The 56,500-nt window shown below is 67.0% G+C and carries 53 protein-coding genes and 1 pseudogene (2 of these 54 cut by a window edge); 21 read left to right on the top strand and 33 right to left on the bottom strand.

The features are described 5' to 3' along the window. Both ACE37B_RS13910 and ACE37B_RS13905 read left to right on the top strand, forming a co-directional pair. Positions 1-495, top strand: partial view of a hypothetical protein gene (locus ACE37B_RS13910; RefSeq protein WP_409923925.1) — the final stretch only. Its footprint begins 1,749 nt before the window's first position; only the last 495 of its 2,244 coding nucleotides appear in the window; its start codon lies beyond the left edge, outside the window; the stop codon is at positions 493-495. A gap of 52 nt (positions 496-547) precedes the next feature. Next, complete coding sequence (locus tag ACE37B_RS13905) at positions 548-2,965, top strand: xanthine dehydrogenase family protein molybdopterin-binding subunit (protein ID WP_409923924.1); 2,418 nt, start codon at positions 548-550, stop codon at positions 2,963-2,965. Between the two features lie 124 nt (positions 2,966-3,089). Here ACE37B_RS13905 and ACE37B_RS13900 read toward each other — a convergent pair whose 3' ends face one another. From ACE37B_RS13900 to ACE37B_RS13890, 3 genes are all read right to left on the bottom strand, one after another. Next, positions 3,090-4,040, bottom strand: a complete 951-nt coding sequence (locus tag ACE37B_RS13900) for an isopenicillin N synthase family dioxygenase (protein ID WP_409924340.1) — start codon at positions 4,038-4,040, stop codon at positions 3,090-3,092. A 339-nt stretch (positions 4,041-4,379) separates the two neighbouring features. Beyond that, positions 4,380-4,973: a GNAT family N-acetyltransferase gene (locus ACE37B_RS13895; RefSeq protein ID WP_409923923.1), complete on the bottom strand. Its 594-nt coding sequence runs from the start codon at positions 4,971-4,973 to the stop codon at positions 4,380-4,382. Between the two features lie 137 nt (positions 4,974-5,110). Next, entirely contained in the window at positions 5,111-6,049 is a 939-nt protein-coding gene (locus ACE37B_RS13890; RefSeq protein ID WP_409923922.1) for an oxidoreductase, read from the bottom strand. A gap of 73 nt (positions 6,050-6,122) precedes the next feature. Here ACE37B_RS13890 and ACE37B_RS13885 point away from each other — a divergent pair, with 73 nt between their 5' ends. After that, positions 6,123-6,350: a hypothetical protein gene (locus ACE37B_RS13885; RefSeq protein ID WP_409923921.1), complete on the top strand. Its 228-nt coding sequence runs from the start codon at positions 6,123-6,125 to the stop codon at positions 6,348-6,350. 35 nt (positions 6,351-6,385) lie between these two features. Here the strand turns inward: ACE37B_RS13885 and ACE37B_RS13880 are convergent, their stop codons facing one another. The 3 genes from ACE37B_RS13880 to ACE37B_RS13870 all read right to left on the bottom strand — a co-directional run bounded on the left by ACE37B_RS13880 (position 6,386) and on the right by ACE37B_RS13870 (position 9,227). Continuing rightward, entirely contained in the window at positions 6,386-7,114 is a 729-nt protein-coding gene (locus ACE37B_RS13880) for a hypothetical protein (protein WP_409923920.1), read from the bottom strand. A 196-nt stretch (positions 7,115-7,310) separates the two neighbouring features. Then, positions 7,311-8,537: a hypothetical protein gene (locus ACE37B_RS13875; RefSeq protein WP_409923919.1), complete on the bottom strand. Its 1,227-nt coding sequence runs from the start codon at positions 8,535-8,537 to the stop codon at positions 7,311-7,313. A gap of 66 nt (positions 8,538-8,603) precedes the next feature. After that, complete coding sequence (locus ACE37B_RS13870; RefSeq protein WP_409923918.1) at positions 8,604-9,227, bottom strand: DUF2510 domain-containing protein; 624 nt, start codon at positions 9,225-9,227, stop codon at positions 8,604-8,606. Positions 9,228-9,468: 241 nt separating this feature from the next. On the opposite strand from ACE37B_RS13870, the gene ACE37B_RS13865 reads away from it, so the two are divergent. The 3 genes from ACE37B_RS13865 (at position 9,469) to ACE37B_RS13855 (ending at position 12,432) form a co-directional block, all read left to right on the top strand. Beyond that, positions 9,469-9,846, top strand: a complete 378-nt coding sequence (locus ACE37B_RS13865; protein WP_409923917.1) for a DUF4190 domain-containing protein — start codon at positions 9,469-9,471, stop codon at positions 9,844-9,846. Positions 9,847-9,851: 5 nt separating this feature from the next. Further along, entirely contained in the window at positions 9,852-10,529 is a 678-nt protein-coding gene (locus ACE37B_RS13860; protein WP_409923916.1) for a hypothetical protein, read from the top strand. A 139-nt stretch (positions 10,530-10,668) separates the two neighbouring features. After that, the gene (locus ACE37B_RS13855) at positions 10,669-12,432 is read left to right on the top strand and encodes a DUF2510 domain-containing protein (RefSeq protein ID WP_409923915.1); all 1,764 of its coding nucleotides are present in this window, start codon (positions 10,669-10,671) and stop codon (positions 12,430-12,432) included. A gap of 106 nt (positions 12,433-12,538) precedes the next feature. On the opposite strand, the gene ACE37B_RS13850 is transcribed toward ACE37B_RS13855, so the two are convergent. Beyond that, positions 12,539-12,661 carry a hypothetical protein gene (locus tag ACE37B_RS13850; protein WP_409923914.1) on the bottom strand — a complete coding sequence of 41 codons (123 nt, stop codon included), beginning with the start codon at positions 12,659-12,661 and terminating at the stop codon, positions 12,539-12,541. 113 nt (positions 12,662-12,774) lie between these two features. On the opposite strand from ACE37B_RS13850, the gene ACE37B_RS13845 reads away from it, so the two are divergent. Both ACE37B_RS13845 and ACE37B_RS13840 read left to right on the top strand, forming a co-directional pair. Next, positions 12,775-13,221: a MauE/DoxX family redox-associated membrane protein gene (locus tag ACE37B_RS13845; protein WP_409923913.1), complete on the top strand. Its 447-nt coding sequence runs from the start codon at positions 12,775-12,777 to the stop codon at positions 13,219-13,221. Beyond that, positions 13,218-13,856 (top strand): DJ-1/PfpI family protein, encoded by a 639-nt coding sequence (locus ACE37B_RS13840; RefSeq protein ID WP_409923912.1) that lies wholly within the window; start codon positions 13,218-13,220, stop codon positions 13,854-13,856. Before ACE37B_RS13845 ends, ACE37B_RS13840 begins: the two co-directional genes overlap by 4 nt. Here ACE37B_RS13840 and ACE37B_RS13835 read toward each other — a convergent pair. Then, a complete protein-coding gene (locus tag ACE37B_RS13835; protein WP_409923911.1) occupies positions 13,834-17,355 on the bottom strand; it encodes a DEAD/DEAH box helicase family protein in 3,522 nt (1,173 codons plus the stop codon). The genes ACE37B_RS13840 and ACE37B_RS13835 overlap by 23 nt on opposite strands. A 183-nt stretch (positions 17,356-17,538) precedes the next feature. Between ACE37B_RS13835 and ACE37B_RS13830 the strand changes: the two genes are divergently transcribed. From ACE37B_RS13830 to ACE37B_RS13815, 4 genes are all read left to right on the top strand, one after another. Next, positions 17,539-18,558: a DUF222 domain-containing protein gene (locus ACE37B_RS13830; RefSeq protein WP_409923910.1), complete on the top strand. Its 1,020-nt coding sequence runs from the start codon at positions 17,539-17,541 to the stop codon at positions 18,556-18,558. A 32-nt stretch (positions 18,559-18,590) separates the two neighbouring features. Continuing rightward, positions 18,591-18,830: a ribbon-helix-helix protein, CopG family gene (locus tag ACE37B_RS13825; RefSeq protein ID WP_409923909.1), complete on the top strand. Its 240-nt coding sequence runs from the start codon at positions 18,591-18,593 to the stop codon at positions 18,828-18,830. After that, positions 18,830-19,144: a type II toxin-antitoxin system PemK/MazF family toxin gene (locus ACE37B_RS13820; RefSeq protein ID WP_409923908.1), complete on the top strand. Its 315-nt coding sequence runs from the start codon at positions 18,830-18,832 to the stop codon at positions 19,142-19,144. Before ACE37B_RS13825 ends, ACE37B_RS13820 begins: the two co-directional genes overlap by 1 nt. Before the next feature lie 79 nt (positions 19,145-19,223). Then, complete coding sequence (locus tag ACE37B_RS13815; protein WP_409923907.1) at positions 19,224-20,594, top strand: hypothetical protein; 1,371 nt, start codon at positions 19,224-19,226, stop codon at positions 20,592-20,594. Positions 20,595-20,651: 57 nt separating this feature from the next. Here ACE37B_RS13815 and ACE37B_RS13810 read toward each other — a convergent pair whose 3' ends face one another. The 8 genes and pseudogenes from ACE37B_RS13810 to ACE37B_RS13775 all read right to left on the bottom strand — a co-directional run bounded on the left by ACE37B_RS13810 (position 20,652) and on the right by ACE37B_RS13775 (position 27,170). Further along, on the bottom strand, positions 20,652-21,518 hold the full coding sequence (locus ACE37B_RS13810; RefSeq protein WP_409923906.1) for a GIY-YIG nuclease family protein: 867 nt from the start codon (positions 21,516-21,518) through the stop codon (positions 20,652-20,654). Further along, positions 21,515-21,847: a restriction endonuclease subunit S gene (locus ACE37B_RS13805; RefSeq protein ID WP_409923905.1), complete on the bottom strand. Its 333-nt coding sequence runs from the start codon at positions 21,845-21,847 to the stop codon at positions 21,515-21,517. Before ACE37B_RS13805 ends, ACE37B_RS13810 begins: the two co-directional genes overlap by 4 nt. A 116-nt stretch (positions 21,848-21,963) precedes the next feature. Further along, positions 21,964-23,058, bottom strand: coding sequence for an IS5 family transposase (locus ACE37B_RS13800; protein ID WP_409922866.1), 1,095 nt, complete (start codon positions 23,056-23,058; stop codon positions 21,964-21,966). Continuing rightward, positions 23,013-24,089, bottom strand: a complete 1,077-nt coding sequence (locus ACE37B_RS13795) for a restriction endonuclease subunit S (RefSeq protein WP_409923904.1) — start codon at positions 24,087-24,089, stop codon at positions 23,013-23,015. The genes ACE37B_RS13800 and ACE37B_RS13795 overlap by 46 nt, the downstream gene beginning before the upstream one ends. Next, a pseudogene (locus ACE37B_RS13790) lies at positions 24,086-24,268 on the bottom strand (hypothetical protein); the annotation flags it as partial. The gene ACE37B_RS13795 and the pseudogene ACE37B_RS13790, both read right to left, overlap by 4 nt. A 68-nt stretch (positions 24,269-24,336) precedes the next feature. After that, positions 24,337-24,711, bottom strand: coding sequence for a DUF86 domain-containing protein (locus ACE37B_RS13785; protein ID WP_409923903.1), 375 nt, complete (start codon positions 24,709-24,711; stop codon positions 24,337-24,339). After that, positions 24,698-25,006: a nucleotidyltransferase family protein gene (locus tag ACE37B_RS13780; RefSeq protein WP_409923902.1), complete on the bottom strand. Its 309-nt coding sequence runs from the start codon at positions 25,004-25,006 to the stop codon at positions 24,698-24,700. The genes ACE37B_RS13785 and ACE37B_RS13780 overlap by 14 nt, the downstream gene beginning before the upstream one ends. Positions 25,007-25,049: 43 nt before the next feature. Continuing rightward, on the bottom strand, positions 25,050-27,170 hold the full coding sequence (locus ACE37B_RS13775; protein ID WP_409924339.1) for an N-6 DNA methylase: 2,121 nt from the start codon (positions 27,168-27,170) through the stop codon (positions 25,050-25,052). A 96-nt stretch (positions 27,171-27,266) separates the two neighbouring features. On the opposite strand from ACE37B_RS13775, the gene ACE37B_RS13770 reads away from it, so the two are divergent. The 3 genes from ACE37B_RS13770 to ACE37B_RS13760 are packed head-to-tail and all read left to right on the top strand — an operon-like array spanning position 27,267 to position 29,664. Next, positions 27,267-28,460, top strand: coding sequence for a DUF222 domain-containing protein (locus ACE37B_RS13770; RefSeq protein WP_409923901.1), 1,194 nt, complete (start codon positions 27,267-27,269; stop codon positions 28,458-28,460). 57 nt (positions 28,461-28,517) lie between these two features. Next, positions 28,518-28,979 (top strand): hypothetical protein, encoded by a 462-nt coding sequence (locus ACE37B_RS13765; protein ID WP_409923900.1) that lies wholly within the window; start codon positions 28,518-28,520, stop codon positions 28,977-28,979. Then, entirely contained in the window at positions 28,972-29,664 is a 693-nt protein-coding gene (locus ACE37B_RS13760) for an RES family NAD+ phosphorylase (RefSeq protein WP_409923899.1), read from the top strand. The genes ACE37B_RS13765 and ACE37B_RS13760 overlap by 8 nt, the downstream gene beginning before the upstream one ends. Before the next feature lie 82 nt (positions 29,665-29,746). Here the strand turns inward: ACE37B_RS13760 and ACE37B_RS13755 are convergent, their stop codons facing one another. Both ACE37B_RS13755 and ACE37B_RS13750 read right to left on the bottom strand, forming a co-directional pair. Next, the gene (locus ACE37B_RS13755) at positions 29,747-33,724 is read right to left on the bottom strand and encodes a putative Ig domain-containing protein (RefSeq protein ID WP_409923898.1); all 3,978 of its coding nucleotides are present in this window, start codon (positions 33,722-33,724) and stop codon (positions 29,747-29,749) included. 161 nt (positions 33,725-33,885) lie between these two features. Next, positions 33,886-37,155 (bottom strand): TM0106 family RecB-like putative nuclease, encoded by a 3,270-nt coding sequence (locus ACE37B_RS13750; protein ID WP_409923897.1) that lies wholly within the window; start codon positions 37,153-37,155, stop codon positions 33,886-33,888. A 33-nt stretch (positions 37,156-37,188) separates the two neighbouring features. On the opposite strand from ACE37B_RS13750, the gene ACE37B_RS13745 reads away from it, so the two are divergent. After that, on the top strand, positions 37,189-37,803 hold the full coding sequence (locus tag ACE37B_RS13745) for a DsbA family protein (RefSeq protein ID WP_409923896.1): 615 nt from the start codon (positions 37,189-37,191) through the stop codon (positions 37,801-37,803). Between the two features lie 42 nt (positions 37,804-37,845). Then, positions 37,846-38,751 (top strand): hypothetical protein, encoded by a 906-nt coding sequence (locus tag ACE37B_RS13740; protein ID WP_409923895.1) that lies wholly within the window; start codon positions 37,846-37,848, stop codon positions 38,749-38,751. On the opposite strand, the gene ACE37B_RS13735 is transcribed toward ACE37B_RS13740, so the two are convergent. Beyond that, a complete protein-coding gene (locus tag ACE37B_RS13735; RefSeq protein ID WP_409923894.1) occupies positions 38,738-38,929 on the bottom strand; it encodes a hypothetical protein in 192 nt (63 codons plus the stop codon). The two genes, ACE37B_RS13740 and ACE37B_RS13735, sit on opposite strands and share 14 nt — an antisense overlap. 21 nt (positions 38,930-38,950) lie before the next feature. Here ACE37B_RS13735 and ACE37B_RS13730 point away from each other — a divergent pair, with 21 nt between their 5' ends. Continuing rightward, positions 38,951-39,568 carry a hypothetical protein gene (locus ACE37B_RS13730; RefSeq protein WP_409923893.1) on the top strand — a complete coding sequence of 206 codons (618 nt, stop codon included), beginning with the start codon at positions 38,951-38,953 and terminating at the stop codon, positions 39,566-39,568. A gap of 5 nt (positions 39,569-39,573) precedes the next feature. Here ACE37B_RS13730 and ACE37B_RS13725 read toward each other — a convergent pair whose 3' ends face one another. The 4 genes from ACE37B_RS13725 to mmuM form a co-directional block, all read right to left on the bottom strand. Continuing rightward, positions 39,574-39,846 (bottom strand): hypothetical protein, encoded by a 273-nt coding sequence (locus tag ACE37B_RS13725; RefSeq protein ID WP_409923892.1) that lies wholly within the window; start codon positions 39,844-39,846, stop codon positions 39,574-39,576. 92 nt (positions 39,847-39,938) lie between these two features. Continuing rightward, on the bottom strand, positions 39,939-40,823 hold the full coding sequence (locus tag ACE37B_RS13720) for a hypothetical protein (RefSeq protein WP_409923891.1): 885 nt from the start codon (positions 40,821-40,823) through the stop codon (positions 39,939-39,941). Positions 40,824-40,918: 95 nt separating this feature from the next. Continuing rightward, positions 40,919-41,479, bottom strand: coding sequence for a hypothetical protein (locus ACE37B_RS13715; protein WP_409923890.1), 561 nt, complete (start codon positions 41,477-41,479; stop codon positions 40,919-40,921). A gap of 188 nt (positions 41,480-41,667) precedes the next feature. Beyond that, entirely contained in the window at positions 41,668-42,534 is an 867-nt protein-coding gene (mmuM, locus tag ACE37B_RS13710) for a homocysteine S-methyltransferase (protein ID WP_409924338.1), read from the bottom strand. 54 nt (positions 42,535-42,588) lie between these two features. Here mmuM and ACE37B_RS13705 point away from each other — a divergent pair, with 54 nt between their 5' ends. The 3 genes from ACE37B_RS13705 to ACE37B_RS13695 are packed head-to-tail and all read left to right on the top strand — an operon-like array spanning position 42,589 to position 44,227. After that, on the top strand, positions 42,589-42,987 hold the full coding sequence (locus ACE37B_RS13705) for a PaaI family thioesterase (RefSeq protein WP_409923889.1): 399 nt from the start codon (positions 42,589-42,591) through the stop codon (positions 42,985-42,987). Between the two features lie 2 nt (positions 42,988-42,989). Beyond that, the gene (locus ACE37B_RS13700) at positions 42,990-43,595 is read left to right on the top strand and encodes a hypothetical protein (protein ID WP_409923888.1); all 606 of its coding nucleotides are present in this window, start codon (positions 42,990-42,992) and stop codon (positions 43,593-43,595) included. Next, complete coding sequence (locus tag ACE37B_RS13695; RefSeq protein ID WP_409923887.1) at positions 43,592-44,227, top strand: Type 1 glutamine amidotransferase-like domain-containing protein; 636 nt, start codon at positions 43,592-43,594, stop codon at positions 44,225-44,227. The genes ACE37B_RS13700 and ACE37B_RS13695 overlap by 4 nt, the downstream gene beginning before the upstream one ends. 12 nt (positions 44,228-44,239) lie before the next feature. Here ACE37B_RS13695 and ACE37B_RS13690 read toward each other — a convergent pair whose 3' ends face one another. The 10 genes in view from ACE37B_RS13690 to nuoE are tightly spaced (at most 5 nt apart) and all read right to left on the bottom strand, a layout consistent with a single transcriptional unit that may run on beyond the window. Next, positions 44,240-45,751: an NADH-quinone oxidoreductase subunit N gene (locus tag ACE37B_RS13690; RefSeq protein WP_409923886.1), complete on the bottom strand. Its 1,512-nt coding sequence runs from the start codon at positions 45,749-45,751 to the stop codon at positions 44,240-44,242. Positions 45,752-45,756: 5 nt separating this feature from the next. Next, positions 45,757-47,340, bottom strand: a complete 1,584-nt coding sequence (locus tag ACE37B_RS13685) for an NADH-quinone oxidoreductase subunit M (RefSeq protein WP_409923885.1) — start codon at positions 47,338-47,340, stop codon at positions 45,757-45,759. Next, positions 47,337-49,316 carry an NADH-quinone oxidoreductase subunit L gene (gene nuoL, locus ACE37B_RS13680; RefSeq protein ID WP_409923884.1) on the bottom strand — a complete coding sequence of 660 codons (1,980 nt, stop codon included), beginning with the start codon at positions 49,314-49,316 and terminating at the stop codon, positions 47,337-47,339. Before nuoL ends, ACE37B_RS13685 begins: the two co-directional genes overlap by 4 nt. 5 nt (positions 49,317-49,321) lie before the next feature. Then, positions 49,322-49,663: an NADH-quinone oxidoreductase subunit NuoK gene (gene nuoK / locus ACE37B_RS13675; RefSeq protein WP_409923883.1), complete on the bottom strand. Its 342-nt coding sequence runs from the start codon at positions 49,661-49,663 to the stop codon at positions 49,322-49,324. Continuing rightward, positions 49,660-50,241: an NADH-quinone oxidoreductase subunit J gene (locus tag ACE37B_RS13670; RefSeq protein WP_409923882.1), complete on the bottom strand. Its 582-nt coding sequence runs from the start codon at positions 50,239-50,241 to the stop codon at positions 49,660-49,662. Before ACE37B_RS13670 ends, nuoK begins: the two co-directional genes overlap by 4 nt. Continuing rightward, entirely contained in the window at positions 50,238-50,915 is a 678-nt protein-coding gene (locus ACE37B_RS13665) for a NuoI/complex I 23 kDa subunit family protein (protein ID WP_409923881.1), read from the bottom strand. Before ACE37B_RS13665 ends, ACE37B_RS13670 begins: the two co-directional genes overlap by 4 nt. Beyond that, entirely contained in the window at positions 50,915-52,153 is a 1,239-nt protein-coding gene (gene nuoH, locus ACE37B_RS13660) for an NADH-quinone oxidoreductase subunit NuoH (protein ID WP_409923880.1), read from the bottom strand. Before nuoH ends, ACE37B_RS13665 begins: the two co-directional genes overlap by 1 nt. Beyond that, positions 52,150-54,555: an NADH-quinone oxidoreductase subunit NuoG gene (gene nuoG / locus ACE37B_RS13655; RefSeq protein ID WP_409923879.1), complete on the bottom strand. Its 2,406-nt coding sequence runs from the start codon at positions 54,553-54,555 to the stop codon at positions 52,150-52,152. Before nuoG ends, nuoH begins: the two co-directional genes overlap by 4 nt. After that, positions 54,555-55,958, bottom strand: coding sequence for an NADH-quinone oxidoreductase subunit NuoF (nuoF, locus tag ACE37B_RS13650; RefSeq protein ID WP_409923878.1), 1,404 nt, complete (start codon positions 55,956-55,958; stop codon positions 54,555-54,557). The genes nuoG and nuoF overlap by 1 nt, the downstream gene beginning before the upstream one ends. A gap of 2 nt (positions 55,959-55,960) precedes the next feature. Further along, positions 55,961-56,500, bottom strand: partial view of an NADH-quinone oxidoreductase subunit NuoE gene (gene nuoE / locus ACE37B_RS13645; RefSeq protein ID WP_409923877.1) — the 3' portion only. The gene runs 84 nt beyond the window's last position; only the last 540 of its 624 coding nucleotides appear in the window; the start codon falls outside the window, past its right edge — the gene reads right to left on this strand; it ends in the stop codon at positions 55,961-55,963.

Genomic DNA, 56,500 nt, shown 5'->3' with positions numbered 1-56,500 from the left:
GGCGCCGACGTCGTCATCGGCTATTCGCAATCGAGCGACACCCCCGGCCTTCGTGGCGGGGTGATCGGCGTCGGGGGCGGGCTGCGCGTGCCGAGCAGTTCGCTGATGTTCCGCGGTTTCGCCATCATCGACCTGCCCGACCTACCGATGTCGAGCGAGCGGATCGCCACCACGACGCACGAGCTCGGCCACCTGATGGGTCTCGGACACGTGAGCGATTTCGATCCGCGAACCGGACTCCCGAGCGACCGGTTTCAAGGGCTCGGGCCGATCGCTGGGCAGTGGAATGCGAGTGACCTGCTCGAGCAGTTGATGTATCCGCAGCTCAATCCGTCGACCACCACGTTCTCTCCCGGCGACATCCGCGGGTTGTGGGAGCTGTATGGCACGCAGACCTGCGCCGCTCGCGGCACGCTCGAGACCCACACCAGCGCGCCGAACGACGTCCCCGACGAAATCGACTGGCGCGACGTCGAGATCGTCGTCGAGACCTGAGCGACAGAGTGGGTCAGACCCACTCTGTCGCTTCGGGGTAGGTTCGCTGGTGATGAACTCCACCGACGCTGCGCTCCTCCGACCCGGCTCCATCCTCGGCACGCGCGTCACGCGAACCGAAGACCCCGGGCTCCTCGTCGGCGGCGCCCGTTACCTCGCCGACCTCCAACTCGACAACCGCCTTCACGCGGTGTTCGTGCGGTCGGAGGTCGCGCACGGCGAACTCGGCGAGATCCATGTCGACGATGCCATCGCGATGCCGGGCGTGGTCGAGGTGTTGACCGCCACCGAGTTGGGCGTGAAGGCGCATCACGGCTTCGCGCCGGTGCACGGCGACTTCAAGCGGCCTCCGCTCGCCGTGGGACGCGTGCGCTTTGTCGGCGAACCGATCGCGGTCGTGCTCGCCGAGACGTTCGCCCAAGGGGTCGACGCGGCACAAGCGATCTGGGCCGACATCGAGCCGCTCGACGTCGTCGTCACGGCGGAGGACGCCTTCGCTGATGGCGCCACCGACGTGTTCGCGGCGCACGAGTCGAACGAGGCGCAGGTGTTCGCCGACGACGCTCCGGTCGAGTTCGGTTCCGGCGAACGGGTCGTGCGCGGTCGCTACGTCAACCAACGGATGGCGGTCGTTCCGATGGAACCCGACTGCGCCGCCGCCGAGGTCGATCCGGCCACGGGTCGCGTCACCCTGTGGGTGTCGAACCAGATGCCACACCTCGTCCACGGACAGTTCTGTTCGGCGCTCGGTCTGGAGACGTCGAACGTTCGCGTCGTGACCCCACAGGTCGGCGGCGGCTTCGGCGGCAAAGCCGGGCTGCACTCGGAGTACGTGGTGGTCGGCGCGTGCGCGCTGCGCACCGGACGGCCGGTGCAGTGGGTTCCGACCCGCAGCGAAGACATGGTGTCGCTGCCACACAGCCGAGGGCAGGTGCAACACGTCGAACTCGGCTGCCGCGACGACGGCACGTTCACCGGGTTGCGCATCCGCCTGCTCGGCGATGCCGGGGCGTATCCGACCGTGGGCGCATACTTGCCCGGTGGCACGCGTCGCATGGCGCAGGGGACCTACCGCTTCGACGCAATCCAATGCGACGTCGCCGTCGCCGTCACCAACACGACCCAGATGGGCGCGTACCGCGGCGCGGGTCGTCCCGAAGCGACGGCCATGCTCGAGCGGGCCGTCGACCAGGCCGCACTCGAACTCGGTATCGACCCGATCGAGATCCGCAAGCGCAACCTGCTCACCAACGACGTGTTCCCGTTCACGACGCTGACGGGAAACACCTACGACTCGGGTGACTACACGCTTCCCTTGGACCGAGCCGCCGAGGTGGTGGGCTACGAGGCGCTGCGCGCCGAACAGGCCGCTCGACGGACCGCTGGCGATACGACCCTGCTGGGTATCGGTGTTGCGTCATACGTCGAGATCACGGCCGGTGGCGGCCCGTCGGAGTTCGGCGCGATCGACATCCATCCAGATGGTTCTGCGACGGTCTTCGCCGGGACGCAATCCCACGGGCAGGGCCACCAGACGGCGTACGCGATGTTGGTGTCGGATCAGACCGGGATCCCCGTCGATCGGATCCGTCTCGTCGACGGCGACACCGACGCGGTGCGCACCGGTGGCGGCACCGGCGGGTCGCGGTCGCTGCAGCTCGGCGGATCGGCGGTGCGCGGCGCGACCGAAGTGATGGTCGAGCAGGCGAAGCAGGTCGCGGCTCGGATGCTCGAGGCCGACGTCGCCGACATCGTGGTCGACGTCGCGGCCGGCACGATCGGCGTCGCGGGCGTGCCGGCGCAGGCGCTCACGTGGGATCAGGTGGCGTCGACCGCCGCCGATCACGGAGAGCCCTTGCGCGGCGAGTTCGACTTCGTGCAGCAGGGAGCCACGTTCCCGTTCGGTGCGCACATCGCCGTCGTCGAGGTCGACCGTGACACCGGCTTCGTTCGTCTGGTGCGCCACGTCGCGGTCGACGACTGCGGCACGGTCGTCAACCCGCTACTCGTCGAAGGTCAGCAGCACGGCGGTGTGGCTGCGGGCGTCGGGCAGGCGCTGCTCGAGGCGGTCGGCTTCGACAGCGACGGCAATCCGATCACGTCGAACATGGCCGACTACGCGATCCCGTCGGCGGCCGAATTGCCGATGTTCGAGGTCATCTCGACCGAGACCCCGACCCCACTCAATCCGCTCGGAGCGAAGGGGATCGGCGAAGCCGCCACGATCGGCGCGACGCCAGCCGTGCAGAACGCCGTGATCGACGCGCTCGCGCACCTCGGGGTACGCCACATCGATCTGCCGTGCACGCCGCAGCGGGTGTGGCACACGATTCGCGCCGCCGACACGGGCACGCTCCCCGATCCGTGGGTCGAGCCGCCGCCGATCTTCGACCAGCTGCGCGCACGCGTCGCCGCTGGAGCCGAGTTGCGAGAAGACGCTGCCGGAGCCGCCGCAGCCGACGGCATCTGACCCAACACCTGGGGTCAGACCCCACGTGTTGAACACCTGGGGTCTGACCCCACGTGTTGAACACCTGGGGTCAGACCCCACGTGTTGAACAGCTGGGGTCTGACCCCAGGTGTTGAAGGGCTGGTCAGCGGGCGAAGTTGGCGGCGATGCGCTGTTGGAGGTAGTCGTGGGCGGTGATCGGCTCGTACGTGCCCGCCGGCGGGTCGATGACCGCGTCGCGATCCGCCTGCGCGAAGTAGGCGATCGAGTAGCGGGGGCCGAGGTACTCGTCCCGCGCTGGCATGCGCACACGATGCAAGGTGGACGGCAGTCGATCGTCCGACCAGCGCATCAGCATGTCGCCGATGTTGCACGTCACGGCACCGGCGACCGGCTCGACACTGGTCCAACCGAGTTCGCCGGTCGCCCCGTCCGCGCCCACGTCGGACCCCGGACACAGCTGAAGTCCGCGTTGGCCGGGTCGTTGGTGCAACAGGGTGAGGCAGTCGAAGTCGGTGTGTGCGCCGGCTCGCCACTCGCCACCGTCGAGTTCGTCGACGCCGACCCCCGGGTAGTGAAGGAGCCGCAAGGTCGATTGGTAGTCGGACGATCCACGGTCGTGGCGCTGCGCGAAGAAGTCGTCGTCGAACCCGAGCTTTCGGCCGAACGATGCCAACACACGCATGGCCAGCGCGTGGTTCGCCGCTTCGAAGGAACGCATCACGGGTTCGAAGTCGGCGAGTTCGTCGTCGGTCGGCCACAGATCGAGTCGCTCCATTCGCGGCAGCGTGACCTGGTACGACTCCTTGCGGTCGAGCGTGCCGGTCGACGGTCGCCGCTGCGTCATGTGTTCCCATCCGCTGTTCGTGCCCGCCGGCATCTGCCGTTTGGACTTGACGTCGGCCGGGAGGGAGAAGAATCGGGCGGCCATCTCGAAGGCGGCGTCGATGTCGCCGAGCGGGATCCCGTGCCCGGTCACCTGGAAGAAGCCGATGTCGGCCGCCGCCGACCAGAGTGCGTCGTCGATGTCGGACTGGGACGCCGTCGGATCGGCGAGATCGATCACCCGGATCTCGCGTTCGACCTCCACACCCATCGCACCGAAGGTTCGTTCCTTGGCAAGCTCGTGATCCGCCGATGCGGACCGTCGTGTCGCCGCCCCGTGAGTGCCAGCGTCTCGGGTGCCAGCGGCTCGGGTCGAACCGGCGCGGTCGTTGCCGTCTCCGGCGGCGGTCGGCGCGGTCGGCGCGGACGGAGAAGACGACGGAGACGACGGGGTGGGCACCATCACGGCGGGCACGTTAGCGAGCGATGGTGACACGGTCGTTTCGTGCAGATGACGGCACCGGTCACGCACATCACGAGGCGCGCCGTTCGAGCGGGGCTTCCCGCCACGCGCTGCGGCGCGGTCGCCGACGCAAGGGTGCGGAGGCGGTCAGTTGCGCGAGTGCATCGTCCGGGTGAGGACGTAGCTCCACATGTCGACCGGCTGGCCGTCGACCAGTTCCCAGTCGCGCAGGACCGCTTCGCGCTCGTAGCCGACGCGTTCGCCGGTGCGGATCGAGGCGGTGTTCCACGGCTCGATGAAGAGGCTGAGTCGGTGGAGTTCGTCGAGATTGGCGAACGCCCAGTCGGTCAACGCGGCGAGCGCCGACGACGCGTACCCGCGACCGCGAGCCGATTCGACGACCCAGTACCCGATCTCGGCGCGCCCTTTGGCGAGCTGGGTCACCCACAGTCCGATCGCTCCCACGGGTCGGCTGTGTCCGTCGTCTTCGGCGTCGTTGCCGGTCGGCACGATGGCGAGCGGCCAACCGGTACCGTTCGTCATGCGCTCGGCTTGGCGGGCGATGAAGTCCTCGGCGCCTGCTCGATCACAACCCGGTGGGACCGTGGTGACTCGCGGGATCGCCGGGTCGAGCGCCGCTTCCTCGATCGTGGCGGCGTCGTCGAGGCGGAACGGCCGGAGCAACACGTCGCTGGCTCGAACCTCGATCTCGGCGAGCTTCCCATCCCCCTCTACCTGCACGTTCTCGACTTTGGCACAGCGGGTCGAGCAAGTGTTGGCACAGCGCGTCCGCAGGCCGAGATGTGCCACACGACACGTCCCCGAGACGGCGTATCGGTTTGTGTCTGACACAAACCGATACGCGGACCGAGGCTCCGTCAGGCGAGGTAGCTGACGCCGCTCAGTTGGATGCTGATCTCCCAGAGACGGGCGGCGACCGCGTCGTCTTCGGCGCGGTCGGTCATGCCGACTCGCTTCGGATGGCCGCGGAACTCACCGAACCCGTCGGGGCCGAAGTAGTCGCCGCTGCGGGCATCCGGGTCGACGGCGGCGCGCAGCGTCGGGAGGGCGCCCATCGCAGCGCTCTGCGTGACGAAGCGGCCGACCAGCGGGCGCAACACGCCGAGCACCCGACTCAACAGGTCACCGGCCGACTCGTTGCCGAGGTTGGTGTCGGATCCGCCCGGGTGCGCGGCGAGCGACATGATCTCGAGGTCGGCGTCGTCGCAACGCTCGGCGAGTTCGCGCATGAACAACAGGTTGGCGAGTTTGCTCTGTCCGTAGGCGCGCCACGGGTTGTAGGAGCCGGAGCCGTCGAAGGTGTCGACGTCGATCTTGCCTTGGCGGTGCGCCTGACTCGAGATGGTCACGACGCGGGCGGGCACGTCGTCGGTGCCGCTCGCCGCGAGGACGTCGAGGAGATGCCCGGTCAGCGCGAAGTGGCCGAGGTGGTTCACCCCGAACTGCATCTCGTACCCCTGCACGGTGTGCTTGAGCGGGGTCGCCATGAGGCCGGCGTTGTTGACCAACACGTCGAGCCGGTCGTGGGTGTCGAGGAACGTCCGAGCCGCGGACGCGACCGAGTCGAGATCGGCGAGGTCCATCTCGAGGATCTCCGTGCTGCCCGACGGATCGGTGCCGGCGATGGTGGCGGCCGCCTCCTCGGCCTTGGGCACCGAGCGGCAGGCGAGCACGACGTGCGCGCCGTTGGCGGCGAGTGCGCGTGCGGCTTCGAAGCCGATGCCGGAGTTGGCTCCGGTGATCAGGATCGTTCGCCCGGTCTGGTCGGGGATGTCGTCGCTCGTCCAGTCACTCATGCCCTCTGGTCTAGCTCAGATCCGAAACCCCCGCGGCCCGGCCACCGCGCAACGCCCGTCGTACGCTGTGCGGATGGGAGACAGCCAGAGTTGTTCGAGATGCCAGGGTCCGTCGACGGTCGGCTTCCTCGAGGACAAGGGCGAGCGCGGGTCCATCAACGCATCGCGCGTGTTGAGTTGGATCAGCGGGGCGGCCAAGACCGGCCCGCTGGGCGGCGCGAAGGTGCTCGGCAAGGAACGCCTCCCGGTCACCGCGTACCGCTGCGAGGCGTGCGGTCACCTCGACTTGTTCGTCCACTGAACGGCGCGGACGCCGGGCCGCAGGCGCGTCTCCAGTCAGCCGATGCTTGTCGGCGGCCTGTCACGGAGTCGCATCGACACCACCAGCAGCGCGATCCCGGCGGCGACCAGCACCAGCGGACCGATGCCGATCACGTCGGTGAACGATCTCGTACTCATCTGTATCGCACGATTCACCTGGATCAGAAAAAGCGCTCCGATCGACGTGATGGCGATGGCGGCACCGAGCAGCATCGTGCGGCTGGCGGACGTCCGGATCACGAGCGAGACGAGCGCCACCACCGACGCGATCAACACGAGCACTGCGACCTTGACGCCTCGGTCGGTGGTCTCGTCGCCGAGCAGGAACAGCGACGGCACATCCCATGCATCCGCCGAGTCGCTGGACGATCTCAACCATGGCAGGAACACGGCCACGATGGCGGCGACCGCCGATCCCACCTGCACCCGTTCGAGTCCGGTGAGCTGCTTGACGCGATCGACGAACCCCGACGCGGCTCCGGGCGCGGCTGGCGCGACGTTCACCGCGATGGGCGGCCCGGTCGGAGGCGGTGGCTCGACCAGCTCCGACGGAGATGCAGCCGGAGCTGGAACTGGAACCGGAGCCGGCTCCGCGGAACCTCCGGCAGCGACAGACGTCGTTGCTTCGACCGGTATCGGCTCGGCGGCGATCGCCGATTCCGTCGGGAACGCAGCGCCGCAATTGCTACAGAACTTGCCGCCGTCGCTACGCGGGTCACCACAGTTGGTGCAGAACTTGCCCATGTCGACTCACCGTCCTCGTTCAGGTCGCGGGAACCTCGGGATGAGGTTCCCGATATGGCCAGTGGACCACTTGTACGGGGGTCGTTTCCAGGGCCGAAAGCCACTGCCGCACCCTGCGAATCGGCTTCCGCCACGACGGGCCCGCCGCGATCGGCTCACGCGCATCACCTGCGCTGCGCCCGGCCGGCGCGTGGGTTCAGGAGAAGAAGCCGGCGTAGAAGTACACCGTTGCGAGGTCGCCAGCGAGGTCGACGGCCGTCGGGATGATCAGCGTCGCGGGATCGACCGGCCCGCCGGTTTCGAAGTCGGCAACGTACTGAACCAACAGCGGTGGCCCGTCTCCGGCTCGCCACACGAGCGAGAAGCCGTCGTCGCACGCGGCCGGCGGCGGTGAGAAACCGGTCGTCGGATCGTTGCGTGCGGCAGCCATGAGGTCGTACGGATCGGCGCCCGCCTCGAGGCCCGCCGTGAACGATCGGGTGTAGTCGGCCTCGAACGCCGAATAGATCGCTGCGAGGTCGGCACCGTTGCCTTCCAGCACGACCGGTTCGCACGCCCAGCCTTCGATCACCACTCGGACGGTGGCGTCGAGCGGCAGCGTCACCTCGCCCTCGCCGGGTTCCACTCTGCCGATCGCGTTGCTGCCGTACGGGCCGGGGCCGCAGACGAACTCGTCGTTCAGGACCGAACACGACTCGAAGCGACCGAGCAACAGGGTCAGCGATGCGCCGTCCTGCGCGACGTAGTCGACCCAGTACACGCCGTCGGGAGGCCCCATCGCCGGGTCGATCATCGGTGAGGGAACACCGCTCCAGCTCGACTCGAACGGCGGGATCTGCGACTGGGGGATCATCTCCCCCGGCCGCCATCCCGCCGGGACGTCCACGGCCGGCGCCGTGGTGGGCGGGGTCGTCGGCGCCGTCGTGGTCGGTGGCGACGTTTCCGGTGCCGCTGTCGCTGGTGGCGCCGTCGTTTCGGGAACTGCGGTTTCGGGAACTGCGGTTTCGGGCACCGCCGTCGTTGGCAGGGCAGTGTCGGTCGCCTCCGTGGAGGGCACGGTCGGCTCGACGACGATCGTGGTGGGGTTCGGGTCCGTGGCCACGGAGTCGCCGCTGTCGGAGCGACCGAAGAACCACAGGCCAGCTGCGACCAACAGGGCCGCTGCGACGCCGCCGCCGACGTAGATCGCCGTGCGTTGGCTCGACGACCCCGCCCCTGCGCCGGACGGTGCGGCGGTCGGTGACAGTGGCGGACCGACGGGAGGAGGCGGCTCGGCGGGAACGGAGACAGCTGGCGGCGGCTCGGCGGGCTCACCGCTGGAGGCAGGCTCGTTGCCGGCGACCGCCGTTCCGCACTCCCCGCAGAAGCGCTCGCCAGAACCGAGAGCGGATCCGCATTGACGACAAACGTCAATGATCGTCACCCTTTCGCCGATGGTCTTGTCACACCCATCGTCTCAAGCTCGACCACCTGCTGGCAGGGCCGATGGTCACGTCGCGGACACCTCTGCGGCCGCGTGCGCCCGTTCACGTCGCCGCTCGACGACCGAGGCAACGACTGCGACGACGGCACCCGCCGCGGCGAGCGCGAGTCCCCAGCCGATCGACGTCGTGGCGAGCCCGTCGTCCCCTGCGAGGTCGGCGACCTCGAACAGGTCGACGAGCAGAGCCCACGCGGTCAGGAACCCGACGACGATGCCGAGGAGATACCGGCGGGCGTACGCCGCGAGCACGACGACGGCGCCACCGATGAGCGTGTACATGCCATCGCCTTCGGTGCCGCTGATGTCGACGGTCAGATACGAAGACGACACCACCGCCCACGGCCCGAACGATCCGACCACGACCGCGCCGCCGCCGAAGGCCGCGAGCAGCCGAGCCGGCGACCAACCGGGGCTCGCCGAACGCGCGACCGGAACGGCCACCGCCGAACCGGGGTCGCCCACCGGCATCGACGACGCGACCGACGCGGCCTCCACCGCCGATGCGTCGAGGGTTCTCGGGGATCGATGCGCGGTCCACGAGGTGCCGTTCCAGTATCGGTAACTCGTGGGGTCGTCCGGGTCGTCGTACCACGCCGCCGGCGGCCCGACGTGTGACGGTGGGTTGGCCATCGCTCGCTCCTCTCGGTTGCGGTCGACCCGCCCCGGCGCGGTGCCATGGCGCGGATCCCCGTCGATCCCCGTCGACCTCCTCCGTCGAACGTAGGAGCCTTCGCTCAGCACCACCAGAGTCCAATGGACCTGACCGCCGACGCTGGTGACGAACGCGTCCCGCGCGCGGGACCTCCGACCCTGGCGAGCAGACCGTCGTGGTACTGCACTGGAAGGAGAGGTCGAGGAAGGAGCTGCTGGCATGAGCGAGACGCCCACCACGCCGACCGAGTCGGTGCCGATTCGCCATCCCCGCGCGATGCCGATCCTCGTCACCGGCATCCTCGGTGTCACGATCATGCCGGTGCTCGGACCGGTGGCGTGGGCACTCGGACGGTCGACGTTGCGCGAGATCGACGCTACGACGATGCGCTACTCCAACCGGACGACGGTGCAGGTCGGCATGATCCTCGGGGTCATCTCCACGGTGATCCTCGTCGTCGGCCTCGCCGTGGTCGTCACCATCGTCGTCTGGGTGACGACGGGCGACGGCATCAAACAGACCAACCACAACGCATTCGAGGCATTCGAGGCATTCGTCGCGACCGCCGCGACTGCCGCCGCGAACACAGGAAGGTGATCCACATGAGGACGTACACGTCGCGGCTCGCTGGTCAGCCGCAGGTTCGCGGGGCGTGCCGGACCGCTCGATGGCGGCATGTGTCGATCGGACTCATCGGGTACTCCGTCCCGATCGTCGCCGTTGCGTTGGGCGGCTCGGCACTCGTCGAGTCGATGGACGTGGAGCTGCCACCGCGGACCTCGATCGCGATCATCGCCGTGCTCCTCGCGACGGTGGTGTGGCGCGGGGCGACGGTCTCCGTCATCGCACTGCCCGACGGGATCCGAGTTCGCAACCGGTGGCGGCGCACGATCGTGCCGTGGCACGAGATCGAATCGGCCGCCATCGGGTCGTCGATCTCGTACGGACTGTTCGATCTCGTCGACGGCATGCGCGACATCGTGAACGACAGCGCATCCGAACTGAGCGTCGAGGAGGAGCTGCAGTTCAGCGACGTCCTGCTGCTCGTCCGTCGAGGGCGCCGACGCCGACTGCCGGTGTACGCGACCCTCGGTCTGACCCGCGACCTCGACGAGTTGCGGGCGTTTCTCGATGCGATCGAAGCGCACGGCATCACGATCGAGCGCGAACGGCCAGCCGAGACGACCGCCAGCTCACCGCCCGAATCACCACCCGAATCACCACCCGCCCCATCGCCCGGCTCGCCACCCAGCCCACCGCCCGGCGTCGACGTCCCCTGACGACCCGGCAGCAGGCGGGTCGTCACCGATGTCACACCGGCATCGAGGGAGCGAGTGACCAAGTGCCCTACGGCGCGACGGCGTGTGGCGAGACGATGAAGAGGTTCCACTCGTCAGTAGGACTGTCAGGAGGAGGATCATGGAAACCACGTCGGAAAGAGGCTGGTATGCCGACCCGCTCGGACGCCATGCCCATCGGTACTGGTCCGGTACCCACTGGACCGAACACATCGCCGACGGCGGCCAGGCCGGTGTCGACCCGCTCGGCACCGCACCCGGGGCACCACCGGTAGCAGCCGTCGCAACGCCGGCGACCGCTCTGGCGCCACCCGCCGCCGCGCCGCCCAGCGCCGCGCCACCCAGCGCCGCGCCACCCAGCGCCGCGCCACCCGCCACCGCGCCACCCGCCACCGCGCCACCCGCCACCGCGCCGCCCGTACGGTCGGCCAACCGCAGGCCGTTGTTGATCGGCGGCGCCATCGTCGGCGCTGCTGCGCTGGTGGTCGCCGGCGTCGTGGTGTTCACCGGCGGCTCCGACGACACGGACCCGGCCGCATCGGGCGGACAGACCGCGGTCGGGTCCATCGAGCGCGGCGAGACCGTGGTGCTCGACTCGGCGAACGACGGCGAGTTGCTCACCACCGACGGTGTACGACTGATGGTCCCGGCCGGTGCGATCCCGACGGCGGAGAGCGGTGCGCCCGGGACGGTCGCGTTCAGCGTCGACGTCGTGGACGATCTGGGCGCGATCGACACCTCGAACCTGCCGCCCGATGTCTCCATCGCGGACACGGTCTACGAGTTCGGTCCGACCGGGCAGTCGTTCGAGACGCCGGTGGAGATCGAGATCCCACTCGCCTCGGGCGTCGACCCGGCTGCCGTGGGTGGTCTCGCCTACTTCGACGCAGGGACGCAGCGCTGGCAGCAGGTGACCGGCACCGTCGACACCGAGGCCAACGTGGTTCGCGGCAACGTGATGCACTTCTCGCCGGACACCTACTGGTTCCACGACAACGCGAACGGCGCGGACCGTGAACGACTCGAACGGGAGCGCGGCGGGTACATCAGCGTGACGAACGAGGCGACCAGCTACGGCTGGCGTGACTTCCCGTCGAGCTTGTTCGGCTACGACCCGCCGAAGTATCCGTACACGACCACGTCGTACGGCGTGTGCATCGCCAGCTGGCAGTTGGACGACCCGTCCTACGAATCACAGATGAGCTGGTACGGCGGCGCCGAGCGGCCGTTGACCGTCGAGGCCCGTCCGGCTCGCGGCGTCCAGCCCGGTTCGGGAGGAACCGTCGACTTCTGGCTCCCGGCCGGCACCTACCAACTGGAGGAGGTGTGGTTCCCGAGCGAAATCAACTGGGGTGCCGATCCGTTGTACGTGCCGCTGGTCGGCTCGGCCCACCGGCCGTACGGTCAACTCGTCATCCGACCCGGTGACCGTCACGAGTTCGTCGAGGAAGCCCGGGTGCCGTTCCCGAACCCCGACGCCGACTGGCAGATCGGTCGCACCGAGTGCGTGCCGACCGTGACGCCGGCACTCGGTACCGGCAGCGTGCAGGTCACGCTGAACTGGCCCGAGGTCGGTGTCGATCTCGATCTCCACGTCACCGATCCGAGCGGCGAGGAGATCTACTACCAGGACAAGACGTCCGCATCGGGTGGCGTGCTCGACCACGACAACCAGGACGGTGGCGGCATCCCCGAGAACATCTTCTGGACCGACAACGCTCCCGCCGGCGAGTACCGCGTCGAGATCGTGAACTTCGAGAACTCGAACCCGACTCCGCCAGCGAGGTGGACGCTCAGCCTGCTCGTCGACGGCCAGCGCGAGACCTACAGCGGGACGATCGACTACGACGATCGGATCGAGGTCACGACGTTCCGGATCGACTGACTGCGCGGCGGTCCGCGGTGGCGAGGGTGACTGCGACTCGCGCGTTCGTTGCTGCGCTTGTAGTTGCCGGTCATCCTCGCCATCAGCTCCTGCTCGTCGCACGTGCTCACGTCGGCAACGAAATCTTCCGCCGTCCGCCCCGCAACACCGCTGCCCGCCGGCCGCGATGGTCGATCACGACCTCGCCGTTCTTGCGTCGAGTCCACGAGAAGCCGTCCGGCGCACCCATGCCACCACCGTACGTCAACACCTGGGGTCTGACCCCACGTGTTCAACAGCCAGGGTCAGACCCCAGGTGTTGGTGCGGTGCACAGCTGACGCGGGACGCGACAAGATGGGTCGATGACCGCTCCTCCCGACTCCACGGTCCGCACGTTGTTGCGATGGCTGCTCGGCGGCGCGCTCGTCGCCGCCGGCACCGGCCACCTCACCGTCCAGCGCGACGAGTTCCAGGCGCAGGTGCCCGACTGGTTCCCGCTCGACGACGACCTCGTCGTGCTCGGCTCGGGGGTCGTCGAGATCGCACTGGGTGCTGCGCTGATCGGCCTGCCGCGCCATCGGGTCGTCGTCGGGATGGTGGTCGCCGCGTTCTTCGTCGTGATCTTCCCCGGCAACATCGCGCAGTGGCGTGAGGGGACCGACGCGTTCGGTCTCGACACCGACGCGAAGCGTTTCGGCCGACTGTTCTTCCAGCCGGTCCTGGTGATCTGGGCGTTGTTCTCGACCGGAGCGTGGCACGCCTGGCGGACGGCTCGCGCCGCGCGCCCGTCGGATCGGATCGCACGATGACCCGCCGACACGTCTCCATCTTGCTGTTCGACGACGTCGACCTGCTCGACTCGGGTGGGCCCTATGAGGTGTTCCTCACCGCCAACCGGCTCGCTCGACGCGACGGCGCCGACGCGCCGTTCGACATCGACACCGTGACCCTCGACGGCCGACCCGTCACCGCGTACGGCGGCCTCGGGCTGATCCCCACCGCGTCGGCCGAGGTGTTGGCGAACACCGACATCGTCGTCGTGCCCGGCGCCGTCGACCTGGCCGGACCACTTGCCGACACCGACTTGCTCGCCGCGATCCGAACGGTCGCCCAGCGCGCCGACACCACGACGACGAGCGTGTGCACGGGCACGTTCCTCCTGCACGAGGCCGGGGCGCTGGCGGGACGCGCCTGGACCACCCATTGGGAAGACATCGAGCCGCTGGCCGAACGCGCCGGGGGCGACGGCGCACGCCGCGGTGTCCGGTGGGTCGACGACGGCCCGGTCGTGACCGGCGGTGCGCTCAGCTCCGGTATCGCCATGGCGTTGCACCTCGTCGAACGGTTCGCCGGGCGAGACCTCGCCGAACGCACCGCCAACCAGATCGACTACGTCTGGACCGAAACGAGTACCGCCTCGGTCACCCCCACCGCCGAGCGATGAGGTGGTCGAGGTCGACCGGGTCCGTCACGGGGTCGGTGCCGACCGGGGTGCGCCACCAGAAGACGCGCTCGCCGGCCTTGGTCTCGTAGACCGGGTGTGCCGACGGGTCGACCGAGATCCGGCAGACGTCGCGACCATCGAGGGTGAAGAACTCCCAGTCGACGAGGCTGGCCGCCGCGGCGCCCAATCGGTCGAGCAGGTTCTTGAGGTGTTGACCCCACAGGTCGCGGTCGCCACGCTCGCCTCGCTTCGAGAAGGTGGCATTCGAGAAGGTGGCATAGTCGTCTTCGAGTCCATGGATGCTCCCGTCGTCTGAGACTCCGACGAGCAGGGTGCCGCCGTACTTCGAGTTGGCGAACCCGGCGATCGTCTTGACGACGGCGTCTTCCATCACCTGCGACTTCTGGCCGAGCTTGACGTCCCAGCGGAGTGTCGACTTGTACTCGAGGAACCGGCTCTCACCGTCGGGGCGAATCAGATCGGCGACCGGGCACGTTCGCTGCCGTGCGACGCGGGCCCGCTTGTAGATGTCGGGCCGGTACTCCTCGACGAGGGCAGAGCGCAGTTCGTCGTTGTCGAGCAACTCGAAGGCGAACTTCTCGTTGGTCGAGAGCCGGCCGGTCAGCGCGCCCATCCACGTCTTGTCGAAGCCGACGCCGAACGATTCCTCGTCGTTGGCGAGCGCCTGCACCTGGACCTGCTCGTCACCGACGATGTCGTCGGCGACCTGGTCGACGAGGAGACGATCCGTGTCGGAGATGTTGCTTCCGTGCCGCTCGTTGATCTTGCGGATCACTTCCGACAGCGGCACCTCGTCGACGAGTTGGATGCGTCCGCTCCCGCCGTAGATCGTGACGACCTCGCCGTCGGCATCGTCGAGTGAGGCATCACCTTCCCATTGCTTTTCCATGCGAAGGTGCGTGAGTTCGACCGCGTCGCCGAGGTCGACGCTCGAGACCGACTCGGTGCGAACCATCTGCGACAGTCGGCGACAGAACAGGTAGTCGCGTTCGAGCTTGACGTCGGTGAACGACACCACCTGCGACAGGAAGCTGTAGATCCGGGTGAAACGGGTGAGCACGTCCCGGAACTCGTCTTGGCGTGCTTCGTCGAGCGCCTGGAACCGGTCGACGGCGGGGCCCATCATCATCAGGATGCGTTCGTGATGCTTCTCCGGATCGGCGAGGAGGAAACCGACCATGGTCTCCACTTCGTCGGCGCGCAACACGTCGAAGGGGCCCAGCTCGGCGTGTGTGTCGTACAGCAGGTGCGGGTCGGTCGGCGGGGCGTGAGTGCGCACGAAGTACGGCTCGAACGCTTCTTGGATCTGCTCGTGGCTGTTGCGGAAGTCGAGCACGAACGTGCCGGTCTTGTCCTTGTGCGTCCGGTTGAGTCGCGACAGGGTCTGCACCGCGGCGAGGCCGGTGAGCGTCTTGTCGACGTACATGGCGTAGAGCTTCGGCTGGTCGAATCCGGTCTGGTACTTCTCGGCGACGACGAGGATCTGCCAGTCGTCGGTGTCGAATCGTTCCGGGGTCTCGGAGTCGGGGAAGCCGTTGACCTTCGATTCCGTCCACTGCTCGCCGTCGTCGTCGAGTTCTCCGGAGAACGCGACGAGCACGTTGACGTCGCCGATGCCGTGGTCGCGGCAGTACTTGTCGAGCGCGCGTTTGTAGCGCAGGGCGTGCAGGCGCGACGCGGTGACGACCATCGCCTTGGCCTTGCCGCCGACCTTCGCTGCGACGTGCTGGCGGAAGTGGTTGACGATCACGTCGGCGCGCTGAGCGAGGTTGTGTTCGTGGAGCGAGACGAAGCGTGCGATCGCCGCGCTGGCGCGCGACTGGTCGAGTTCGGGATCGTCGGTGATCGCCTTGTCGATCTTGAAGTAGGTGTCGTAGGTGACGTAGTTCGCGAGGACGTCGTGGATGAATCCCTCCTCGACCGCTTGACGCATCGAGTAGAGGTGGAACGGCTCGAACTTGTTCGTGTCAGGGTTGCGCTGACCGAACAACTCGAGGGTGCGGCCTTTCGGGGTGGCGGTGAACGCGAAGAACGACATGTTCGCCTGGCGTCCGCGGGCGTCGACCTCGATGGCGAGCAGGTCTTGCACCGGATCGGGTACTTCGTCGACGACACCGGCTTCCGTGGCTTCGGCGCGCGCGAGTTCGGCGGCGTCGGAGCCTGCTGCGCCTGCGGGGCCGCTGCCGAGCACCTTCTTCATGCCCTTGGCGGCGTCACCGGTCTGCGACGAGTGTGCTTCGTCGACGATGACCGCGTACGTGCGCGTCGTCAACGAGTCGACGTGGCGCATCACGTGCGGGAACTTCTGGATGGTGGTGATGACGATGCGCGCCCGCTCCCCGGAGAGCGCCTCCGCGAGCTGCTTGGAGTCTCGGTCGATCTTCTCGACGACGCCGTGGGTGTGTTCGAACTGGTAGATCGTCTCCTGCAGTTGCCGGTCGAGCACGAGCCGGTCGGTGATGACGACGACCTTGTCGAACACCTTGGTGTCGTCGGCGGCATGCAGCGACGAGAGCCGGTGAGCGAGCCAGGCGATGGTGTTCGACTTGCCCGATCCGGCCGAGTGCTGCACGAGGTAGGAGTGCCCGGCGCGGTGCTCGCGGGCGTGTCCGACGAGGCTGAGCACGGCGTCGCGCTGGTGATAGCGGGGGAAGTACACCGCACGATCGGCACCGGTGCCGCGCACGAACACGAAGCGTGCGAGCAGGTCGAGCCACGAGTCTCGCGACCAGACGTCTTCCCACAGGTAGCCGGTGCGGTAGCCGCCGTCGCCGATCGGGTTGCCAGCCCGGTCGCCGTTGCCGCGGTTGAACGGCAGGAATTGGGTGGTGACACCGGACAGGCGGGTGGTCATGTAGACCTGTTCGGTGTCGACCGCGAAGTGCACGATCGCGCGGCCGAGGAGCGCGTTGCGAGGGTCGCGTTGCTTGCGGTACTGGCTGATCGCGTCGTGCGCGGTCTGTCCGGTGAGATGGTTCTTGATCTCGGCGGTCGCCACGGGAATCCCGTTGACGAAGAGCCCGAGATCGAGGGTCTTGGTCGATGCCGGGTCGTAGGGCAACTGCCGCGTGACGGTGAGGCGGTTCTTCGCGTAGTCGGCGACGTGGCGCTCGTTGAGGCCCGACTCGGGCAGCCGATACATCAGCTTGAATTCGGCCTTTTCGTTGCCGGCGTAGACGACCCCGTGACGGAGCACGTCCGTGGTGCCGCGGGCCGCGATCTCCTTCGACAGTCGCTGCGCGAACGCGCGCTGAGCCTCCTCCGGGGTCGAGTGCGAGCGCCGCACCTTCTCCCATTCCTCGCCCTGCGTACTCCCGATGAACTTGAAGAGCTCGGCGGTGTCGAGCGCGAGCTCGGCGGAGAAGTCGTCGCTGACGCGATCCGCCGCGTTGCCGACCTTGACGGCGTCGTAGCCGCCGGCATTGGTGAGCGACGCACAGATCGCCGCCTCGAACGCGTGCTCACTCGGGCTGCCCACAGGCCGAGTATCGCGCATGGTGGCAGCGAGGTGCCGAAACGCTCGACGGTGCGGCTGTTGGCGAACCCCGTCACATGGGATCCGTACGATGGCCCGAAGCGAGCTCGACCTTGCCCCTCGGTGACCGGGCGGTCCCCCTCAATCTGTTGACCACCGCTGTCGAACACGACGGGAGGGCTGCGTATGGCTGCCACGGTTTCGATCTTCACCCACACCGAGCGTCCGCTGACGCGGCATCTGAACGAGGCACTGACCACGTGGTCGACGAGCCAACGAGCGGTGGTCGGGTTGGCGGCCGACTTCGCGACGTCCGGTGAATGGGGCGCATCGGGAGCGGCCAGTGCGGCGCACTGGATCGCCGACGTCGCTGACATCGAAGTGGGGACGGCCCGAGAGTGGATCCGGGTGGGCAAGGCGTTGCGGCGGTTGCCGGAGATCGCCGACGCGTTCGAGCGAGACGAGTTGTCGTACAGCAAGGTGCGCACGTTGAGTCGTGTGGCGACGCCGGAGACCGAGATGTCGTTGATCGCGCTCGCCAAGACGGTGCCCGCAGGGCAATTGCCCCGAGCGATTGCAGCATGGCGGCACCGGGGCGATGACGGTGCGGCGCTGGAGCGGCATCAGTTTCTCCAGCGTGGCGTCGGATGGCGGGTCGAACCCGACGGGATGGTCGCGTTCACGGCGCGGCTGGAGCCGCTGGTCGCCGCAGCGTTGATCGCCCGGTTGACGTCGTGGGTGATGTCCAATCAGCCGGAGGTGCTGACGTTCGACGAGTGGCCGACGGTCGCGCAGCAGCACGCTGACGCCCTGGCCGCACTGATCGAGGGTGACGAGAGCGTGCGACGGCTCGTGACGGAGGTGGTGTTGCACGTACGTGGCGACGGCGCTGCGCTCGACGACGGGACGCCGCTTCCGTTGTCGTCGGTCATCCGGGTGGCGCCGGAGGCGTTCGTGCGTGCGCTGGTCCACGACGCGGCGGGTCGCCCGATCAACGCGAGCGCGAGGCGGCGGCATCCGAGCGTGCGACAGAAGCGGGTGGTGAAGGAGCGGGATCGAGCGTGCGTCGACTGCGGGGCGGCCACGTTGCTCGAGTTCGATCACGTGCCCGACTTCGCGATCACCCACCACACGGTCGTCGACGAGTTGCAGTTGCGATGCGCGCCCTGCCATCACCGCCGCCACGCAGAGGCAGGCGCCGCGTGACGTGCCGGTGTATGACAGTGTACAATTATTGTATGACAATGCTGAGCTTCCGGGTGGAGGACGAGGACGCAACAGCGATCCAGGGTTGGGCAGACGAGCTCGGCGTCGACCGGTCGGCGTTGCTGCGCGAGGCGGTTCGCCTGCACCTGAACCGGCTGGCATCGGAGCGCGAGGCGCGTACGTGGGTGGAGGCGCCACTCGACGACGGCGAGTCGGCGTTGGCTGCGATCGCCGACTGGGGGCCGGCCGAGGAGTGGGAGGATTGGGCCTGATGCCTCCCGTCCGGCACGGTGACGTCTGGTTCGCTTCGACCCCTGGCGGTGACCGCCCGGTGCTGGTGCTCACCCGCGACCCGGTCGCCGACCGCATCGGGTCGGTGGTGGTCGCAGCACTGTCACGAACGGTACGCGGCCTGGTGTCGGAGCTGCCGCTCACACCAGCCGACGGCGTCCCCACCGAGTGCGTCGTCAACTTCGACAACGTGCACACGATCCGCCGCGACTCGTTGCGCCGACGAGTCACCACCCTCTCGGCGCCCAAGCTCGCCGCCGCCTGCCGCACCCTCCAAGCCGCCACCGGCTGCTGAGCAGGCAGGCCGCCGTTGGGGCTGCGCACGACGATGTAGTGTTCGCCCGAGAGGCAGACCATTGGGGAATGGGGGCGGCGTGGCCGAGGAATCGACGACAGCGTCGAAGGCGGAAGCGCTGACGAAGAGCATCGAAGAGTTGAAGAAGCTGTTCGGTCTGCTTGCCGGTGACGACGGCAAAGACGGCGACGAGAAGGGGTCCGGCGGCGAAGTGCCCGGGAAACCGGAGCGGGGCGGGGACGACGTCTCGGCCGCCAACGAGATCATCCGTGCACAGGTGCGGCGTGCCGACGAGTCCTTCCGTGCGACCATCAAGTGGATGGTCGGCGCCGTTGCCGGTGTGGCGCTCGTCGTGTTCGGTTCGGGGCCGTTCCTCATCGACCGCAACCCGTTCGCGGAGCGGGACATCTGGGTGCTGGGCGGGATCGCCGCCGTCGCAGCCGGAGTAGCACTCGTGGTGTACGCATCGAGTCGCGTGACCGAGCCCGAGGACGCGAGCCTCGGCGAGCTCGTCCTGTCCTTCCGCCACCTCGACTCGCAGAGACAATTGTTTCCCGGCAAGCGGCGCTCCCTCGAGCATCTGCGGTCGATCCTGAGCGGCACCGAGCGGTCGGCACATCTCGGGCCGGGCCTCGATTCGGTCAACGACCTGATCGCGAAGCTGGCTTCGCTTCAGGAGAAGCGCCTCAGCACCGAGCGGCAGCTGGCGCAGGAAATGGCCCGACATGACGCCACGAAGTCACGAGTTGACGGACTCCGCGGGCAGCTGGCGGATCTTGACGAGCAAATCAAGGAGTTGCTCGATGTCGAGCCGAGGGAGACGACGCCGGGGCGGGCGGCTGAATCAGGCCACCACATCAGCGCCCTGCTCGCTGCGAGGATGGAGAGCCGAAGGCAGGTGCTCGGCAACCTGGCCGTCGCTGAGCGGATCCTGTTCGAACACGAGTCGTCGCTCACAACTGCGCAGGTAATGGTCGCCGGAATCGACGCAGAGCAGAAGGTCTACGACTTCCATCGGACGCTGGTCATCTCCGAGGCGTGGATCGCGGAGAAGCGGGGCCTGTTCCGCGGCGCTCGGCGCTTTCTGGTCCTCGGTGCCTTGCTGGCCTTCGTCGGTGGTACCGCCTATCTGTCCGGCGTGTCCGACGATGATCCTGACGACAATGGCGGTGGCACTTCGGACTCAGCCGAGGAGTCGGGACGCACTCTGTTCCTCCCGGCGACGGTCACCGTCCAGTCATCGGCCGCGGTGGCGAAGCTCCTCCCGGACGATTGCCTCGGGACACCGCTCGACGCCCGGTTCGAGTCACTCGAGGTTCCGGAACCCGGCACTGCCTTCACCGTCCAGGTCGTCGAGGAAGGGTGCGAAGGCGGCCTGAACATCACGAAAGGCGACGCCGAGCGATCGGGCTCAACCGCTCCCGTGGAGCTCGTGATTCTGCAGCCGTGACGGTGAGCACTGCTCCGGCGAGCCGTGTGTGACATCGCTCAATGCTTGCTGGGCGCGTCAGAGTTGGCCGGTGGCGGCGAGTTGGCGTTGCTTGAGGCTGACGCCTTCTGCGTCGAGCCATTCGATGCGGCCGTTCGCGGTTCGGCCCAGCAGCACGGCGGCCGCCGCTGACGGTGAGGCGAACAATGTGTCGTTCGTGAGGCGATAGCTCGAGCCGTCCGCGACCAGGTCGCCGGTCTCGATCAGCCGCCGCCGCAGCCGGGCGTAGGTGTCGCCGATCGACTGCACCTCCTCGAGTCGGGCCTTCGCACCGGCGAACACGAAGAAGCCGTCGGACCGCTCCTCTCCCTCGCCCGAAGCGTCCGGTCCCGTCAAGAAGTAGCGCCGAGCAACATCTGGTGGCTGGGCAACGGCCACGTCGAAGGCGTCGACGCCGAGCACCGGGAAGATCGCTCGCATCTCGGCGAGGAAGCCGCTGGCGACCGCATGGTCGGCGGCTGCCATGTGCGGGGTGCCGGGCTGGTTGCCGTTGGCGACCTTCGACCGTCGGGCCTCCTTGGCGAGGCGGACCAGCTCCGACTCCAGGAACGAGATGTGCGCCCGGTTGAGCGACTGGTTGCCCGACTGGAACACGATCGTCGTCCGCCACCAGTCCTTCGCATCGTCCTGCACGTGCTGTTTCAGCCGAGCGTTGACGTCCTCGGCCTGGCCGACGTACACCTGCGTGTCGAAGTCGCCGTCCGGATCGTCGCCGAGCAGCACGTACACCCCCGGCGAGGCGAGCCCCTGCTCCGACGCCACCGGCAGATCCGACCGGGCGAACACGATCCCCCGCCCCGTCCAGTTCGACTTCTCGACCACCCGCACCCCGTCGGGATCACCCGCCGTGACGAGGATCGTGATGACGTACGGCTGCACAATCACGCCGCCCCCGGCACCGCGAACTCGCCAGTCACTGCAGCCGTGATGAGCGCCTGGCGGTGTTCGACGAGGAGATCAATCTGACTTGACAGTGCTGCGCTCGCGGCGTCAAGCGTGCGCCAGGCGGCATGCACTTCATCCACGATCTGCTGCTGCCGATCGACCGGCGGAAGGGGGATGCGAAGCGACTTGAATATCTCGAGGTTGATCATCTGACGGGTCGACCCCTGAGCACTGAGACGAAACCGTTCAGCTGCGCCCTTAGCAGGGTGCTGAAATTCGGGGTCTGAGGGCGGGACGCCCGGATCGAGGGCGGCCCGCCTCGTTGTCATTGCGCTGGCTTGGTCTTCGATGTCAGTTTTCGGGGATCTCCGTTGTCGGTTTCGGGTGATCGCTCACTGATCCCCGACTCCGGAGGCGGCCGGTGGCGACCTTGCCGAGGTGATCTTCATCCGGTTGCGGCGTCGAGGGCCGTGATCCGGATCAGGTTGTAGACGGCGGCTTCCATCTTGAACCAGGCCCGGTTCCGGTCGTTGCCGATGTAGCGGACCTTGCGGCCCTGGCCGACTGTCTTGATCCAGCCGAACGGTTCCTCCACCCGCTTTCGGATCCGCTGCGACACGGTGTAGCCGGCGTGGCGGGTCGTTCTGGCGTCGATCGCCGATCTTCGGTTGGTGTTGTTCTGCGCGACGTGCGGCGTGAACCCGGCGGCGCGAACGTCTTTCACGAAGTTCTTCGTGTCGTAGTTCTTGTCGCCCGCCACCGTTCTTCGCCGACCACTCTTCGGCAGTCGTTTCAACATGTCGATCGCGCAGTCACGTTCTGCGAACCCGGTCGCCGCTGTCACCTCGGCATCGGCGATCAACGCCGAGCGGTGCTCGATCAAGAGGTGACCGGCGTAGCAGAGCTGGGCGGCGGTGTTGTTCGACTTGCGATACAAGCGTGCGTCCGGATCGGTCGTCGACGCGTGCGTGTCGTTCGAGCGTTTCTGGCCGTGCCACTGCACCTCGGAGTTGCGGCCCTTTGGGCCCTCGTTGTTGTCGCTGCCCGAGTCGTCTTTGGGCTTGAACGACTTGTGCGACGCCCACGCCTGCAACAAGGTGCCGTCGACGGAGAAATGATCCGACGACATGTACCGGCGCAGCTTCGCCTGGCGGACCACGGCGGCGAAGAACTCGTCGGCGATGTCAGCGTCGAGGAGGCGTTGGCGGTTCTTGGAGAACGTCGAAGCGTCGAACGAAGCTGCATCGATCGGGAGGTCGAGGAACCACTTGAACAACATGTCGTAGTTGAGGCGTTCGCAGAACGCCCGCTCGGAACGCATCGAGTACATCGCCATCAACACCGACGCCTTCAACAACTGCTCCGGCGGCACCGACGGACGTCCCGACGTCGCATACATCGCCTCGAACGAAGTGTCCATCGAGGCAAGCACGGTGTCGACCACCACACGGATCCTCCGGATCGGGTGCTCGGCCGGGATCAGGTCCTCGGTGCTCAACGACGACAACAGAGCAAGCTGACGATCAGGCGTTCCACGCATGACCCCATTCTTTTCCATCCAGACACAGAACGCGAGCACCAATCCGGGTTTTTCAGCACCCTGCTAGACGAGCACGCCAGCGCCACGTACTCCGCGTCAGCGACCCCAGAATCGATCCGCCCGCAAAAGCACTTGCCCTTCACGATCGCCGGTCCAAGATCGGGCGCAACGCAGGCTCGCCCTGGATGATTCCGCTCGTCACCGAGCGCTGCGACCAGCAAGTCACCGGGTCGCACCCGGTACCTTGCGAAGTCGAACCGACGCTCCGGTGGAAGGTGGACCATGGACTCTTGTCTGAACTCGGCGAAGCCGATGTTTCCAAGGCGGATCACTCCCAGCCCTTCATGCACGTAGTCACCCGAACTGAACGCGCTGCCGAAAGGACCATCGGTGAGGAATGTCAGCACCCGTCGCAATGGCACCCGGTCGGGTGTATCGGCTTCCGCCAATTCATCGAACGTCCTCCATCGACGCCTTTCGAGGAGGTGGATGAGTTGTTGCTTCTTGGTGATCAGGGCGTCGATGCGGGCGGTCTCGGCGTCCAGGTAGTCGGCGATCGCCCGCTGCTCGGCCAGGGGTGGGGCAGGGAGAACGAGGCTTCGAAAGGTCTCCACGTCGAAGGCGGTGGACCGCTCGCGGATGCCCTTGGCCAATGAGGTGATGAAGCCTCGCTCGGAAAGGTCTCGCAACAGGTAGGCATAGAACCGGGGCTCTGTTCCGAGTTCAGGCTGATAGCAGTGAACGACGGGCGAAGCCTTGCCGTCGCTGTCACTCACTCCAATGGCACCCGCAAAGCCATCCATGCTGTGGATGACGAGATCTCCCGCTCGCACACCTTGGTAGCCGATCTCCTGAACAGCGTTCGTGAACCCTTCGGTTCGGCGATTCGACCTCCTTGTCACCTGCCCATCTCGAAACGCGGTGACGATCTCGTCGTCCGCTCGAGGATCGCGCCTTACGCGGGCAAAGAGCCGACGAGCGGGCATCCTGTCCCAGTGCTGCACCGCCGGTAGCGGTACGTCGATCTTCACTCCGTCACCTCGGCGAGCAGCGCTTGGACCTCGGCCTCGAGTTGTTTGATCTCGGCGTCGATCTCCTCGAGCGACCTTGGCGGTGCGTAGACGTAGAAGTGTCTCGTGAGGGGGATCTCGTCGCCGATCTTGGTCCTGGTGTGGTCGACCCAGGCGTCACCGACGTCGGGGTGGACCTCGGCGTCAGCGAACCTCTGTGGCGCACGCGCCATCACACACCCCTGCTGCGAGACCGGGTCCGGCTGATTCACTGCTCGGACTCCAGTCCCTCGTGTGTGCCGTCGGCGGCGAGTCGCTGATCGAGTTGCGAGATCATGCTGTCGAGTTGATCGTTGGCAACCTGCCACACGACCTCGTCGTTGATGGTTGCGTAGCCATGGATCAGCACGTTGCGGAAAGCGACGATTCTCGGGAGCTCGGGAAGCACCTCGTCGAGGTTCGGATCGAGCTTCGCGGCCTGACTGAGCGCCTCTCCGACGCGAATGAACCGGCGTTCGACACGATCACGCAGGCCGACGTCGCTGCGGAAGTCGTCCAACGTCTGCCCGGCGACGTACTCGCGGATCGGCCGCGCCGACTCAGCCGCCTCCCACAGGTGTGCGGCGATCTCAGGCCGCCGCATAGAGCTCGCGAAGGCTCGTCTCCACCGATCTGGCGAAGTACGGGTTGTCGAGAGCCCTCGGGGCCACCAGGTCGACTGGGGCACCGAGGAGGAGTTCCAGGTCCTCCTTGAGCCCGAAGTAGTCCTCCAGAAGCGTCGTGGATGTCTCGTCGAATTCGACCAGGAAGTCGGCGTCGCTGCGACCCGGATCGAACTCGCCCGTGACGGCCGAGCCGAACACGGCGAGACGTCGAACATGGCGGCGCCGGCACACGGCATCGATCGCGTCGATGTCGAACTGCAGACGTGTCGCCATCCCGACATTCTGGCCGCGCCGAGCGATGATTGTCACGCCTCGATCACTCCGTCACCTCGGCGAGGAGCTCCTGGATTTCGGCTTCCAGCTGCTTGATCTCGGCGTCGATCTCTTCGAGCGGCCTTGGGGGTGTGTAGACGTAGAAGTGTCTGGTGAGGGGGATCTCGTAGCCGATCTTGGTCTTGGTGTGGTCGACCCAGGCGTCACCGACGTAGGGGTGGACCTCGGCCTCGACGTACTGCTCGACGGCGTTGGTGTAGGTGTCGGTGGCGAGGCGTCCGGTGGGGTCGGGTTCGTAGCGGACCGGGTCGGGCGGGAGCGGGACGTTCTCGTTGTCGCGCAGGTCGGCGTCGGGTTCGGGGTTGCCGTGCTTGTCGAGGATCGGGGCGGCGTCGGGATCGCGGACCGACAGGGCGTCGACGATGGCGGCCTCGATCGGCTTGCCCGAGATGTCGAGGTCGGCCATCCAGCGCTTCGCTTCGGCGCGGGCATCGGCTTCGGTGGCGAACGCCGTGCCGACGCGTCCGCTGGCGCGTTCGGCGAGTGCGTCGCGCTGGTCGTCGGTGAGCTTGGCGAGCTTCTTGTCGGCTCGCAGCGCGTCCGCGGTCTCGTCGGTGATCTCGTAGCGGAGACGAAGGGGGCGTTCGACGGTGATGCGGAGGAGGCCGAACGACTCGTTGGGGAAGATCCTGACCCGGGCGTCGGGCTCACCGGTCTCGGGGTCGACGTTCTGCTGATCGAAGTTGCCGTAGAGGCGGACGATCTCGGCGATCTGGTCGTCGGCCACCTGCTTGCGCTTCTCGCCGAGGCTCTTGCGCATCTTGGTGAAACTCTTGCGGGCGTCGATGAGTTGCACCTTGCCCCTGCGGGCCGGGCTCTTGCGGTTGGTGACGATCCAGAAGTAGGTGGAGATGCCGGTGTTGTAGAACAGCTGGTCGGGCAGGGCGACCACGGCCTCGAGCCAGTCGTTCTCGATGATCCAGCGGCGGATCTCACTCTCGCCCGACCCAGCGGCGCCGGTGAACAGCGGCGAGCCGTTGAACACGATCGCCAGCCGTGAGCCGCCCTGTTCGGGGGCTCGCATCTTCGAGATCATGTGCTGGAGGAACAGGAAGCTGCCGTCGTTGATCCTCGGCAGGCCCGCACCGAACCGGCCGGCGAAGCCCTGGGTCTCGTGCTCGGCCTTCACCGAGTCGGCCACCTTCTTCCACTCCACACCGAATGGTGGGTTGGCGAGCAGGTAGTCGAACCGCTCGGTCGGGTGCTGGTCGCCCTGGTCGCCGGGATCGTCGGGGCTGTACGTCTTGAGCGAGTTGCCGACCTTGATGTTGTTCGCCGACTGCCCCTTCAGCATCATGTCGGAGCGGCAGATGGCGTACGACTCCGAGTTCAGTTCCTGGCCGTAGACGGTGAGGGTGGCCTGCGGGTTGTGCTGGCGGACGAAGTCTTCCGCCACGCTCAACATGCCGCCGGTGCCGCACGCCGGGTCGTACAGCGTGGCCTTCGCCCCCGGCTTGGAGAGGATGTCGTCGTCTTCGATGAACAGCAGGTTCACCATCAGCCCGATCACCTCACGCGGCGTGAAGTGCTCACCCGCCGTCTCGTTGCTGAGCTCGGAGAAGCGGCGGATCAGTTCCTCGTAGAGATAACCCATCTCCAGGTTGGAGACCCGGTCGGGGTGCAGGTCGATCTCGGCGAACTTGCCGAGCACCAAGTAGAGCAACCCCGACTTGTGGAGCCGGGTGATCTGGGTGGCGAAATCGAACCGCTCGAGGATCTCGCGGGCCTCGTCGGAGAAACCGGCGACGTAGGCGAGCAGGTTGTCACGGATGTTGTCGGGGTCGTCGAGCAGCTTCGGAATGTCGAATCGGCTCGTGTTCCACAAGCCGTCGACGTCGGTGAGCGCATCGAGCAGTGGCGCGAAGTTCTCGACCCGGCCCTTCAGGCTCTCGTGCTTGGCGAGCATCTCCGCCTTCACGGGGTCGAGGACGCAGTCGAAGCGTCGCAGGACGGTGAGCGGCAGGATCACCTTGCCGTACTCCGACTGCTTGTAGTCACCCCGCAACAAGTCGGCCACCGACCAGATGAAGGCCGCATGGTTCTTGATCGTCTCGCTGCCGTTCGCCACTGCCCTCACCGTAGTTCGGTCACCGCCGTGGCACATCGGGGCCGGGCGCGCGGCAGCCGGCACCGCCGCCCGACATCGCTGGGCGCTCGCGTTCGGGCAACTCTGATACACCCTTGTCGTACACTTGTTCGCATGGAGGCCCGAATGATCGCCGAGGGCGTGGAGGAGTTGGAGCGGCTGGCCGACCCGACGCCCGCGGTCACGGCTGCCACTCGGGCGATGCGTCGCCAGCGCGCCGAGCAGCTCGACGAAGTGCACGCCGTCGTCACCCGCGGCGAGTTCTACCAACTGGGCTACCGGTCGCCCACCTCCTGGCTCGCGGTCACCACGGGTGAGGGGATCGGCCACTGCACGGGCACCATCCTGCTCGCCGATCGCATCCAGCACATGCCGATCGTCAAATCCGCGTTCGCTGGCGGCGGCCTCGCCGAATCGAACCTTCGCCTGCTGTGCGATGCCTGGTGCGCCGACCTCGCCGACACGTTCGCCCGCGACGAAGCGATGCTGTGCGGCTGGGCCACCTCGCTACCCCACCGCGATTTCAAGCTGGTGCTCGACACGTGGCGGATGCACGCCGACCCCGACCGCGAAGAGCGCACCGCCCAGGAGCGCTTCGACGCCCGCGCGCTCCACCTCTCCGGGCTCATGGACGGCATGGGCCGCCTCGACGGCACCCTCGACCCCGAAAGCCTCGCCCTGGTGCGCGAGGCGATCCGGGCGCTGTCGCAGCCCGCCGACGGCGAAACTCGCACCGCCGCGCAACGCCGCGCCGACGCACTCACCGAGATGGCCCGCATCACGATCGCCAACCTCACCCCCGAGCCCGGCAAGAAGCGTCGCAAGCCCAAGGTCATCGCCACGATCGCCTACGACGACCTGCTCGAGGGCACCAAGGGCGGCGTGCTCGACACCGACCTCGACGCCACCGTCGTCGGCGCCGAGACGATCCGGCGCATGGCCTGCGACTGCCACATCCACCGCTACATCACCAACCCGCTCGGCACGGTCATCGACTACGGCCGTCGCCGGCGGGTGGTCCCCGACACGCTGTTCGACACGCTCATCGTCCGAGACCACGGCTGTCGGTGGCAAGGCTGCGGCATCCCCGCCGGCTCCTGCGACGCGCATCACGCCATCCACTGGCTCGATGGCGGTACCACCAAGCCCGACAACCTCGTCTTGCTCTGCTGGTTCCACCACCACCTGCTCCACGAGCAGCACTGGAGTATCGAGCCCCTCGGGGGCGGTCACTTCACGTTGAAGAACCCACACGGCGAGTCGCACCCGCTGCGACCGCCCCTGGTCGGCCTCGCCCTCCCGACCTGACGACCGGCACGTACCGTCATGCGCGTACCACATTGATGATCGAGGTACACTTGTGACATGAGCGCGCTCGCAGCGATCACCGACGACCTTCCCGTTGCTCCACCACGACTCGACGCCGCGGCCATCGAACAGGCGCGCCTCGTCCGCCTCGCACGCGATCACCTCGCCACCACCGAGCCGTCGGTCGACTACGACGGGCTCGCCCGCGGCCGTGACTCCACCGTCCTCGCCGCCCGCCAATGGGTCAAACGCCAGCGCGGCCGCGGCCGCCTGTTCGTCGTCGATCACGGCAACGCCACGCTCATCCCCACGTTCCAACTCGACGAGGTGTTCGACGTCGACGACCGGTCCGCCCGCGTCGTCGAGCGGCTCACCGCCGGCGGGATGAGCGGCTGGGCCCAATGGCAGTGGTTCACGGCGATCAACCCGTGGATCGATGCCCGCCCGATCGACCTCGTCCGACGCGCCGACCGCGTCGACGACGCGCTGCGCGCCGCCGAGCGCCTGTTCGATGCCTGACGCGCCCTGCGGACGCGACGACTGCCCGATCGTGCGTCCGGGGCGCATCGACAAACGAACCCTGCACACCCACACCCTCCCGGCCGGCACCGAGTGGTATCGGGTAGCACGCACCGAACACGGCAGCACACCGTTCGCACCGCCCGAAGTCGGCAACGGGCGCTTCTCGCCGCTCCACGGCCGAGGCCACTGCTACCTCGCCGCGCAACGATCCGCGTCGCTCCTCGAGTCCGCGCTCCACGAAGCAGCCGGACCCAACCCGCGCATCTACGCAGCGCAGCTCGGCGCGTTCTTCCTCTACCGGCTGCGGCTCACCGACGACGTCCGCCTCCTCGACCTGCGCGACGACGCCCTCGGCGCGCTCCGCATCCATCGAGGCCAACTCACCGGCGCCGACGCACTCCACTACCCGTGCACCCGCTCCGTCGCCGAACAGCTCGCGGGCGCCAAGCGCTCGCACGGCTTCGTGTGGACGTCACGCCAAGGCCACCTGCACGCCGAACGCAACCCCGACGGCCTCGCCAGCGAAGTGCTCCACCACCAGCAACTCGACGTGGCGGTCGTCTACTCGCCCGACGCCGGCGACTCGATCGCCGTCGTCGACGACCAGCCACTCGTCGAGGGCACCGCACCCATCCGCTTCGTGGTCGAACTCGCCAACCTCCTCCGCATCGCGATCCTCTGACCGACCAGGTGTCCAGACGCGCCGGAGGGGCGCCGACATGCGACGCCCCTCCGGGTGAGAAATCGGTACGTGGATGGTCAGATCAGAGGTAGACACCCTCCACGTCGACGACGATGTGCGTCGTCGCCGACACGTAGATGCACACCACCCCGTCCGCACCGGGCTTGGCCGTGGTGTGGTTCGGCGTGGGCGTACCGGTCGTGAAGTTGAGGCTCGACGCCAGCGGACGCTCCGTCCCACAGGGGAAGATCGTCGCATAGCCGGTGCCCTCGGCCTGGACCGCCGCGACGTTGAGTGCGTACGAATCGACGTCTTTCAGCCCGCTCTTGGCACCGAGGTCGAGACGGAGGGTCTCGCCCGCTTCGACCTTGTCACCGGACCGGGTGTCGAGGACTCGCACCGGGACGTTCGCCACCAGCTGCGACGTGTTCCCGGAGGCCGACGCACCGTTGAGGTCGATCACCAGGTCGGTCGCCACCGACGAGAACACACACACGGAGCCGGATTCGCTCAGCTTCGCAAACGCTGCGTTGGAGCGAGTCGTGCCCTTGCCGTAGTTCAGGCTGGAGGCGAGCGGGAACTCCTCGTCGCAGGGGAACAGCGTCAAGAAGCCGCTGTCGTCCGGGTTGACCACCGCCACGTTCAACACCGCAGCTGCGGCACCGTCCGGGGCGAGGCCGTCACCGGTCACCTGTACCTCGACGGATTCACCGGCACCGACCCGTGTGCCGCCTCGTGTATCGAGGAGACGGGTCGGGGCGAGCGAACCGAGACGGTCGGACTGCGACGGTGCGAACGCACCGCTCAGGTCGACCACGAGATGGGCGCTCTCACTGACGTAGAGGCAGATCTCACCCGACTCGTCGAGCTCGACGATCGCGAGGTTCGACGAGTTGGCACCGCTGTCGAAGTTGACGGCCGATGCTTCGGGGCGCTCGGAAGCACATCCGAAGACGGTCACGAATCCGAGGCCGCCCGGCTTGACCGCAGCAACGTTGATCGCGACCTCGGTCGCCCCGGCCGGCAGACCGGATTCGGCGGCGTCGATCGCCAGTCGAGTGGTCGAACCAGCCGCCGGACGCTCACCATCGCGAGTGTCGAGCAGACGAACGGGGACCATCGGCATGTACCCGGTGTCGTCGGGGACGACCACACTGCGACCGTCGAAGTTCTTGACGACTCGGTCGGACTGGTCGACCGACGTGTCATCGACGGCGACCCCTTGCAACCCGACCTCATAGTCCTTCGATCCGGCAGGCGGCTCGACCTCGATGATCACGTTGCCGTCCTCGTCTGCGACCGTGGTGCCGACGACTTCGTCATCGACGACGATCTCCACCGTCGAGCCGGGCTTGAACCCGCTTCCCTTCACGGTCACCTTGTCGTCCTGCGAAGTCGGCGGCTCGACCGTCGTCTTGGGCGGGACGACCGGCGTCTTGGGCGGGATGACCTCGACGTCGACGGTGCCACTGACCACCTTCGTCACCGAACCGACCGAGTTGGTCGCCTTGACCGTGAACGAGTAGTCACCCGCCTTGGTCGGGGTTCCGGTGATCGCTCCCGTCGTTGCATCGAGCTGCAAGCCGGCAGGCAGCGCGCCCTCGATGACCGAATACGTCGGCGCCGGAACACCCGAAGCTGCCACACCATCCGACACCTGCACGCCCACCTTCAGGCTGGCGACGGTGCCGTCGGTGAACACCGGGATGCTCGTGACGGTGCCACTGATGACGATCGACGCAGTGGAGACCGCGTTGCTCGCTTCGATCGTGAACGAGTACGGACCGGCGACCACCGGGGTACCGGTGATCGCACCCGTCGTCGTGTTGAGCTCGAGGCCCGCAGGCAGCGAACCAGCAGCCACCGAGTACGTCGGCAGCGGGGCACCCGAGGCCGACACGCCGTCGGTCACCGCGACGCCGAGTTGCAGATCGCCAATGGTGCTGTCGGTGAAGACAGGTGCCACTGCCGGAATGACGGTCAGTACAGCAATGTCGCTGATGACGTTGCCGGTCGAGTTCGAGATACGAGCGCGGTACTGGTAGCCATCCATCTCATTGGTGATCGGCAGCGGGAAGTGCCCCGCCTCACCGCCACTGACGTTGGTCCAGGTCGAACCATCATCAGTGCTCACCTGCCACTGGGCAACCGGCGTCGGGTAGCCCGACGAGTGAGCGTGCAACATGATCATCGTGCCCGCGTTCACGGTCTGGCTCTCAGGCTGCTGCGTGATGACCGGCGGCGACGTGACCGTCAACGAACCAGTGCCGGTCGCTGTCTCGGTCGGCGAAGCAGGATCGTCGGCAACGGTGACCGTGAGCACCGAGGTACCCGCATCGGCCGGAGCGTCCCAGGTGAGGCGCGAGGCCAGCAGACCGGTGATGTCGGCGAGGCTGCCTTCGAACGCCAGCGTCGTCTGATTGCTGAAGCTCACGGTCGGTGCCGTCATGGACACCGTGTAGCCCGAGGTGTTCAGGCTCAGCGTGCCCTCGCCCACCGGAACGGAGACGGTGGCATAGACCGTGCCGGCGATGAACTCCGCCACCGTCACGGGCACGACCTTGCCGGTCTGGCTGGCGCCCTGCTCGACGTCGATGACATCGACGCGGGCGCCGGTCCAGCTGACGAGGATCGAGCGCGAGTCGGATGGAGCGCCGCTCGTGATCGTGGCCGTGACCGTGTCTTGGCCGCCGCTGGAACCGGTGTAGCAGTACTGGGCTGCGCCCGAGGCGTCGGTCACGTCGGAGCCGCTCGCCGGGCCGTTTGGCCCGTCGACGACGAACGAGATCGATGCGCCCTCGGTGGGCGTCTCGGTCGAGCCGTCGCTGGTGGCAGCGACGACGTCGATGCACACCGACGCATCGCGAGCCAGCGTTGCGGCGGGCGTCGCATCGATCGAGAGCGTCGACGTCGTGATCGTCGACGACTTGGTGCCCGTGCCCGGACCGGTCTCCACGGTGGCGGTCACGTCGTCCTCGCCCGAGGTGGCGACCGTGTAGCAATACACCGCCTCACCGGCAGCGTCGGTCAGCTCCGTGCCAACCGACTCGCCGTCGACGAAGAACTCGACGCTGGCACCCTCGACCGGGTCACCCGCCGAGTCGACGACCGTTGCGGTCGTGCACACCTCGTCACCCGGGCGAGGCTGCTCGGGTGTGGTCGCGAGCGACACGGTCGACGGCAGCGTCACCGAATCGCCGCCGAGGATCACCGTGTGCGTGCCATCCTGCAACGCCAGCGGCGTGAGCGGGAACTCACCCGATGCCGTGAAACAGTTGTGCCACGGTGCGGCGATGTTCGAATTGGTGAGACCGGGGAACTGAGCGAAACCGGCCGCCGTCAGCTCCGGCGTGCTGCCGCCACACGCCGTCGACGCAGAAAGGTCCGGGAACAGTGAGTTCAGCCATCCGTACGACTGCGACTGCGCAAACAGGGCGCCACCACGGTTGACGTGAGCAGCGATGGCCGGACCACGGGCGTTGACGGCGCCTGCCTCCGCGCTGTCCATGCCGTTGCCACACCAGCCCTGTTCGACGATCTGGATCATCTGGTAGTTCGCGGTGCCTGCAAAGACGTCGTCGAACAGCGTGCTGATCGCCGCTGCGCCCTCGAAGTAGTCGATCTCGACTGCACCCGAGGCGAGACGCTGGGAGACGTAGTGGGCGGCGCCACCACAGTTGTTGCTCGTGGCGGTCGAAGCCGATGCTCCGACGATCGCGACCTTGCCGTTGTGGTCGTAGGACGACGGCACCCCGGCCAGCAGGGTTTCCCAGGCCTTGAGTTCGTACACCCAGGTGCTCCGGAGCTCACTGGCTTTGGGAACGCCGCTGCCGTCGAGCGCGATCGACCCGTGGAGGCCCGAGTCGGTGCCATCCAGGATCACCGGACCGCCCTCTTGCACCGCACCGACGGGAGCGGCCGACACGCTGGGCGCCGGCCCGAACGGGTTCACCGCCGTCACGCTCGACGCCAGCGCGAGTGCCAAGGCGATTCCGACTCGGCGGCGCCGCTGGCCGTGGGGCCGAGGCGGCGGACCCGTCTCTGAAGGTTCCTTGAACATTGTGATCTACCTTTTCGATCAGATGGCATGGTGATGCCGGTCTGGTTGTCGGTCTGCGACGGGCCCGTGCCGCGACGCTCGACAAACCGTCCCGCCCGTCACCCCCCGCGCAAGGAGATGTTCAACAATCGCGGTCGGAACCGCGACGAGTCACCACTACGTCACACTGCGTCGGCGCGTTCGACGAAGGCGCAGAGCGACCCGATCAGCTTCATGTCGTCGACCGTCTTGGCACGCGTCGACAGCAGTGCGTCGGTGCAGACCAGGTACGCGAGACAGCGAGCGCGACTGATCGCCACGTTCAAACGGTTGCGGGAGAACAGGAAATCGGCGGCGCGCGGCATCAGCTCCGACGACGACGTGGTCATCGAGAAGAACACGATCGCCGCCTCACGACCCTGGAACTTGTCGACCGTGCCGACCTCGACCTTCGCCAAGCGCTTGTGCGTCGAGAAGACCTCGCGGATCGTCCGCACCTGGTCGTTGTACGGCGCCACCACCATGAAGTCCTTCGGACGGAGTTTCTCGACGTTGCCGTGCCGATCGGTCCAGGGGGTGTTCATCAAGCGCCGGATCTGCGCAGCGATCAACTCGGCCTCCACCGCCGACGAGGTGGAGCAGTCGTGATGCGTGGCCTCGATCCACCGCAACCCGGTCCCACCCACTTCGGTCGACTGGCCATCGCACGACGGGTCGACGTGCAGGCGCCCCTCGTAGAGCACGTCGGAGATGAAGTGGCTCACGTCGGAGTGCATCCGCCACGTGGTGTCGAGGAACGCGCCGCGATCGGGACTGATCGTCGCATCGCCGTCGAGGAGATGCGCGAGCGCGCTGGCACCCGAACCGTTGGGATGGCTCGCCTGCGACACCTGCGGCAACTGTTGCGGATCACCCAACAAGACCACGCTCTTCGCCGAGATCGCCGCTGCCATCGTGTCGGCCAACCCGAGCTGGCCCGCCTCGTCGACGACGAGCACGTCGACCGGTGCGTTGCGCATCGCCGTGCTCGCGAACAGCCACGGCGTCCCGCCGATGATGTCGTACGGGCCGTCGGCCACCCGACCGTTGTCGTTGACGTACGACACCGACTCGACCCGCCCTCCGCTGTGCTTGTGCACCGCGCGCAGCGCGTCGAGATCGTCGAGTTCGTCGAAGTGCTCGGCCACGGCACGCAGCAGGTTCTCGATCGCCAGATGGCTCATCGCGGTCACGCCGACGCGCTTGCCGCTCTTCACGAGCCCCCGGATCAGGCGGGCGCCGGTGTACGTCTTGCCCGTGCCCGGCGGGCCCTGCACCGGCAGGACGGTGCCGTCGAGGTGCTCGACCCAGTCGTCGACGTACGCGATGTCCGGAACGATCGCCGGCGGTTCGCGACGGAGCAGGGCGTGCGCCACCTTGTCGCCGGTGCTCGCCAGCAGTTCATCGGCCAGCGACTCGAGCGCGTCGATCTTCGCTCCCTCCCTGAACCAGACGTAGTGCGTCAGGCTCGTCGGCACGAAGCCCGACTCCTGGTGATCGCCGGTCCATGTCAACCGCAGCTCGCGGGCCTGCCGGTCGATCGAGTCGACCGTGAAGAACGTCCACTCCTGCTCGCTCGTCACGTGGATCAGGTCGGCACCGCGCTCGATCTCGGCGTCGACCGGCTGGGCGGGATACGTGAACACGGCGGCGGGCCACTTGCGCGGCTTGCCACGCTTGTCGAGCAGTTCGACGAATTCCCGGAATTCCAGGTCGGCGATCGCTCCGGGCGACTCGCGCCGGTCGGCCACGTCCGACGTGGCGAGCCGGTACACGTCGGCCGCCACGGCGCGCTTCTCGCGACGCCAGTAGCCGAGCAGATCGCCCATCAGGTGCTCGGGCGCGTCGGCACCGAACGCGTGCAGTGCGTCGATGCGCCGGTCGAGTTCTTCGTCGCGCTGCACGATGTCGAGCACCGGAACCCGCCACGCCGAACCGGCCGGACGATGTGCCACCAGCCAGTCGCGCACGGCGAGCGTGGCACGCACGTCGTCTTCGTTGTAGTCGGCTATCCGGCGGAGGATGTCGGGGTCGGCGTCGGTCATCCAGCGCTCGTATTCCACCACCGCGCCGGCGCCCTGGTCGATGTCGTGCCCGCGTTCGTAGTCGGTCAACAACTCGACGTGCTTGAGGCCGTACGACTCGGCGCCGAGCACGATCGAGCCGGTCACGATCGGATACAGGTCGACGAACGCGCCCGTCGCGACCAACTCGTCGAGGGCCACCTCGGCCACTGCGTGCTCGGTGGTGAGCGCCTCGAGCGACGACCGTTCGGTGTGGTTGTAGTGGTAGACGTGCATGCCACCGAAACGCTGCCGACGCGCCGCGAGATGATCGATCAGTGCCTTGGTCGCCGCAGCTTCCTCGGCGCGGTCGTGTGCCCAGAACTCGACGAACTCCCAGTCGCCGGCCTCGCTCCGCTGGATCAGACCGAGCAGGAAGAACAGACCCCGCTCGGGCGTCCAGAACGGGTGCCCCTCGAAGTCGAGGAACACATCGCCCTCATCCGGTTCGGGCAACTCCACCCACCCGGTGCCGGCGGCCAGCAACTCGAACGCAGGCGGTGCGCCGCCCGCAACACGTGACGCCAACTGGAGGCGGGCCTGGTCGACCAGCTTGTCGAAGCGGACCGCGTCGACCGCCGGAGGCGCGGTGGTCGCCTCGGCGAGCGCTGCGAGCGTCGTCACGCCGTCGGCCCGCAACGCGTCACGGTCGGCGCGGCGCGCGCCGGCGACGAACACGAGCGAGTCGGCGGCGCGCCACTCGTCGTTGCACACCTGGTGGAACTCGCAGAAGTCGCAATGGCTGCACTTCTCAGCGGTGGTGCGGGGCGGGTCGGCGAGCGCCGTCATCAGCGAGGAACGGATGCGTCGCCAGTACGGATCGACCTCGGCGAGGCGGATCGTCTCGGTGCGACCCGAGCCGAGCGCGAGGTGGACGTGCTCGCCGCGAACCCCGGTCAGGGCTTCGAGCGCATCGGCATAGAAACACAACTGCAGGACGTGACCCGGCTTGGCTTCCTGGCGGGCGAGCTTGGCGTCGACCGCTTCGTAGTGATCATCGACGCGCACGAGGAAGTCGGCGACACCGCGCACCCCGTCGTGCACCATCGGCAACTGGTAGATGACGTCCCAGCCATCGGCCATCGGATTGCCGACGCGTTCGACCCACTGCTCGAACGACTCCTCGCTCGACCGTTCCGCCACACGGAACACCGACCGGCCCTCGGCCACGTAGCGGGCGAGGACTGCGTCTTCGTGTGCCTGGCCCTTCGCCATCAGCATCTCGGCCATCTCGCCCAGCGGGCCTCGTTCGAACGTCAGCTCGCCGGATTCGACGAGATGGTGCAGCGTCATCGTGTGCGCGCACTCGAGCCAGGCCGAGATCTTGGACGGGGAGATCGATGCAGCCATCTGCGCAGTCTGCCGTGCCGCAATACTGGAGCCATGAGTACCACGCTCGAAGTCTTCGCAGAGATCACGTGCCCGTTCGCCTACGTCGGGCTCCAGCACATCGTCGAACACGTCGAGGCCGGTGACCACCCGACCGACATCATCGTGCGCGCCTGGCCGCTCGAATGGGTCAACGGCGCCGGACTCGCCGTCGACGGCGTGATCGAGAAGTCGGCCGCGTTGTGCGAACAACTCGACATCGACGCCTTCGCCGGGCTCGACGCCGACCAGTGGCCGACCACCACCGTGCCCGCTCACCGCCTCACGATCGCCGCCTACGACGTCGACGCCCCGACCGGACTCGCCGTCAGCCTCGCGATTCGTCACGCCCTGTTCGAAGAGGGGCGAGACATCAGCGACCCCGACGTGCTCGACGCCATCGCGTCCGCCCACGGCCTGTCGGTCGACGATGCTGCCGACGAAGCCGCCGTCCGAGCCGAATACGACCTCGGCGTCGAACGCGGCGTGAAAGGATCACCGCACTTCTGGCTCGGCGACGACGGCTTCTTCTGCCCCGCCCTCGACCTCGGCCGCGACGACGACAACCACCTGATCGCCCGCTTCGACCCCGAGGCGCTCACCGCGTTCTACTCCCGCCTCGACCGCTGACCCACGTTTCCGCCTCCCGCTCGATGGGAACCTCTGTTGGTGATGGACGCCACACGAGCAAGTCGCCGGTCGTTTCTCGGGCTCGGGTTCGCCATGGGGCTGGGCGCGCTGAACGCCGACAGCCTCGCCAATGTGACAGAGAAGGCGGTACGCGTCGACCCACCCGTGCACACGCCCGGTGCGTATGACCCCCAGGCGTTGTACGTCGCGCTGTACGGCTTCCCCGGGTCGTCGACGCTGGGTGCGCTGGGCGAGCAGCCGCTCCAGCAGACCGTCGACCGAGCCGTTCGACTCGCCGAGCGATACGTCGGCTTGGGCCGCCCGGTCGTGCCGGCGTTCGAGCTCATCGGATCCGTCGCCTCAGCGTTCGCCGGTTCGGACGGCGACTACTCGAACGAATTCCCGCCGGAGCTCTTCCTCCCCTGGATCGACGCCGCCGAGGACAACGGATTCCACGTCCTCATCGACCTCCAGTCGGGGCGCGCTCGATTTCCCGACCAGGCGCGCGAGTACGCCGAGCTCTGGCGCCGACCGAACGTCAGCATGGCGCTCGACCCCGAGTGGCGCGTCCGGGCACCACAAACGCCGGGCGGTGGCACCATCGGCACGGTCGACGCCGCCGAAGTCAACGAGACGACCTGGTACCTCGACGAACTCACCCGATCGGAGGGCCTGCCGCCCAAACTCCTCGTCCTGCACCAATTCGATCCGTCGATGATCACCGACAAGTCGTCGATCGCCGGCACCGATCGCGTGCAGGTCGTGATGCACATGGACGGCTTCGGCACGCTGGCGCGCAAGCGTGGATCCTGGGGCCGCATGGTCGCCGACCTACCGCCAGGGTCCCGCACCGGATGGAAGAACTTCTTCGACGAGGACTCGCCGACCCCGACCCCCGCAGAGACGCTCGACAACACGCCCACGCCGATGTGGGTCAGCTACCAGTAGCTGCCGCATCGCGGGTTCGGGCCTGCGCGAAGCGTTCGTGGAGGCGCACCCGCAGCTCGTCGTGCTCGGCGTCGACGAACTCGCGGCGCTTGCGCTGCACCGTCACCGTGCCCGCCGTGATGCCGACCGCAGCGACACCGACGATTCCCGCGAGACCAACCCACTTCCAGATGCGCATCGATCAGTACCGTAGGCGACGATGGACTTCGCCGAGGCCGCCGCCCTCACCCGAACCGGCGACGTCTGGCTGTTCCGCGGTCGATCGACGGCCGACCGGGCCATCCGTGCGGTCACCAACAGCCCGGTGAACCACGTCGGGATGGTCATCGCCCTCGACGACCTCCCGCCGCTGCTGTGGCACGCCGAGCTCGGCAAGACCATCCCCGACGTCTGGGCCGGCATCACCCACCGCGGCACTCAATTGCACCGCCTCGTCGACGCCGCCGGGCAGTGGCACCACCGGTACGGACAAGACGCGTGGATGCGCCAGATCGACATCGACGTGACGACGGAGATGGAAGACGCGATCCTGCACGTCGTCGACGAACTCGACGGCCGGACGTTTCCCGGCACCGGGTCGCTCGCGAAGGGATGGTTGAAGGGGCGAGTGAAGCGGAGCGCAGGGCTCGAGCAACTGTTCTGCGCCGAAGTCGTGGCGATCACCTACGAGCGGATGGGGCTGCTCGAAGCCAACCGGCCACCCAACTGGTACGACCCCGGCAAGTTCTGGAGCGGTGACCGCCTCGACCTGATCGGCGCGACGCTCGGCCCGGAGATTCCCGTCACCGACATTCCGCCGTTCGTCCTCCCGGAGTAGACGTCTCAGGCGGTATCGCTGAGCCAGGGGTCGACCATCACCGGGAGACGCCACGCCGTCGCGAACGCGTCCGCCACTTCACGGATCGCCGACACCACGCAGCCGGCGGTGATCGCGCTCGACGCCAGCGTCAACGCTGCCGTCAACTGCATCAGCGCGTCGTCGTAGGCACCGTCGGCCGCGAGATGACACGCGAGGTTGCAACGGTGGAACGGGTCGTGCGGAGCGTTCTCGACCGCTTCCCGGAGGCGTCCCATCTCGATCTCCGATGCGGTCATAGTCGAGGATCGGCGGGCTCGGGGTCCAGCTTGAGCTGAACCGCGGTCAAGAGTTCCACAAGCGACAGAGTGGGTCAGACCCACTCTGTCGCTCACCCGCGTCCGACGGTCTGGACCTCGTCGACGTCGTAATCGAACGCGACCGTCTGCGTATGCGACAACACCCCCGACCCCGACGACGAAACCCACGGCAACACCCACTCCGAAGAAATCGACAACACAAAGCCCACCCCCGCCGGTGACGGCTGCCGATACGTGTACCCACACACCGGCGACGCCTCCACCGTGTCGAGATCGACGATCGGATCACCCGATCCGTCACACACCACCACATCACCCGTCCCCATCTCGAACGACGTCACCGAATGCGCCGCGGTCATCGTCACCCACCGCGGACCCGCTTCCGCCGTGAGACGCGACGGCACCACCGGTGGAGCAATCGCCAACCACATCCCGAGGTTCACGATCCCACCCGCCTCCACCGACGGACTCACATCCGGCTGAGGCGATGGGATCCGACCGCGCATCAAGCCTTCGAGCTCATCGAGCAGCACCGTCGCATCGGTATCGATCGCTACGTAGACGAACTCGGCTGCCGCTCCCGGGCAGTAGACGCTGTAGAACGCATGCGGGATCACCTCACCCGCCTGACGCCACGGGATGTTCGTCGGCTGCGCACGACGAAGCTGCTCCAATCGAGCCGCCTCCGCACGACGCTCCACCTCCAAGTCGTACGCCTCCTGGGCCTGGTCGTGCTCCGCCAACTCCTGAGCTGTCGGCTCGCGAGCTGTCGGCAACGCCGGGACGTCCGGCAACGGCGGCTCGTTCAACACCACCGAGATGTCGTGGAAGTCCTCGTACTCACCCATCGAGAACTGACGCCACGAACACCGCGGACCACCCGAGCCGCCCTCCGAGATCGTCACCCCGTTGTACCGGGTCCGCACCTCGATCGTGCCACCCAAATCCACGGCCACCGGAGCCGGCTGATTGTCCCCATCGTCTCGCGTCCCGATACCTGCCTCCGTAGGAATTCCCGAGACCATGACGACTGCAATCAGCAGACCTCCGACTAGTCGTCGCAACTCGTAACTCCGTCCTCGGACGAGATCGTGCTGCTGGTGCTGAGCTTCCAGATGCCATCGGCCCAGACGACGGTTCCCCTGCTCCGGTACCGAACCGGACGATCGTCGACCGACTCTCCGACCGCGTTCACCAGAACCCCCGCATCAATTCGACAGAACAGAACCTCTGCCGACTGGGGCTCGCTACTGAGCACCTCAACTACCCGAATGAGCGACTCGATGTCCGCGTTCGGCCGCGCAACCAATCCATCGGAGGCGAGCCGATGGTAGAGGTCCCTCGCAGTCTCCAAGGCGCGATCCGCATTGAAGTCCTCAAGTCTCGAAAGTGCGTCCGGGTCCGCGGGTGTCGCAGCGCCGAGCAAGAAGGACTTCTCCCCCGCATCGAGGTCTGCTTCGATGTCGAGGCGGAGGTCTTCCAGAGTGGTCGTCGTCGGCGGCGGCTCGGTGGTACTCGTCGTGCTGGTGGTCGACGGGCTGGGGGACGTGGTCGTCGTCGCGACAACGGAAGACTCGACCACGATCGACTCGATCGACTCGGTCGGCTCCAACGGCGCCGCCGGAGCGTCGCCATCGCCGCCCGAACACGCGGACGCGACCACAGCAACAGACACGACGACCCCGACACCCCACCGGCCAGTCATCGGGAGGACATTACCAGGACGCTCCACACCGTCTCAGCGGGTGACAGAAGCTGCCAACCGGAAAACGACAGAGTGGGTCAGACCCAGACTGTCGCTCAGTGGCGCAGGGCGCGGGCGAGGGCTGCGATGTCGGAGGGGCCGACCTCGCAGCAGCCGCCGAGGAGGCGGACGCCTGCGTCGAGCCAAGCTGGGATCAGGTCGAGGGGAAAGGTGCCTCCGCCGACCCATTCGTGGGTCGAGGCGTCCCACGTCGACCCACGGTTCGGGTAGGCCACGCAGGGCAGTCCGGTGCCCGAGCGAGCGATGACGACGGCGTCGAGGACCTCGTTCGGAGCACAGCAGTTGACGCCGGTCGCCACGATCGAGGAACTACCTGCGACAACGGCGAACGCCTCCTCGAGGTCCTGGCCAGCGCGGGTCCGGCCGTCGGCGACGGTGTACGACAGCCACGCTGGGAGGCCGATCTCGTCGAGCAACGGTACGAGCACTTCCGCTTCGCGGACATCGGGGATCGTCTCGACGGCGAACAGATCGGGGCCTGCGGCCGCCAGCAGTTCGAGCCGCGGGAGATGGAAGTCGCGGAGTTGGGTGGCGTCGAGGCCGTAGTCGCCCCGATACTCGGAGCCGTCGGCCAGCACGGCACCATACGGTCCGATCGATGCCGCCACGAGCAGGCGGTCGGGTTGGTCGACGTCCGCTTCGTCCCTCGCCCGCTGCGCGAGCGTCACGCACGAGGTGATCAGCGAGGCCGGCAGGGTGGCGAGGCTCGCCTGGTAGCTCGCCGTCGTCGCGACGCGCGCGCCCGCGGCGAAGTACGCGGCATGGGCCGCCACGATCGCGTCGGGGTCGTCACGCAGCAGACGCGCCGTCCACAACGACGTTCGCAGGTCGGCGCCGACTTCCTCCAGTGCCGTCGAGAGTCCACCGTCGAGCACGACGAGATCGAGCGGACGCTGCTGCATCATCTCAGCCTCGCGGATCCGAGCCGTGCGAGTCGGCACGAGTAGCTTCGCCCCATGAGCGACGACGCGGCCGCACCGCCGATCACGTTTCCCCTCCAAGGCTTCCTCGGGATGGAACTCACCGGTGACGCGCCAGGTGCGGGAATCGCGTCGATCAGCATCGGCGCGGAACATCTCAACCCGAACGGCGTCGTCCATGGGGCCGTGCTGTTCGCGCTCGTCGACACGGCGATGGGCAAGGCGACGATGAGCGTTGTCGACGATGGCTTCTACTGCGCGAGCGTCGAACTGTCGTTGCGCTTCATCAGGGCAGCGGCGGCAGGGCACCTCGTGGCGGAGGCAACTGTGGTGAAGCGGGGACGCAACGTCGTCCACCTCGAAGCGCGGGTGCACGACGGCGACGAACGAATCATCGCCACATCCGCCGGCACCTTCGCCATCCTCGGCGGCTGAACGTGGCCGACTCGCCTGTGCTCGCGATCGATCGCCACCCGGCGACCCGGGTCGTGAATCTCGCGGTGAAAGTGGCGCTCGTTGCATCGTTCGCGATCGCCATCGGGTTGTCGCCCGACACCGTCGACGGCAAGGCGATGGGGTTCCGTGCCCCGCTGTTTCTCGCGCCCGTCATCGTGGTGCCGATCGTCGCTCGACTGCGCAGATGGGATCCGTACCCGCACACCGCCGACGCGTTGCTCGCTGCGCCGTTCCTGCTCGACACGCTCGGCAACCTGCTCGGCATCTACGACGACTACGCCCGAACCGACGATGTGCTCCATGCCATCAACTGGGTGCTGCTCGTCGGGGCGTACCACGCGTTCCGGTTCCGCAACGTCACCGATCGACGCGACGCCGTGCTGCTCGGCTACGGCTTCGGAGCGATCACGATCGTCTGGTGGGAACTCATGGAATGGGCCGTGTCGGAGGACGGATTCGGCGGGGCCGGCGGACTCGCACTCACCTACGAAGACACCGTCGGCGATCTGTTCCTGTCGTCGACCGGCGGGTTGATCGGTTCGATCGTCGCGGTCCGCTGGCTGTCGTCGAGGGCGAGCCGATCGTGATCTGTCTCCAAGGCGGCCACGAATTCACCCGCGACTGCGAGGAGATGGACACCGAGGTGCTCCAGCGGATCGGCGACGGCTCGGTGGCGGTCCTCGCCGGAGCGGCCCGCGTCGGCAGCGACTACGACAGCGCATCGGCTCGCGCTCGGCGCCACTACGAGCGCCTCGGCGCACACGTCGTGATCGTCCCCGATCCGCGCACCGACCTGGCCGATGCGGTCGCTGCGCTCGACGACACCGTGGCGCTGATCGTCCTACCAGGCGGATCGCCGGCGAACCTGCTCGAAGCGCTCGACGGCACCATCGGCGAACGACTCGTCGCGCTCCACCACACCGGGACGGCGATCTCGGGAGCGTCCGCGGGAGCGATGGTGCTGTGCGAACGCACCGTCAGGCCCGGAGCCGCGACGGGAACCGACGTCGTCGACGGCCTCGGGCTCGTCGGCGGGCTCGCGCTCCCCCACTGGACTGCATCGGGCCCACGAAGCTGGCCGATCCCCGACGACATCGACCTGTGGGGGCTCCCCGAGTGCGGCGGTGTGATCATCGCCGATGGCGCGGAGCCGCTCGCGGTCGGCCACGGCGAACCCGCTCGCCGCATCGCCGGCACCTGGACGCCGATCGATCGTTGAGCGACTCGACGATCAGCGGGCGAAGGCGGTGACGGTTTCGGTCGCGTCGATCAACCAGCCCGGCAGGACGCCGACAGCGATCGTGAACACTGCCGCTGCCGTGATCGCCAGGCCAGCGCTGAACGGCACGGAGACCGTCGGCGCATCGCTCTCGGCATCGTGCAGCCACATGCTGACCATGATCCGCAGGTAGAGGAACGCCGCGACGACCGCCGACACCATCGCGATGATCGCGATCGCGTAGCTGGTCTCCTCGACCGCGGCCTGGATCACACCGAACTTCGACACGAAGCCGCTCGTGAACGGCACACCCGCCTGCGCCAACAAGAAGACGGTGAAGGCGATCGCCAGCGCCGGCTTGCGCTTCGCAAGACCCTTGAACGTCGACAGCGACGCATCGCCCGTGCCGGCCACGACCGTGACGACACCGAACGAGCCGATCACCAGGACCGTGTAGATGATCAGGTACAGCGACACCTCGGGCACGCCGGCGCCAGGATTCGACTCGCCGGCCGTGTGAGCCGCCGCCTCGATGCCGACCAGCAGGAATCCGGCGTGGCTCACCGAGGAGTAGGCGAGCATGCGCTTCACGTTGTCCTGCACCACGGCGAGGAACGAACCCACGACCAGCGACAGCACCGCCAGCACCCAGATGATTGGACGCCAGTCGTCGCGATACACCGGCAGCCCGACGATCAGGACACGCACGATCGCACCGAAGGCTGCCGCCTTGCCGATCGACGCCATGAAGGCAGTGACCGGCGTCGGCGCTCCCTGATACACGTCGGGCGCCCACAGATGGAACGGCGCCGCAGCGACCTTGAACGCGAGCCCGACGATCAGCATGGCAATTCCCGCCAACGCCAAGGCGTCGTTGTTCTCGTCGAAACCGGATGCCAACGCCTCGAGCATCTCGGAGATGTTCGTCGAGCCGGTCGCGCCGTAGACGAGCGCGATGCCGTAGAGGAAGAACGCCGAGGCGAACCCGCCCAGCACGAAGTATTTGAGACCGGACTCGGCCGACGCGTCGGAGCGACGGTTCGACGCCGCCAGCACGTACAGCGCCAACGACAGCGTCTCGAGACCGAGGAACAACACGATGAGGTCGTTCGCCGACGACATCACGATGCCACCCGTCGCAGCGACGAGGTACAGCGCGTACACCTCGGGGCCGTCGTTGGGCGTGTCACGGATGAACGCATCGGTGAGCAGCACGACCAGGATCACACCGATCGAGATCGTGATCGTCGCCATCATCGAGAACGTGTCGAACGCCAGCGCACCGGCGACGAGGGTGCGGGTCCCTTCGTCGGAGATGTCGTCCCAGTTCACCATCGCCAACGCACCGGTCGCGCCTGCGGCCGTCGCAGCGGTCAACGCATACAGGCCCTTCGGCCACGTCGGCGTCAGCGCCCCCACGACGAGCAGGAACAGCGCGGCGCTGACCAACACGATCAGCGGCGACAGCGCGAACCAACCGACCTCGGGGTTCAGGTTCTCGGCCTGCTGCAGGAGAACGTGCATGCCGCTCACTCGTCGCCCTCCTCTCCCTCGCCGTGTGTGGGCTCGAAGGTGCCGCGCTGCGTCCCGATCTCGGGTTCGTCGAGCGAACTGTGCTCAGCCACGTGCGTGATGAGCACCTCGACCGACGGCTCGATGCGGTCGAGCAGCGGCTTCGGGTACACGCCGACGAACACGATCGCGAAGATGAACGGCAGCAACACCATCGCTTCCTTGGCACGCAACTCAGGGAACGTCTTGTTGTCACCTTCGGGCTCACCGTGGAACACACGCTGGTACGCCCACAGCAGATACAACGCCGCGAGGATCACACCAGCCGTGGCGACCACGGCCCACCAACGCGCCGTCTGGAAGGATCCGAGCAGGATCAGGTACTCACCGATGAAGCCGTTGAGCCCGGGCACGCCGATCGACGACAGCATCACGACCATGAAACCCGCTGCGAAGATCGGGGCGACCGACTGAATGCCTCCGAGTTCGCTGATCTGACGCGTCTTGCGCCGCTCGTAGATCCAACCGACGAACAAGAACAACGCACCGGTCGACACGCCGTGGTTGATCATCTGCAGCACCGAACCGGTGATCGCCTGCGACGTGAACGCGAACGTTCCGAGCACGATGAAGCCCAGGTGCGCGACCGATGAGTAGGCGACCAGGCGCTTGAGGTCCTTCTGCATCGTCGCGGCGATCGCGCCGTAGATGATGCCGATGACCGCCAAGGTGAGCCACAGCGAACGGCTCCACACCGCCGCTTCGGGGAACAGGTACAGGCCGAACCGCAAGAAGCCGTACGTGCCGAGCTTCAACATCACACCGGCGAGCACGACCGAGCCGGCCGTCGGCGCTTGCGTGTGCGCGTCGGGCAACCACGTGTGGAGCGGGAAGATCGGCACCTTCACCGCGAACGCGATCGCGAACCCGAAGAACAGCCATCGCCCGGTCGAGGTGGCGAAGTCGGCACCCTCGGCGATCTCGACGAGGTCGAAGGTGATCTTGCCGAGATCGTCGCGAGCGAGCATCGCGGTCGCGATCAGGCCGACCATCATGAACGCCGAGCCGAGGAACGTGTACAGGTAGAACTTCGTCGCCGCGTACTCGCGGTTCTCGTAGCCCCACCCGCCGATCAGGAAGTACATCGGCACGAGCACGATCTCGAAGAACAAGAAGAACAAGAACAGGTCGAGCGACAAGAACGAGCCCATCACGCCGGCCTGCAACATGAGCATCCACGCCAGGTACGGCTTCTCGTCGTGATGCGGATCGATGCCGACGATCACGAGCGGGAACAGCACGCCGGTCAGCACGACGAGGAACAGCGAGATGCCGTCGACACCGAGGTGCCAGCCGATGCCCCACTGTTCGATCCAGGTGTGCTGCGACACGAACTGGAAGCCACCGTCGGAGGTCTCGAACGACGCGAGGAGCCAGATGCTCATCGCTGCGGTCGACACCGACGTCAGGAGCGCGACGAGCTTCGCGTACTCAGGCCGCGTCTTCTGCGTCAGCAAGATGCCGACGGCACCGATGATCGGCGTGAAGATCAGCGCCGACAGGATGGGAAAGGCACCCGCGGCGCCACCAGCAGCAATCACAGAATTCCTCGAATCACGACGAACCAACCGAGGAGCAGCACGACACCGATCCCGATGACGCCGGCATATTGCCGCACGTAGCCGGTCTGGCCCTTGCGAACTTGATCGGCCGTGGCTCGCACCATCGTGCCGACACCGTTGACCGCACCGTCGACGATCTTGGCGTCATAGTCGGCCACGCTCTGGAAGCCGGCACGCCCGGGCTTACCCATGAACCAGGAGATCGCCTCGTCGTAGCGCCAACCACGAGCGAGGATCTCCGGCTCGAACGGTGTCGCGACCTTGCGTTGGTACACCATCCAGCCGGCGACGATGCCGATCACCGCGCAGGCGATGGCCACGAAGATCAAGGTGACCTTCAGGTCGTACGCCGTCGTGTCGGTGATCTCGGCCTCGTTCAGCCCGACCACCGGGTGCAGCCAGTCGAGCAGCTTGTGCTGCCAGTCCTTCGGGATGATCCCGAGCGACGGCAACTGGATCAGACCGCCGACCATCGACAGGCCAGCCAGCACGACGAGCGGCAGGAGCATGAACGGCGGTGACTCGTGCGGCTTGAACTCGCCGTGCGCGCCGTGCGTCTCGACCGGTTCGGCATCGGGCTCCGACTCCAGTTCGCCAGCTTCGGCCTCGTTGGCGTGGCTGCCCCACTTCGCGTCACCGAAAAACGTCATCACGACCTGGCGGGTCATGTAGAAGGCGGTGAGGATCGCCGTGACGATGCCGATTGCATACAGCACCCAGCTCTCGGCAGCCGCGAACAGCAAGATCTCGTCCTTCGACCAGAAACCGGCGAACGGCGGCACCCCGGCGATGGCGAGCCAGCCGATGATGAACGTGGCCGCGGTGACCGGCATGAACTTGAGGAGCTTGCCCATCTTGCGCATGTCCTGCTCGTCGTGCATCCCGTGGATGACCGACCCGGACCCGAGGAACAACAGCGCCTTGAAGAAGGCGTGCGTGATCATGTGGAAGATCGCCGCGACGTACGCCCCGGTGCCGACGGCCAGGAACATGTAGCCGAGTTGCGACACCGTCGAGTACGCGAGCACCTTCTTGATGTCGTTCTGGGCGAGTGCGATCGTGGCGGCGAACAGGGCCGTGATCGCGCCGATCCAGGCGATCATCATCGGCACCCAGTCGGCAGCCGCGCCGAGCACCGGGTTGATCCGCACCATGAGGAACACGCCCGCCGTGACCATCGTCGCGGCGTGGATGAGCGCCGACACCGGCGTCGGGCCCGCCATGGCATCGGGGAGCCACACGTACAACGGCAGCTGCGCCGACTTGCCGACCGCGCCGACGAACAACAACGCGGCGATGCCGGTGGCGGTTGCCTGGGTGAGGGTGCCCGCCAGCGCCGAGTCGTTGATGACGGCGTAGTCGATCGATCCGACCGCACCGAACGCGAGGAACATCGCCAGCATCACGCCGAAGTCGCCGACACGGTTGGTGACGAACGCCTTCTTGCCAGCCGTGGCATTGGCCTCTTTGGAGTGCCAGAACGAGATCAGGAAGTAGGAGCAGGTGCCGACGCCTTCCCAACCGAGGAACGTGACGAGCAGGTTCGAGCCGAGCACCAGCAGGGTCATCGACAACACGAACAGGTTCAGGTACAGGAAGAACTTCGAGAACTTCGGGTCACCGTGCATGTACCCGATCGAGTACAGGTGGATCAGCGAACCGATGCCGGTGACGAACAGGCACATCGTGATCGACAGCGGGTCGACCAAGAACGCCATGTCGATCGACAGGTCGCCGACCGGCACCCACGAGAACAGCGTCTCGGTATGCGAACGCTCCTCCTCCGACATCCCGAGCAGGTCGAGATAGATGAGCACCGAGACCACGAAGCTGGCCGCGACCATCGCGGTGGCGAGGAAGCCGGCGCGAGGCTCACCGAGACGGCGGCCCAACAACAAGATGAGCGTGAACCCGAGCAACGGAAACGCGGGAATCAGCCAGACGTACTCGACCATGGAATTCAGCCCTTCAGTTCCGCGAGGTCATCGGCGGTCGCGCCCGGACGGCGACGCAGGATCGACACGAGGATGCCGAGCCCGACGACGACTTCGGCGGCGGCCACGACCAACACGAAGAACACGGCGGTCTGCCCGTTGATGTCACGCAAGATCGTCGACTCGCCATCGACGTCGACGAATTTGGTGGCGACGGCGACGAAGGTGAGGTTCGCAGCGTTGAGCATCAACTCGATGCACATGAACATGACCAGCGGATTGCGGCGCACCAGCAGACCGAACGCCCCGATCGAGAACAGCAACGCCGAGACGATCAGGTACCAGGAGGGTTCGATGGCGGCGATCATGACGCACCGTCCATCGGCGTGTCCTTGGGCCACTTGCGGGTGAGCAGCACGGTGCCGGCAACCGCCACGATCAGCAGCACCGACGTGAGCTCGAACGCGAAGACATGGTCGTTGTAGAGGTTCTGGCCCAGCCGCTGGATGTTGCTGTCACCGTTGAACGCGTCGTCGGCGAGCAACTCACGCGTCGACGGCGACACGTTGTTCTCGGTGATCGAGCCGCCCGCCTTGGCGATCGCGGCGACGAGCAACGCAAAGAGTCCGACGCCCATGACAGCGGCGAGTGGACGCTGCACCTTGATCGGCTCGATCGACAGATCAGCAGCCTTGTCGACACCGAGCAGCATGATCACGAACAAGAAGAGTACGACGATCGCACCGGCGTACACGATGACTTGGACCGCCGCCAGGAAGTGCGCCTCTTGAGCGACGAACTGCACGGCCACGCCGAACAGGGTCAGGACCATGCCGAGCGCGGCGTGCACCGGATTCTTGAACAGGATCACGCCGAGGGCGCCCCCGATCATCATCACGGACGCGGCAAAGAAGACCAGGTACTCGATGAAGGTGGCGTCGGTCATCGTTCGACGACCCTGACGGATTTGTCCCGCTCGACCTGCTTGGGCTCCGGAGCACGTACACCGTGCCCGAGCTCACCGCTCCAGCCGACTTCTCCTTCGAAGGTCGCGTCACCCGACGGTGACGTGGCTCGCATCCAACCGGACGTGAGCAGATCGTCGCCCTCTCGCCAGTCTTCCCACGGCAGCTTTTTCGGCATCCCCTCGTCGTCGACGACCAGTTCGGCCTTCGTGTAGATGGCGTCCTGGCGGTTGGTGAAGCTGAACTCGAACAGCTTCGATTCCGTGATCGCCTCGGTCGGGCACGCCTCGACGCACAGATCGCAGTGAATGCAGCGGAGGTAGTTGATCTCGTAGATGTAGCCGAACCGCTCACCCGGCGACGTCGGGTTGACCGGATCGTTGTCGGCGCCGCGCACGTGGATGCAGTCGGCCGGACACACGCCCGCGCACAACTCGCAGCCGATGCACTTCTCCATGCCGTCCTCGTAGCGGTTGAGGACGTGACGACCGTGCAGCCGCTCGGGCTTGGCGATCTTTTCGTCGCCCTTCACCTGCTTCGCGTCGGTGCCCTTCTTCTTCGCCCGCCGGCCACCCGAGTACTCGGTGGTGACCTGCTTGCCGCCGAAGAGGCGGTGCTGGCGAATGGTGACGGCGAATCCCTCGAGGTAGCCCATCAGACGGGTGCTCCCTTGTTCTCGAAGACGGAATCGGCGGACTGGCGGTTCTTGTTCCCGACTCGCAGCGCCAACATGAACAACCCGATCGACGCGGCGCCGACGGCGACGGCGATCGCCGTGACGCGGAGGCTGTCTGCGAACGCACCGTCAGGCGAGAACTCACGCAGCGCGGCGAGCAGCAGGAACCAGCCCAACGAGATCGGGATCATGACCTTCCAGCCGAGGTTCATCAACTGGTCGTAGCGGAGTCGGGGCAGCGTGGCCCGGAACCAGACGAACATGTAGAGGAACAAGAACAGCTTGAGGACGAACCACAGCGTGCCGCCGACCGCGCCCGCCCAACCGAACAGGTTGAAGTCGCCGAGCATCACGGGCTGGGGTCCGCCCAGGAACAGGGTCACGACGATGCCCGACATCGTGATGACGTTCATGAACTCGGCGAGGAAGAACAATGCGAAGCCGATGCCGCCGTACTCGGTGTTGAAGCCGGAGACGAGTTCCTGTTCGGCTTCGACGAGGTCGAACGGCGGCCGGTTGAGTTCGGCGGTGACCGCGATGACGAAGATGACGAACGGGACGATGCCGGTGGCGACGATGTTCCAGTCGGCCAGGCTGCCCTGCGAACTCACGATGCTCGCCGTGCTCAAGCTCCCACTGCTCAGCAACACCGCAGCGAGGCTGAGACCGAGCGCCGCTTCATACGAGATCATCTGCGCCGAACCGCGCACCGCACCGAGGAGCGGGTATTTCGAGCCTGACGCCCATCCGGCGAGCATCACGCCGTACACGGCGATCGACGAACACATCAACACGAGCAAGATGCCGAGCTGCGGGTCGGCGAGCTGCACCCTGGTGACTTCACCGAAGATGGTGATCGTGCCGTCCTTACCGTCGGAGAAGTCACCGCCGAGCGGCAGCACCGACCAGATCAAGAACGCCGGCACGAACATCAGGTACGGGGCGAGCTTGTAGATGAACGGGTCGGACTTGTTCGGGGTGAACGTCTCCTTGAAGAACGACTTGATGCCGTCGGCCAGCGTCTGGAGCAGACCGAACGGACCCGCCTTGTTCGGGCCGATGCGGTTCTGCATGCCCGAGACGACCTTGCGTTCGAACCACACCATGAACATCGTGCCGAGCAACCCGACCACGAAGATGATCAGCACCTTGACGAGCACGATCAGCAGCGGTGTCCACAGCAGCTTGCCTTCGAGGATCGGGTCGATCGCGATCACGACACCACCTCGATACGGACGTCGGTGACGCCAGCGCTGGAGTCGATGAGGTCTTCGGCCTTGCCGCCGCCTTGGTTGAACGGCACCCACACGACGCCCCGAGCGACCGAAGGGTTGGCACGAATCGGGAGCACCGCGGTCGTGCGAGCGCCGACCAGCTTCACGTCGCCGCCTTCGCTCACACCGAGTTGATCGAGATCGAGCGGATGCACATGGGCCGCGGCGCCGGGCGCGAGTTTGGCGATCGAGTGCGACATGGCCGTGCCGATCGCACGGTCGTACAGCTTGCGGCTCACGACCAGACGGTAGTCGTAGCTGTTGCGCTGGAGCACGGACGGCGAGACATCGGGCAACGAGGCGCTCGGCGCAGTACTGAGCACTCCGTTCGGGTCGACGGTGAGCGCCGACGACGTCACGGCCTCGAACCCGGGGACGTGCGCCGCGATCGCCGCGGTCAGGTCGTCGACCGAGGTGACCTCGGCGATCGGTCCGTCGACGTCGAGCAGGATCGCCAACTCGGCGGCGATCATCCAGTCGGGGCGAGCCGTACCGGTCGTGGTGACCTGCTCCGCCAGCGTCGACACGCGACCTTCGATGTTGGTGGTGGTGCCAGCCTTCTCACCGTAGGCAGCAGCGGGCAACACGACGTCGGCGAGTCTGGTCGACTCCGAGAGGTGCGTGTCGATCGACACGATCCGACGGGCGCCGGCGAGCGCGCGTCGAGCCAGATCGGCATCGGGGCAATCGTTGATCGGGTCGGCACCGAGCAGGATCAGCAACTCGATCTTGCCGTCGGCGGCAGCCTGCAGCGAAGCCAGACCGTCGTGATCGGCATCGGCAGGCGCCATGCCCACCGACAACGCTCCGACCACGTTGCCGCGACGCAACGCGGGGAGCACCGTCGCTGACGGGACGGCGGCGAGCAACTTCGACAGGGCCGCAACGGTCGAATCGGCATGCTCGGCCAGGTTCGGGCGTCCGGCCACGACGACGACGTCGCCCGACTCGATCTGTGCCGCGACGGCGGCATCGGCGAGCAACGCAGCGACGGCGTCGGCTTGCAGGCCGGGCTGGTGACGCTCGCTGCGCCACGCGTAGCGGGTGAGACCGGTGTCGACCGACGAGATCTCGATGATCTTCGACGTGCCCTGCTGTGCGGCTTCGCGCAGCCGCAAGTACAGGACCGGGAGCTCCTCTTTGACGTCGGGTGCGAGCAAGATGATCGTGGCGGCCGAGGCGGCCTCGTCGATCGTCGCTCGCGGCAGCCCGAGGATCTCAGCCGGAAGGCCATCTCCGAGCTGTGCGTCACGATGGGTGATGTCGAGACCGTCGGCGAGTTGCGCCCAGGCAAACGCGTCCTCGTTGGAGCCACGGGCGCCGCCGAGCAGGGCGATGCTCTCCGCGCCGGCGAGGTCGCGCGCGGTCACGACCAGTGAGTGGACCGCGTCGAGTGCCGCGCTCCACGAGGTCGTGGTGAGGCCGGCGTCGGTGCGGACCATCGGGTCGGTGAGTCGCTGCTCGGAATTCACCGCCTCGAAGCTGAACCGTCCTCGGTCGCACAACCACCCGTGGTTGACCGGGTCTGAGTCGACGCCCTGGTAGCGCAACAGTTCGTCGCGGCTCGACTGGATGACGGTGCGACAGCCGACGGAGCAGGTCGTGCACGTCGATTCACTCTGCGACAGGTCCCACGGGCGAGCCTTGAAGCGATATGGCTCGGCCGTGAGCGCGCCGACCGGGCAGATCTGCACGGTGTTGCCCGAGAAGTAGGAGGCGAACGGCTCGTCGGGGAACGTCATCACCTGGGTCTGGTTGCCGCGTTGGGTGAAGTGGATGAGCTTGTCGCCGGCGACCTCGTCGGCGAAGCGTGTACAGCGGTCACAAAGAATGCAGCGTTCGCGGTCGAGCAGGACGAGATCGGAGATCGGGATCGGCTTTTCGTAGTGCCGCTTCTCTTCGATGTAGCGGCTCTCGCCCGGGCCGTGGCTGAAGGCCTGATCTTGCAGCGGGCACTCGCCGCCCTTGTCGCAGACCGGGCAGTCGAGCGGATGGTTGGCGAGCAAGAGCTCGATCATCCCTTCTTGTGCGCGCTTGGCCGTCGGCGACTCGGTGTCGATCACCATGTCGGGTGCGACGGTGATCATGCACGACGGTTGCAGCTGCATGCCTCGGCCCGTGTCGACCTCGACGAGACACTGGCGGCACATGCCGACCGAGCTCATCCGCGGGTGATAGCAGAAGTGTGGGATGTAGGCGTCGTGTCGCTGGGCCGCGGCGATGACGAGTTCACCCTTGCGAGCCTCGATCTGGCGGCCGTTCAGCGTGACCGAGACGGCATTCGGATCCGGTTCGGGCTCGGTAACCGGCTCCTCGACCTCTTCTGCGGTGGTGTCTTCGCTCATCAGCCTGCTGCTACGGGAATGGAGACGCGTCGTGGCGCCGGGACGACTTTGGCCTCGAACTCGTCACGGAACAACGTGAGGGCCGAGTGCAACGGAGCATAGGCGGAGGGGCCGACGAAACAGATGGTGGTCATCTTGTACGGGAACGGCACGGCGTCCAAACCGAGTCGCTCACTCGCCGCATGCGGCATGTCGCCGGGGCAGATCGACTGACCGACTTCCAGGATCAGGTCGAGGTCGGCATCGGTGCCGTGTCCCGAGCAGATCCGTTCCAGGATCCGCAGCAGCCAGGTGCCGCCTTCACGGCACGGAACGCACTTGCCGCACGACTCGTGCGCATAGAAACGGGTCAGCGTGAGTGCGGCCTGCGGGATGTCGGTGGTCGAGTCCATGACCATCACTGCGCCCGAGCCGAGCATCGAGCCGGCCGCTCCGGCCTCGCGACCTTCGAACGGGATGTCGAGCTGATCGGGGAGGAACCACGGGGCCGAACCACCGCCGGGCACGAACGCCTTGAGCTCGTTGTCGTCGCGGATGCCTTGACAGAACTCGGCGCCGTAGATGATGTCGCGGAAGGTCGTCGAACCGTTGACGATCTCGTACACGCCGGGACGCTTGACGTGTCCGGAGATGGCGATCATGCGCGTACCCGGCGAGGTCTCGGTGCCGATCGCCGTGTAGGCGGCCGACCCGTTGGAGGCGATGAACGGCAAGTTGGCGAGGGTTTCGACGTTGTTGACGATCGTCGGCTGGCCGTACAGGCCGACGGCGGCCGGGAAATACGGCGGCTTCAGCCGCGGCATGCCGCGTTCGCCTTCGAGCGACTCGATCAGCGCAGTCTCCTCGCCGACGACGTACGCGCCCGCACCCCAGTGCAGCACGATGTCGACCGAGAAGTCGGTGCCCAAGATGTTCTTGCCGATGTAGCCAGCGGCGTACGCGTCGTTGAGCGCGTCGGCGATGCGCTCGTGCGCGAGCGCCATCTCGCCGCGCACGTACAAGAAGCACTGTGACAGTCCGGCTGCGTAGCAGGCGATGAGACATCCTTCGATCAGCTGATGCGGATCACGCTCCATCAGCAGGCGGTCTTTGTAGGTGCCCGGCTCGGACTCGTCGCCGTTGACGACCAGATAGCGGGGCCACACGCCCTGCGGGGTGAACCCCCACTTGACCCCGGCCGGGAAACCCGCGCCGCCACGGCCGAGCAGCGTCGAGGACTTGACCTCGGCGCTCATCTCTTCCGGGGTCTTCGCGAGTGCCGCCCGCAGGCCCTCGTAGCCGCCGGTCGCGTGGTAGCGCTCCAGCGTGTAGCTGTCCTCGAACTCGAACCGAGACGTGACGATCTTGGGCCGGTCGCCCTGGTAGAAGCCGGGGGTGTAGTCGCGGGTGATCGCGGTGCTCATGATCAGGCTCCCTTGCTCTCGACGCTGACGCTGATCCACGCAGGCGGCTCGGTCACGTCTTCGGGCGGAACTGCGCCGACCGCACGGTCGACCGGGATGTGCTGACGGTTGCGGCCGAGCGTGCCGTGCGGCGGGATCTCGGCGTCGAGCTTGCCGGCGCGCAGATCGTCGACCAGTTGGTCGAAACTCTCCGCGGTGACCCGGTAGCGGTGGCGATAGTTGACCTGCAGTGTCGGCGCCTCGGTGCAGGCGGCCTGGCACTCGGCTGGCTCGAGCGTGATGAGCCCGTCGTCGGTGGTGCTGCCCGCCTTGACGCCGAGCCTGTGCTCGGCATGGTGCATGAGTGAATCAGCACCGAGGAGCGCGCAGCTGAGGGTCTGACAGATGTTGATCACGTACTTGCCGACCGGCTCGAACTTGAACATCTCGTAGAACGTCGCCGTGCCGATGACCTCGGCCGGGGTGATGTCGAGCAACTCCGCGAGGTGGCGCATCGCCTCGTCGGTCACGTACCCGTTCTGCTCCTGGCTCAGGTGCAGCAA

This window comes from Ilumatobacter sp. (genome assembly GCF_046290335.1).
Taxonomy (GTDB): Bacteria; Actinomycetota; Acidimicrobiia; order Acidimicrobiales; family Ilumatobacteraceae; genus Ilumatobacter_A.
Note: the sequence above shows the minus strand (reverse complement) of the source record. Positions and strands in the feature narration are given on the sequence as shown.

What these genes read in the sequence shown, in the direction of transcription:
- mmuM (WP_409924338.1), bottom strand. Translation starts at nt 42,534, where the DNA reads ATGCAGCAGCGTCCGCTCGATCTCGTCGTGCTCGACGGTGGACTCTCG.
- ACE37B_RS13830 (WP_409923910.1), top strand. Translation starts at nt 17,539, where the DNA reads ATGGCTGCCACGGTTTCGATCTTCACCCACACCGAGCGTCCGCTGACG.
- ACE37B_RS13665 (WP_409923881.1), bottom strand. Translation starts at nt 50,915, where the DNA reads ATGGGCTACCTCGAGGGATTCGCCGTCACCATTCGCCAGCACCGCCTC.
- ACE37B_RS13855 (WP_409923915.1), top strand. Translation starts at nt 10,669, where the DNA reads ATGGAAACCACGTCGGAAAGAGGCTGGTATGCCGACCCGCTCGGACGC.
- nuoL (WP_409923884.1), bottom strand. Translation starts at nt 49,316, where the DNA reads ATGGTCGAGTACGTCTGGCTGATTCCCGCGTTTCCGTTGCTCGGGTTC.
- ACE37B_RS13690 (WP_409923886.1), bottom strand. Translation starts at nt 45,751, where the DNA reads ATGCACGTTCTCCTGCAGCAGGCCGAGAACCTGAACCCCGAGGTCGGT.
- ACE37B_RS13760 (WP_409923899.1), top strand. Translation starts at nt 28,972, where the DNA reads ATGCCTGACGCGCCCTGCGGACGCGACGACTGCCCGATCGTGCGTCCG.
- nuoK (WP_409923883.1), bottom strand. Translation starts at nt 49,663, where the DNA reads ATGATCGCCGCCATCGAACCCTCCTGGTACCTGATCGTCTCGGCGTTG.
- ACE37B_RS13885 (WP_409923921.1), top strand. Translation starts at nt 6,123, where the DNA reads ATGGGAGACAGCCAGAGTTGTTCGAGATGCCAGGGTCCGTCGACGGTC.
- ACE37B_RS13780 (WP_409923902.1), bottom strand. Translation starts at nt 25,006, where the DNA reads ATGGCGACACGTCTGCAGTTCGACATCGACGCGATCGATGCCGTGTGC.
- ACE37B_RS13670 (WP_409923882.1), bottom strand. Translation starts at nt 50,241, where the DNA reads ATGACCGACGCCACCTTCATCGAGTACCTGGTCTTCTTTGCCGCGTCC.
- ACE37B_RS13735 (WP_409923894.1), bottom strand. Translation starts at nt 38,929, where the DNA reads ATGCGCATCTGGAAGTGGGTTGGTCTCGCGGGAATCGTCGGTGTCGCT.
- ACE37B_RS13865 (WP_409923917.1), top strand. Translation starts at nt 9,469, where the DNA reads ATGAGCGAGACGCCCACCACGCCGACCGAGTCGGTGCCGATTCGCCAT.
- ACE37B_RS13820 (WP_409923908.1), top strand. Translation starts at nt 18,830, where the DNA reads ATGCCTCCCGTCCGGCACGGTGACGTCTGGTTCGCTTCGACCCCTGGC.
- ACE37B_RS13775 (WP_409924339.1), bottom strand. Translation starts at nt 27,170, where the DNA reads ATGTGCCACGGCGGTGACCGAACTACGGTGAGGGCAGTGGCGAACGGC.
- ACE37B_RS13905 (WP_409923924.1), top strand. Translation starts at nt 548, where the DNA reads ATGAACTCCACCGACGCTGCGCTCCTCCGACCCGGCTCCATCCTCGGC.
- ACE37B_RS13800 (WP_409922866.1), bottom strand. Translation starts at nt 23,058, where the DNA reads ATGCGTGGAACGCCTGATCGTCAGCTTGCTCTGTTGTCGTCGTTGAGC.
- ACE37B_RS13770 (WP_409923901.1), top strand. Translation starts at nt 27,267, where the DNA reads ATGGAGGCCCGAATGATCGCCGAGGGCGTGGAGGAGTTGGAGCGGCTG.
- ACE37B_RS13755 (WP_409923898.1), bottom strand. Translation starts at nt 33,724, where the DNA reads ATGTTCAAGGAACCTTCAGAGACGGGTCCGCCGCCTCGGCCCCACGGC.
- ACE37B_RS13870 (WP_409923918.1), bottom strand. Translation starts at nt 9,227, where the DNA reads ATGGCCAACCCACCGTCACACGTCGGGCCGCCGGCGGCGTGGTACGAC.
- nuoF (WP_409923878.1), bottom strand. Translation starts at nt 55,958, where the DNA reads ATGAGCACCGCGATCACCCGCGACTACACCCCCGGCTTCTACCAGGGC.
- ACE37B_RS13785 (WP_409923903.1), bottom strand. Translation starts at nt 24,711, where the DNA reads ATGCGGCGGCCTGAGATCGCCGCACACCTGTGGGAGGCGGCTGAGTCG.
- ACE37B_RS13890 (WP_409923922.1), bottom strand. Translation starts at nt 6,049, where the DNA reads ATGAGTGACTGGACGAGCGACGACATCCCCGACCAGACCGGGCGAACG.
- ACE37B_RS13805 (WP_409923905.1), bottom strand. Translation starts at nt 21,847, where the DNA reads ATGACAACGAGGCGGGCCGCCCTCGATCCGGGCGTCCCGCCCTCAGAC.
- ACE37B_RS13750 (WP_409923897.1), bottom strand. Translation starts at nt 37,155, where the DNA reads ATGGCTGCATCGATCTCCCCGTCCAAGATCTCGGCCTGGCTCGAGTGC.
- nuoG (WP_409923879.1), bottom strand. Translation starts at nt 54,555, where the DNA reads ATGAGCGAAGACACCACCGCAGAAGAGGTCGAGGAGCCGGTTACCGAG.
- ACE37B_RS13705 (WP_409923889.1), top strand. Translation starts at nt 42,589, where the DNA reads ATGAGCGACGACGCGGCCGCACCGCCGATCACGTTTCCCCTCCAAGGC.
- ACE37B_RS13860 (WP_409923916.1), top strand. Translation starts at nt 9,852, where the DNA reads ATGAGGACGTACACGTCGCGGCTCGCTGGTCAGCCGCAGGTTCGCGGG.
- ACE37B_RS13825 (WP_409923909.1), top strand. Translation starts at nt 18,591, where the DNA reads ATGACAATGCTGAGCTTCCGGGTGGAGGACGAGGACGCAACAGCGATC.
- ACE37B_RS13740 (WP_409923895.1), top strand. Translation starts at nt 37,846, where the DNA reads ATGGACGCCACACGAGCAAGTCGCCGGTCGTTTCTCGGGCTCGGGTTC.
- ACE37B_RS13880 (WP_409923920.1), bottom strand. Translation starts at nt 7,114, where the DNA reads ATGGGCAAGTTCTGCACCAACTGTGGTGACCCGCGTAGCGACGGCGGC.
- ACE37B_RS13850 (WP_409923914.1), bottom strand. Translation starts at nt 12,661, where the DNA reads ATGGGTGCGCCGGACGGCTTCTCGTGGACTCGACGCAAGAACGGCGAG.
- ACE37B_RS13845 (WP_409923913.1), top strand. Translation starts at nt 12,775, where the DNA reads ATGACCGCTCCTCCCGACTCCACGGTCCGCACGTTGTTGCGATGGCTG.
- ACE37B_RS13745 (WP_409923896.1), top strand. Translation starts at nt 37,189, where the DNA reads ATGAGTACCACGCTCGAAGTCTTCGCAGAGATCACGTGCCCGTTCGCC.
- ACE37B_RS13900 (WP_409924340.1), bottom strand. Translation starts at nt 4,040, where the DNA reads ATGGGTGTGGAGGTCGAACGCGAGATCCGGGTGATCGATCTCGCCGAT.
- ACE37B_RS13765 (WP_409923900.1), top strand. Translation starts at nt 28,518, where the DNA reads ATGAGCGCGCTCGCAGCGATCACCGACGACCTTCCCGTTGCTCCACCA.
- ACE37B_RS13730 (WP_409923893.1), top strand. Translation starts at nt 38,951, where the DNA reads ATGGACTTCGCCGAGGCCGCCGCCCTCACCCGAACCGGCGACGTCTGG.
- ACE37B_RS13725 (WP_409923892.1), bottom strand. Translation starts at nt 39,846, where the DNA reads ATGACCGCATCGGAGATCGAGATGGGACGCCTCCGGGAAGCGGTCGAG.
- ACE37B_RS13840 (WP_409923912.1), top strand. Translation starts at nt 13,218, where the DNA reads ATGACCCGCCGACACGTCTCCATCTTGCTGTTCGACGACGTCGACCTG.